Here is a 48,108-nt window from a genome sequence, read left to right on the forward strand (position 1 = left end):
CATATTTCATTGAACAGGTTGATTTCGATTTCGGTTGCCGGATGAAAGTCCCTGCTGTATATGTTCAGCAAGGCACGCCGCAGCACCTCTTCGGAGAAGTCAAACTCCATGGAGATGCTGCCATTATCAGCCGCATACAGTCTGTCGACTACCAGTCTAAAGCTGCCCCGTCTGCCGGGGCTTTCACGAAAAAACCTTTGAGCCAGTTCCGGAAGTTTCTTTTCTGTTTCGGTGTCGGTTCATCATCCCGTCCCTTATTCGCTGGCTCCGGCTCCTTCTTCGGGCTTGGAATCTGGTCGGCTTGTTCAGCCGTCTTTTGTTCCGCCTTCAGCTGCTCGTAATTGGCCGGTTTGTCGATACCGAATTCCTCATAGAGATAGTCGTCGTCGATGGGGATGTTGAAGTTCTTCTTCAGCTGCGTGAGGATGGATATTTTGGTACCGGCATCCGTTTCCTTCGGTTCGGGGAAACAGAACGTACCCCCTTCGGTGTTGATGCCCATGCGCAGCAGAATGTCCGTCATGTCGTAATTCAGCACGTTGAGCACGTACTTCCGGTCGGCCTCCAGTACCTTGTCCTCTACTTTCTTATGAACCGTACCCAAAGCCTGCGTGCCTTTTTCGGACGATTCGGTGGTCAGCGTATTGCCCAGTATCAGTTTGGAAATTTCGTTGTTGCACCGCTCGCAGAGGCGTTCATAGACATCGGCAGACCCTGTTTTGTTTCCGGCTTCCGTGAGTTTGAGTTCCGTGTCCTTGGCATGGAAGAACTGCGCCAGACTTCCGGCATTGGCCGCATCCTCCATGGCCCGCTGGCGTGACTCGTCGTCGTCGGAATCATAGATATATTCCTGGATAGGCATGCCGAATACCTCGGAGAACTGTGCCCAGTCGCCCGTAGTGTTACGTTTGTAGATGACCCAAGGTGCAGCCTTGGCCAACAGCCCCAAATCGGACGGTGAACCCACAAACAGCAGGTCGGTATATTCATTCCAGGAATGGCCGGTAATGTCCGTCTGGTGGCGCAGGATGAGTTCCCTGACCGGATCCACATGCTTGCGTGGTACCAGGTCATAATCCACCCACTCCTGCAGCTTGTAGAACTGGCAGAGCGAGAAGCCCCAGAATTTCGCATCAAGGATGTCACCCACCAGCCGGTTGAACCAGGGCGACTGTATCTGTTCGTTGATTTTATCGTCGGGCTTCCCGTCCACCCGGAATTCCATGTTGGAGCACAGCACGGCATTCTTTCGCTTTTCGAGCACACAGGAAAGGTGGGTATCCATCAGAATGTCCTCGTAGAGGTCATAAAGTTTGTAACGTCGCGAGAAATCGACATTCTCGGCCACCCTTACGGCTGCCATGTAGTCGGAAATGTCCAGCCCGAAGCGTTTGGGCTGTGTGAGCACAATCACATTCGGTCTCTTTTGTCCCGGCAACGTGAAGTTTCCCCCTACGGTGATGATGCCGGCTTTGTTGTTTTTTCTGTTTTTCTTTTTCATGATGCTTGCTTTTTACCAGTGGTTCGTTCGTTTGCGGTTGCTTTGAATGCGGAAATCCGACCTGCCCGCCCTTTGTTCCTCGGGCAGCAGCGGAGCCCCTTCGATTGAAATGTCCTCGTCGGCCACCGCCTTCATCCATTCCACCGCCCGTTCGTAACGATCCTTGCGTACCTGGGAAAGTTTCTGCGGGTTGTGGATGCAGAAGATGTGATAGACCGCCATGTCGATGACCATCATCAGCACGAGCTGGTTACGGTTCTCGCCGGTGGCTGCAAAAATCTTGTTGCAGTCGTAGCGTTTGCCCAGATAACACCGCATTTCGGCAATGGCCCTGTCCTCGCAAACCTCAATGACCGTTTCGTCTTCGCGAACCAGTGCGTCGAGGATGTCTCGGTGGATGCTCGCATCGTAATCGGTAAGTTCAACAAATTTGCTCATAGTCCTATTGTTTTAGAGTTGTCATAATCTTTTCTTATTCCGTTTTCTTACATCCTTCCGTGATCGGAATACGGGCGGTTCAATGCGCCTGATCAGTTCGTCAATGATACGGTTCGCCCCTTCGACCGCATCCGGTCCGTCGGCCGGATAGCGCATGGTCAGGGTGAACAACTTGAACTGATCCTCCAGTTCCTTCATGTGCGGATTGTCCCGTTCAGCCTCGTTGAGGATGAGGTTCCCCTCGCGGTTGAGCGGTTCAAGGTTGGCCTCGATGCGCGTAGCCTTGTCCGTCTTCTTCTCCTCGTCGCCCCGGATGAACAGCGCAATCTTCTGTTCGCGGCGTACTTTTGCCACCAGCGGTTTGAACACCTGTTGGAAGAAAGGGTCCTGCAGCTTGTTGTTCTCCATGTAGCAATAGACATTGGTCTTGCCCCCGACAAATTCAAGCATCCGGACATACCAGTCAATGAACTCCGCATTGAGCGCCTGTGCCAGGAAAGTCTTGATGACGTAAAGCCTGCCACCCAATTTGCCACAGAGCGAAACCGTCTTGAAGGATTTGCCTTTCTTACCCTTGCTTTCGCCCGGTGCCGGGTCGCCATACACCACGAGGAACTTGAATTTGGAGAGTGCCGGAACCTTGCCGTATGCAATGTTTTCGAATACCTCTCCCACGGAAATCGGGTTGTTGAAATATTCTCCCTGTGCCGCCTTTTTGGATATTTTGGACAGTGTGCGGTCGATGTCCTCTTCCGAGTTCTTTTCCGGCCATGTGGAAAAACCGTTTTTGTCGCGGATGTTCACGATGTCCCAGGAGTCGGCCATTTCGCCCGCCCTCACCACGCAGCAGTCCTTGGCGATGATGTTTCCGCAGAAGATGACCAGTGTAGGTTCGGAAATGGACCTTGTGGGATACAGCGCATTTTCCCACCAGTCCCAGCGCTTCTGGATGATGTCCGGGTTCTTGGTATCCTCGTCCGTATCAAAGTCATCGACCAGCAGTACGTCGGGACGTATGGCCTCGTTTCGCGAACCACGCGGAGATTGTCCGGCACCCAGTGCGCGGAAAGAGACCTTCCCTTTGGTGGTGAATTCATCCTCGGTCCATGAGCCCGGCAGTTCCTGTTTGCCGTAGTATGCCATGATGCGTCCGTTGGCTTCGAGATTGGCCCGGTAGGGATCGAGCAGGCGCACCGCATTGTCCTTGCTGTTGGAGGTCAGAATCACATTCTTTTTGCGTCCGGTAAGCGTGAGATTCATGACGATGAACATGGTGACGGTGGATTTGGCCAGCTCACGGCTCCAAGAAAGCACCTCAAACCATTCATCGTGTGCAATGATCCGCCGGATAGCCTTTTTCTGGAAGTCGGCAAATTCATATTTGACATAATTCGGAAAAAAGAACTTGATCCATTCTATGGGATGTTTCTCAAGATATTCCCGGTGTTTTTCCCGTTCGGCTGCCGTCATGTTCCTATCGACCGGTGTAGCCCTTGCGATGTCTTCTTTGTACTTCTCCCAATCGAGGAGAGCGAGTCTGTCAGTCTGTTTCATTGTCTATCCCTTTATAATTTGTCTTTAATGTACGCATCGGCCAGGCGTGTAATTTCCTTTGCCTTTTCGAGGTCGGCCGCCCGTACCCAGTCGATGAGCCCGGTGAGGACACTGATGATGTCGGCAATGCCCACTTCCTGCTCCATGTTGCGTATGGCCGCCGACAGTTTCCCGAGGATGTCAGCCTCCTTGGATGAGGGGAACCGTTCCCCTTCGGGCCGTTCGGCGATGGCCTTGTTTATTTCGGCCACCTGCCGGTAGAGGTTAGCCACCTGTTCCTGCCTTGTGAGCGTAAGCCCCACCTTCTGTTCCTCCCACTTCCCGGCCCGTACCCAGTTGGACACGGACACCCGTGACACGCCCACCCGGTCGGCGATTTCCTGCTGTGTGAGGTTTTCCTTGAGGTACAAAGTTTTTGCCCATTCCTTTTTCTGGGCATTCGTCAAATCTGCCATAAATCGTCCTTTTTAGTTGTAAATCACGTTACAAAATTGCATGAAAAAGCGGGGTTTGTAAAAGCGCGTACGCATGATGACGGGTTACAGCGTTATGATAACGCCAGAAAACGTTATGATGCGGACGCGGTTTCTTGGTGCCATGGGAATGTTCTATTTTCGCACCATCGAAAGGCGGGGAAACCGCTGGTAAAGACATGACGATGAGCAGATTTTTCAATATTACAACGAGTGACGACGGCACCAGTACGATATTCCTGTACGGGGACATCGGAGACTATACGGAGGTGCAAAGCGGGCGCATAGCCCAGGAACTGATGGAAGCCGAACGCGTGAGCCGACGCATCCATGTGCGTATCAACAGCAACGGCGGGGAAGTGTACAGCGGCATTGCGATATTCAACGCCCTGCGCCATAGCCAGGCCGACATCCGCATTTATGTGGATGGCATAGCCGCCAGCATGGCCAGTGTGATAGCCCTTTGCGGCAAGCCCGTAGAAATGAGCAAATATGCCCGTCTGATGCTGCACAGTGTGAGCGGCGGGTGTTACGGCAACAAGCAGGACCTGCAGCGTTGCATGGAAGAGATAGAAAGCCTGGAAGGCAGCTTGAGTGAAATCTATGCCGAGCGGCTGGGCATGAGCAAGGAAGAAGTGAAACAGACCTATTTTGACGGCGAGGACCATTGGCTGACCGCCAAGGAAGCCCTGGACCTTGGTTTCATAGACGACATCTATGATGCAGACCCCGTGCCGGCAGACAGTACACCGGCGCAGATATATACTTTATTCAATAACCGGCTCGTTGAGCCACAAAAAAACAGAGAAGACATGAATCTGGAAGACGTAAAGAAACGCCCGCGCTTCAAGGACTGCGCGAGTGATGCGGATGTGTTCCGCCTGATGGACCAACTGGAGGAAGAGGCAGGCAAGGTACCTATCCTTACGAAAGAGAACACCGACCTGAAGGCCAAGGTGAAGACCTACGAAGACAAGGCTGAAGCCGAAGACCTTGCCGCCCGCAAGCAGCTGCTTGACGCAGCCGAGCAGGACGGTCGCATTGATGCGACTACCCGCCCCATCTACGAAAACCTTTTGGCCAATGACCGCGAGAACGGCGAAAAGGCCCTGGCCCAACTGCCGGTAAAGCGCCGTGTGATGGAAGACCTGCATCTGGAACCGAATGGTGAAGAAAGCCCCTGGAACAGGCGTATGCGAGAAATTAAGGACAAACGTAAAAAGTGATTGAACTATGGCAATAATTGTAAGAAACACGAATTACAGCGGCGAGGTACTGGAACAGTTGCTGACGCTTGCCGCTACGAGCAATGAGATTGTGGAAAAGGGGCTGATCATGGTGATTCCCGGTGTGGAGAAGAAAATCAGCCTGCCGCGCCTGAAGACCGGCAAGATGCTCCAGAAGCGCAAGGAGAACCCCGGCGTGGAGGATTCGAAGGGCAACTTCAACTACGACGAAAAGAGTCTTGACCCGGTGGACTTCATGGCCTTTACGGTGTTTAACCCCCGCACGTTCGAGAACATCTGGCGCAAATGGCAGCCGAAGGGCAACCTGGTATTCTCGGAACTTCCGCCCGAAGCGCAGAACGCCCTGCTTGCCGAGTTGGCCAAGCGGGTACAGTTTGAACTGGGTGACCACTATGTGAACGGTGAATATGGGGATGATGACGACCACTTGTTTAACGGCATCCTGACCCAGATGGCCAAGGATACTGAGGTGATTGTGGTGGACAGCGCAGAATCGACCATGCTGGGCAGACTGAAAGCCATGCGTGCGAAGATTCCCGTGGCCATCCGCAACAACCCGGACCTCCGCATTCTGATGAGCGTGAACGACTTTGACAAGTATGATGACGAGCTGACCCAGCGCGAGTCCAAGAACACGAGCGAAACCGATGTGAATGCCCGTCGCTACAAGGGCATTACCATTGAGACGCTTGCGGCCTGGCCCGATGATCTGATTGTGTGCACCCTCTGTTCGCCCGATGCCGGCGGCAACCTGTTTGCGGCTGTGAACCTGCAGGACGATGAAGACGTGATTCAGATTGACAAGATCTCGAACGCGAGCGAACTGTACTTCTTCAAGATGCTGATGAAGGCTGACACGAACATTGCCTTCGGTGAAGAAGTGGTGGTGCTGGACAAGCGAAGCAACCCCGTGTTCAAGGCGAGCGAGAAGAAGATTTCAGTTGACCCTGCCAGTGTGACCCTTGAGGCAACCGGTGGCAGTGAAGAAGTGACCGTGACCGCCAGCGGAGAATATGAGATAGGCAGTGCCCCTGCCGGCTTCAAGGTGGAAGCGACGGATAAAGGCGTGAAGATTTCGGCCGGTGCAAACAGTGGCAGTCAGAAAACCGGTACACTGACCCTTACGCTCAATGCCGACCGCAGCAAGACGGCCAAGATTACCATTACCCAAAACCAGAAAGGATAAGATGGTATGGCAAAATTGAAGTATCTGGTAATTCACTGTACGGCAACCCCGGAGGGGCGTGAGGTATCATCGGCGGACATCCGGAAGTGGCACACTTCGCCCGTAAGCCAGGGTGGCAGAGGTTGGAAACAGGTGGGCTACACCGACCTGTTCCACCTGCAGGGCGGTGTGGAACGCTTGGTGAACAACAACGAGGATGCGCAGGTGGATCCCTGGGAAGTGACCAACGGAGCCAAGGGGTACAACAGCGTGAGCCGCCACATTGTGTATGCCGGCGGTGTGGCCAAGGACGGCAAGACCCCGAAGGACACCCGCACCGGCTGCCAGAAAAAGGCACTGGAGAAGTATGTGAAGGACTTCCATCGCAGATTCCCGGATGTGCGCATTGTGGGACACAACGAGCTGGCGGCCAAAGCCTGCCCCAGTTTCGATGTACAGAAATGGCTGAAAGAAATAGGTATTAACCAATAATAAAAGAAGCAATCAATGAAACGAATTATGCTGTTTATGATGCTGATGCTGGGAACAGTATCGGCTGTGATGGCCCAAGGGGCCGATGTTCCGGCAACGGACTATGACGCAATGATTGGCACCTTTGCCGGTTTCGTCGGCGGTGTGGTGGTGCTTACTGAAGGGTTGAAAGGTTTGTTCCCCAACATGAAAGGCTGGGTGACGCAGCTGGTGAGCTGGTGTGTGGGCTTGGTGTGCGCGATGCTACTGTGGTGGCTTGATGCCGGATTTGTGAGTGATGTGAGCTGGGACATTGCCTTGCTCTATGGTTTTGGTGCCTCACTTGTAGCCAATGGGGTAGCCGACACGGGACTGGTGCAATGGGTTATCGGACTATTCCGAAAGAAACGCGAGGAAGCAGAATAAAAGGTTGACTGACTAAAAAACGGGTGGTATGGACTTTAGCGAGATCATGAACATTATTCTTAGCGGCGGCCTTGTGGGCACTGCAGCAGCCATCGGTTCCCTGCGTGCTACGGTGAGGAAAGCGAAAGCGGAAGCGATGAAAGCCGAAGCCGACGCAGAGGGTGTGCGTGTGGATAACGCAGAACATGCCACCCGCGTTTTGGTGAGCAATATTGTGGTACCCTTAAAAGAAGAACTGAATGCAACAAGAAAAGACCTGCAGGCCAACAAGCGCGAAATGGCGCGACTGCGCAAGGCCATTGACACTGCCAACAGTTGCCGCCATCATGATGACTGTCCTGTGCTTGGCGGGCTGCGCAAGCAGCAGGAAGAGCACGACGGTGGAGAAGATACAGACGGAATCGGCAAGCACCGACAGCGCGAGCGGAAGCCGACGGGCGGGACTGGTGATGGCGGGTATACCGGCGAGTTCGGTGAAGCTGTCTATACCTGCGGACAGCCTCCGTAAACTTCCTGAAGGTGCCGTGTACCGTGGCAAGAGCGGACAGGCGAATCTGACCGTAGGCAGCGACGACAGCGGGAACATCGTGGCCGAAGCCTCGTGTGACAGTCTGCAGCAGCTGGTGCTATGGTATGAAGAAGAGCTGGCGCGCATCCGTAGCGAAACCAAGAGCGAAATTTCAAATGACGTTCAAACAGTAGAAAAACGCCCTCCGAACCGGATGCGGACGTTTATCACAGGTGTATTGGCCGGCTTATTGGCCGGTGTGTTATTAACCATCAAACTTTATAAACGATGAACAAGAATTTCATGTACGGCATAGGAGCCGTAAAGTATAAGGATTTCACAATCGGGTATATTGAAAAGAACTCGTTTGACCTGGGCGGCAAGAAACCCGAGGCCGCGAAGATCGAGGCCGAACAGGTGCAGGGTGCCCCGGTGCTGGTCATCCCACAGAGTAACGGCGGCATCGCCCCGACGTTCAATGTGATCCAGATGAACTATTCGAACCTGCACAAACTGCTTGGCGGCAGCCTGCATTATAAGAAAGAAGACTCGGAAAAGAAAACTCCGATCGGCTGGACAGCCCCGTCGGAGGTGCTTGTCATGCAGGGACCATGGGAACTCTCCCTCGTGTCCGGACAGAGCGTACTGATTCCCAACGCCACGCTGCTTTCCAATCCTGCAGGCAAGCTGACCCTTACAGAAACCTCCAAGATAGAGGTTACGCTCGAAGTGGCGATGCCGGAGGACGGTTCGCAGCCTTACGGCGTGTTCGATACGGAAGCAATACCGGACGAGTGGGGGCAGTACAAGCTGCCGCCGGCGGAAGCCGCGGCTGCAGCATCGCTCCAAAGTGAGGAGGGCTAACGTATGGCTGACCGTTTGGAACAACTGATAGAGATGGAGTGTGCGGACGCGCTGCTTGACAGCGGCGTGTCCGTACCTCTTAAAAGGTGGAAGCTTCCGTGGCTGAAACGCCCGGTGGAGGTGCGTGTGACGATGAAGCGTCCGAGGCTGCGGGGTCAGATTCTGCTGGCGCGGGAATACCTGAAGACGGGTGTCAAACCCGATTGGCAACCGAAGGACAAGACCGAGGAACTGGCCTTTGTGGCGGAGCATGGTAAGGCTGTGAGCCGCCTGCTGGCCTATACGGTATGCCGGGGATACGTGTCGCGGCACGTGGGCATCGGGGTGACAGCGTGGGTACTGCGGAACTTTGTGGAGTGGCGTTATCTGACGGCCATGTTCCGAACATTCGAGCGTCTGATGGGCACGAAGGATTTTATGCGTATTATCAGCTCGACAGCGCGGGCGAACCCGATGACTCCGAGACTGAGCCAGGCAAGGAAGGGGAGTTAAGAACCCGGTATGAAGGTTCCCATAGCCCTTTCGGCTTCGTGTGGCAGATTGCATCGGCGACCGGCTGGAGCGTGGATTACATCCTTGATGGGGTGAATTACCAGACGCTGATCATGATGCTGAGCGACGCGCCGCGGTATGTGCGGAAAAAGCAAGGCGGCGGAAACGGTGCTCCCAGACCGGAACACAGCGCCGAGGATGAAGCGAACGATATAGTAGGATTTTTTCAAAGCAAACTGGAATGAGCAAACCTGTAGAAGTTGAATTTTTGATGAAGGACAAACTCACGCCCGGCATGAACAAGGCCGAGCGTGAGGCGCTGGAACTGCGTAATACCGTCAGGCTGCTGGAGGCTGAACTGGAAAGGCTGCGCCTTGCCGGGGAGACGGCTGCCCCCAATCTGGACCAGAGTGCCAATATCGCGCAGATCCATGCACTGGAGAAGCAGCTTGAGGAATTGCGCGGCAAACTGAAACTGCTGCAGGAGGAATCGGAATCCGTGCAGGTCACCCCTGCAGATGTACCCAACGCGCAGCGCCAGTTGGGCGGGCTTCACAACAGTATCCAGCAGATCGCCCGTGAAATGCCTTCTTTGGCCATGGGACCGCAGATGTTCTTCCTGGCAATCAGCAACAACCTGCCGATTTTTACGGACGAACTGGCCCGTGCCCGCAAGGAATACGATGAGCTGCAGAAGTCCGGCAAGAAGGGCACACCGGTATGGAAGCAGGTCCTGTCCTCACTTTTTTCCTGGCAGACGGCCATGACCACCGGCATCATGCTGCTGGTAATGTACGGTGATGAAATCTGGGATTGGACGAAAAACCTGTTCAGTGCCAAAAAAGGCGTGGATGAATTCAACATATCACTCAAGGAAATGACCGAGATAGAGAAGGACGGCCGTGCCCAGATGGTGCGTACCCGCTTCGAACTGAAATCGGTCATCGATGAAATAAAGAACTTCACCGGCAGCAAGGAACAGGAAAAGGCGAAGGTGGAGGAACTGAACCGCAAGTACGGGGAATCTTTCGGGTATTATAAAACACTTTCCGAATGGTATGATACCCTTATCCAAAAGAGCGAGGACTATGTACAGGTTCTGCTGCACCAGGCCAATGTCCAGAACCTTGTAAAAAAAGACTGCAGAAGCCGATGAAGAGGTGAATAAAATCAAGGCGCAGAAACCGGAAGAGGCGGAAAGCGCCATGGGTTTTTTCGGGAAATGGAGACAATATATCATGCAGTCAAGCATGGCAGAATCCGGGCAGTTCTATGACGCACAGGCTGCCATCAAGAAACATGATCAGGAAGCTTATGACGTACTGTTGAAAAATGCCGAAAACAAACGTGACGGTTATCTGAAAAAAGCGGAGGAAGAGGTAAAGAAAGCCGCAGAAGCAGCCAAAAAAGGAAATATCGGTGGGCATATCGACCCCAAGCAGTCCGGGAAGAATCCGGAAGCGGAAGCCAAGCAACGGCTTGCCACAGAGCGTAGGCTGGCGCAGGATCTTGCCGCCCTGCAGGCTGAAAACCGGAAGGAAGAGATAGACCGCATGCAAGCCGGTACCGAGAAGAAACTGGCACAAATCGAATATGACTATAACGCCCGGAAAGAAGAGATAAACCGGCAGGAAGCCGACTGGAAGCGTGAGAACAAGGAAGCCGGTCTTTCTACCGGAGATAACGGACTTACCCGGGAGCAACAGGATGAACTTGAAAAAGCCCGTGCCTCAAACACCGAGTCAAGGAAAAAAGCGGAGGCGGACGTGTACAGGGAAGAGGCGGAAGCCATGCGTGACTATCTGAAGGAATACGGGACCTTCCAGCAGCAGAAACTGGCCATCGCTGAAGAATATGCCGAGAAAATCCGCAAGGCACAGTCCCAGGGCGAAAGACTGACTTTGGAAAAGCAGCGTGATGCGGCTGTGCACAAAGTGGACATGGAATCCCTTACCCAGAAGATAGACTGGGGAGCAGCGTTCGGGGATTTAACCGGCTTGCTTGCAGACCAGATGAAGAATCTGCTTGGCGAACTTAAGCAGTATGTCAAGACGGATGAGTTCAAAAAATCAGGAGCAGCGGATCAGCAGGTCGTTTACGATGCCATTGAACGTATTCAAAGCATGCTCCCCGGTGGCAACGGCACATTGGATTTTGCCCGGCTGCAAACGCAGATGCACGCTTTGGGGGATGCCGTAACACGTGTGCAAAATGCAGAACTGCAGCAGGAAGCGGCATTCATCCGGTTGAAAGCGGCGCAGGCCGATTACAACAAGGCTCTTGAAAGCGGTAACCAGGCAGAAATAGAACGTACCCAAATTGCTCTTCAAACGGCTCAATCGTCCAGCGTTTCAGCTGACGAAGAATACCTGAACGCCACCTCTGAAATGAAGGCGCTTGCCGGGGAGGTGAAAAGTGCCTCCCGGGACACGGTTGACGGATTGAACATGGTATCCAACGGGTTGCACGGCTTTGCGAGCGGAACCTTGCAGGGATCATTTGAAGGAATCCAGAACATGCTTACCGGTCTTTCAAAACTGAATATCGGAGGCAAGGTCGGCGATGCCATCAGCCGGATGTCCGAAACCCTGTCAAGTGCCGGAGTCATCGGGCAGATCATATCGGCCATTCTCTCCATACTGGATTTGCTGAAAGACGGTATTGGCCCGATTATCTCATCATTGATAGACACCATTTTCAATGCGATAACCGGAATACTCGACAATATCCTCAGCGGAGACCTGTTCAAACAGATAGGCGGTTCCCTTGTGAAAGGTATCGGGGGATTGCTGAACACGGTGTCTTTCGGAGGTTTCAACAAACTGTTCGGCATCGGCGGGAACGCCAAGGAAGTGCAGGCGGCTATAGACCGTCTTACAGACCGGAACGAGCTGCTGCAGACCTCGATAGAGGATCTGACCGACACCATCAAGCAGAGCCAGGGGACGAAGAGTGTGGCGGCTTACCGCGACGCGTACAAGATGCAGCAGGAAACGAATTCGAACTACCTGCAGATGGCTATGGCGCAAGCCGGCTACCACGGAAGTCACCACAGCTGGAACTACTACTGGGGCGGTTTCAACCAGGCACAGATAGACAAACTGAGCGGACAGATCGGCCGCCAGTGGGACGGGAACCTGTGGAGCCTGAGCCCGGAGGAAATGAAGGCACTGCGCAGCAACGTGGATATGTGGACGCAAATCCAGAATACCGGTAAGGGAGGCTATGGCGGGCGACTGACCGAGAAACTGGATGACTACATAGACCAGGCCGGCAAGCTGGAGGAACTGACCGACCAGCTGTATGAAGGGCTGACGGGCATTTCGTTCGACGGTATGTACAGCAGCTTCATCGACAACCTGATGAACATGAAGTACGGTGCCAAGGATGCGGCGGAGGATATATCCGAGTACTTCATGCGGGCGATGCTGAGCAACAAGATCGGTGAGATGTACAGCGACAAACTGAAAGGCTGGTGGGAGAAGTTTGGCAAGGCCATGGAGGACAACGAACTGACCGAGGCGGAACGGAACGCGCTGATGGAAGAGTACATGCAGTATATGGATGAAGCCCTTGCCCTGCGTGACAACCTGGCGGCAGCCACCGGTTATGACAAGACGCAGCAGGGCGGTACGAGCCAAAGTGCGAAAGCGGGCGGCTTTACGGCCATGACGCAGGACCAGGGCACGAAACTGGAGGGCATGTTCACCGGCGGGCTGCAGCACTGGAGCAGCATGGACGACCGGCTGGAAAGCGTGGTGGAGAAGATGGACACGGCTGAAGGGCATCTGGCCCGGATAGCCGAGAACACCGGTGTGAGCGCCGGACACCTGGGCGAACTGAAGGAAGTGATAAAGAAAATGATACGTGACGGACTAAAAGTGAAGTGATATGGGCAATATACTGAGCGGACTGGTGCTGGTGAACGGCACGGACATCTGGACGGAATACGGCGTGTTCCTGGTGGAAGACCGGCGCGGGGGCATGGAGAACCTGACGGCCATCCTGACCCCGAGCAAGGCCAAGAAGGATACGGCTGTGGACATACGGGAAGAGCACGGGGAAAAATACAGCCCCGTGCTGACCCCACGGAATGAAGCGCGTGACGTGACGCTGCATTTTGCGCTTTACAACAAGACCCAGGCAGGCTGGATGAAGCAGTACTTTGCCTTTGTGAATTTCCTGAAGCAAGGGAAGGACGGCTGGCTGGAGATCCGTTTCCCCCAGCTGGATCTGCAGCTGCGGGTGAAGTATGCCGACTGTACGAAGTTCACCCCGCTGACCTATCTGTGGACGGAAGGTGTGCATGCCGGAAAGTTCCGGGTAAAGTTCCGGGAACCGAAACCGATTATATAACCATTCAAACGCTATTAGAATATGCTTCTAACGATATATGATAAAGCCGGAACCAAGCGTGCGGATGTGGCCGTGAACGACAGCTCGACGCAAAGCAAGGAAGTGCAGGGAGACAATGTGCTTTCCCTGTCGTTCAGCTATTATGCCTTCCTGCCCCTGGACGTGAACGACTACACGGACTATCTGGGCGAACGGTACTGGCTGACAGAACGCTACACGCCGAAGCAGGTGAGCGATGGTGAATGGGAGTATAACCTGAAGCTGTACGGTATCGAGAGCCTGATCAAGCGGTTCCTGGTGCTGGAGACGACGGACGGGGACACCAACCCCCTGTTTACCCTGACGGCCACGCCCCGCGAGCATGTGGCGATGGTGGTGAAGGCTATCAATAACGGCATGGGCCACATTACTGACTGGAAGACGGGTACGGTGGAAGGTACGGAGCTGATCACGATAGACTACGAGGGGATGTACTGCGACGAAGCGCTGAAAGCCATCGCGGAAAAGGCAGGCGGCAAGGTGGAATGGTGGGTTGAGGGGCAGACTGTGAACGTGTGCCGCTGCGAACACGGGGAAGAAATCACCCTTGGCTATGGCAAGGGGCTGACCTCCCTGGAAAGAGATACGAGCAACACGGCCAAATTCTATACGCGCCTGTTCCCGGTAGGCTCGACCCGCAACATCGATGCGGAGAAATACGGCAGCCCGCGTCTGATGCTTCCCGGCGGCAGGAAGTACATCGAGCAGGGCGTGGAGGAATATGGCATCTATGACCATTACGAGCAGGATGCTTTCAGCGGCATCTTCCCCCGTCGGGTCGGTACGGTGAGCTCGGTTCGCAGCGAGGAGGTGGCAGACGATGAAGGAAACAAATTCACCGTCTATTATTTCCGGGACGGGGAACTGGACTTTGACCCTAACCTGTACGAGCTGGCCGGAGAAACCAAACGTGTGTCGTTCCAGACGGGCGACCTTGCCGGACTGGGAGAAAGCGATGACCACTACTTTGAGGTGAACTACGACAGCGCGGCACGTGAATTCGAACTGATCACCATCTGGCCCTACGATGACGACACCCAGCTGCCGGGCGGCAAGCTGGTGCCCCGAGCAGGCGACACCTATATCCTGTGGAATATCCGGATGCCGGATGAGTATTACCGGCTGGCCGAAGAGGAGTTTGCGGTTGCGGTGGACGAGTACAACCGGGACCACTGGCTGGACATTGCCGCCTACAAAGCCCCGACAGACCCGGTATACATCGAGGAGCACGGCATAGACCTGTTTGTGGGCAGACGGGTGAAGCTGGAGAGCCGGAAGTATTTCCCGGAAAAAGGCTACCGTCAGAGCCGTATCACCAAGATCAGCCGCAAGGTGAACGAACCCGGGCAGATGGACATCGAGATAAGCGATGCGCTGCAGGTGGGCAAGTTCGACAAGGTGACGGACAGCATCGGTGCGCTGAAAAGCTATACGAAATCAAAGACGGAAGGCGCTGCCCTTCCGGACATCATACGAAGCTGGGACAAGACGCTGCCCACGGACAACAACCTGTTTTCCGCCCGGCGCAGCCAGAAAGAGTTCCTGAGCAAGAACCAGCCGGACACAGCCAAAGAGTCCATCCGCTTCCTGAAGGGTGTGAGCTTTGGCGAGGCTGCTGGCGGCAAGCCCTGCGGCATCGTGGATGGTGAGGGCAATGCCGAATACTTGACTGCCGTGATCCGCGAACTGCTGCGCAGCACGGAGTTTGTGGACGGGCTGACCGGTGAGGGCTGGCAGCTGTGGATTGACCAGCTGACCGGACTGACAAACCTGACGGTGGACAAAGTGACTGCCCGGCAAAGCCTGGTGGCGCTGGAACTGCTGATCGAGAAGGTGCGCAGCGTGTGCGGCCAGCTGGTGGTGTCCGCTGCCAACGGCAAGATCAAGGACGTGGTGAAGCAGGGCGACAACTACCGCATCGTGTTTGAGCAGGAATCGGGCTTTGTGGCCCATGACCTGATGCGCTGTGCGGTTACGGGTGGTAAGAAACTAAAAGCATACTGGGTGGAGGTGGCTTCGGTGATAGCCGGCGGTGTACTGGTCCCGGTAAGCGAGTTTGGCGGGGTGAAGCCGGAGGCAGGCGATGAGTGCGTGCTGATGGGCAACACCGAAACCCCGCTCCGGCAGAACCTTATATCCATTGCGGCCACGGAGGACGGACAGCCCCGTATCGACATTCTGGACGGTGTGAAGGCCAAGAACTTCAACGGCTGCCTTCGTTGCCGGCTGGGTAAGCTGGACGGCATCAGGAGCAGCGCTTTCCCGGCAGACAAACAGCCGAAAGGAAACGGCCTGTATGCCGACAACGTGTGGCTGAAGGGTACGTTCGTGTTGATGACGGGCGAGGACATCCTGACGCGGTTTGAGATAACCGAGGGGAAAATCCATTCAGCCGTGGAAAGCTTGCGCAAGGAAATACGCGAAGAACAGAGTTATCTGGACAACAGCAGTTTTGCCGACGGCATGGACAAATGGAAGACGGGCAGCAAGGCTACGCTGTTCACCCTGGGCGGACGCTGGATCTGGGCGAACGGCGGTCCTTACGGTACGAAGCCGGACGGCCATGCCGAGATACGGACCGACGGCAAGGTGCCTTATGCCTATATCCGGAACAGCTATATCATGCAGAAACTGGAGGACTTCCGGCTGGTACCGGAGTACCGGCAGACGAACAGCCAGGGCGAACGGGTGCCCGGCGTGGTGTATCTGTCGTTCAGCTACCGGGTTATCAAGGCCGGAAGGTTGAAAATAGAATTTGTGAACGCTGATAAGACCGGGTTTGAGAACTTCAACATGTTCGGCCATGAAGAGGACCTGCCCGTTGGCGGTGAGAAGATGTTCACGTTGGACGGACTTTGGAACGGCACTGGCGACTTCAAGCTGTCGTTTACGGGCGTGATTTACATTTCGCTGCTGGTGTTCAGCACCAACAAGGCGGACGCACTGGCCTATAAGTACCGTACACTGTTCGAACAGAGCGACCGGCTGGTAAAGATTTCAGCGGCGGTCTTCGACAAGGACGGTAATGCGCTGAAAGAGACCGGGCTTGTCATAAAGCCTGAAGGTTCCGGTCTGTATGCGCAGGACAATACAGGAAAGATTGCCCTTATCGGGGTGAGCGTGGAGGAAGAGGACGAGTACGGAAATACCGTGAGCAAAATCAAGCTGACAGCCGACCATATACAGCTGGAGGGACTGGTAACGGCCAACGGCAACTTCAAGATACTGGAAGACGGCAGCATTGAAACGACCAACGGTAAGTTTACCGGAGAGATAGACAGCAGCAAAGGGAAAATCGGCGGCTTTGAGATAGGGAACGGCCGTATCGGTTCTGTGGCCGACTCTCACGGGAGCGGTGGCGGTCTTGCCATTTATGATGATTTTTTCCGTGTCGGCGGCAGCAAAGGATATGTGATGTTCGGTGATGATGTGATACCGTCTTCTGCAGGAGGAGCTTTTACCGCTGTCGGTCGTATCGTGAACTCAGCCCCCAATATATACGGGAATTACGGCTTCGACCAAGCGAACTATGGATTGTTTATAGATGTTACCGGCGGTACGAAGAACTACGGTATCAGCAGCAATGCGGCATTACTTGCCCCGGCGTTTATCAATACGAAAGCCAAGCTGCTTACCTTCGGAAGTGGAAACTACACGGTGGATTTCTCACAACACAATATCATTTTGATGTATTACAATGAACCCAACTACAGTAAGGTAGAGGTTACGCTGCCGTCGGAAAGTTCTGTGGCATACAAGTTCGGCATGAGTTACTTGCCTACCGATTTTGCAGCCATTGTCACGTTCAGGGTCAGACCCGGTTCAAAGAATATCATACTAAAAGGTATCTATAACCACAATGAAGATTTGCAAAACTACGAGATGGCATCCGGGGACTCCGTAACGGTACTTATTACAAAAGCGGACGGATTCCGTTACCAGATATTGAATCATTCATCCTAAAAAACAGATATATATGAAAAAGTTAGATTTCAGGAATTTCAGCGTTCCCACCGGAATAACCCGTCAGACGAGGGAGGTTTTCGATGCACGTGAGCAGATAGCCGATTTGCTGTATACGCGTGTCAGTGGCATCAAGGCCCATCGGCTTGCGTTCAAGATTTTCGAGAGTACCGGCGAGACCGAGTTCAGCGATGAGGAAACCGGGATGATACACATGGCGGTGGAACGCTATTGTCTTCCCAATGTGATAGATGCCCTGAACGAAATCCTGGGCGGGTCAGAAACCGATAAAAACGAATGAGTATGGCAGAAATGACACAAGAAGAACTGGTTCAGGAAGTGCTGGACCGTGTACTCCAGAGTTCTACCGGCGTGGAGGACTTGGAGACCGTCACCTCGCTGAGCGGTGTGAAATCACTGCCCGGGGAGAAGGACGGCAAGATGGTGAACGTCCCCCTGGAACTGATAGGGAAGCCTGCGAGCGATGCCGCCGCCCGTGCCGAGGCTGCCGCCAAGAAAGCGGAAGGAGCCGTAGCCGGACTGGAGGAAAAGACCCAGGCCGCCACGGAAGCGGCCACCAAGGCCAACGAAGCGGCAGCCAAGGCAGAAAACGCCGCTGCCAAGGTGGAACAGACTACGGCAGCAGCCATCGGCGGGGCTACCGCACGCTTTTCCTCATGGATGGAAACAGGCAACGTTTTACCTGACAAGAGTACCAAACCGGGCGGCAGCGTAGTGTATGTAGCGGATGCCGGGAAGTTCGCCTACCACATGGACTCCACCCTGTACGGGGACTGGGATGTGGCGGGTGTGCCTCCTGCCGGCATATTCATGAATGCGGACCGGACAGCCATCCTGCCGGACAAGCTCTACCTGCTGGGTGATGCCGTATATACCGGAACAGGCGGCAGCCTGAGACTGCTGGCCTACCGGCATGAGGTGATGAGCGGGGAAGCTTACGAGGCGCTGCAGGACAAGGATGCGAATACGCTGTATCTGATTTATGAGGAGGATTGACGATGATAACCATAGGCGGTAAGGAAATAACGGCTGCGTATGTGGGGAAACGTGCCCTGTCGGCAGTCTATGCCGGGGCAAGACTGGTGTGGTCTGCGATAAGCAGCTGTTTCGGACTTGGATACTGGAAAGGTGACGAGCCGTGGAACGGATCGGACGCATGGAACGGTAGCAGTAAAACTGATAAATGAATGATTATTATAAAAGGACAGTATTATGGCAAAAAGGAAAATAAGCGGAATCATCAACGCGACTGAACATCCGATGAATCTTGAAACACCATGGAATCAGAAACAGCCGGACGGCACCTATCATGCCTATGCAGGCGATGACATCGAAGCGTTCCTGAAGAAGGAACTGTCAAACCGTACCCCTACCGAGGAACTGGTGAGCGGCGAGACGAAACCTCCTACATCCGGAACGGTGTTCGATGCGATGGTGGGTACGGTGACGGACGTGGATGTGCAGGACAGCGAGGACGGCACCCAGTACGTGATGACCGTCAAGCAGAAGGACAACCAGGGCGGCGAGAGCTCGAAGGAAGTGCGCTTTTCCAAGTACACGGACGATGACAAGGTGGTGGTGAACATCGACCTGACGGACAGCGGCGGTGCGGGACTTCCCGCCTCGCAGTATCTGGCACTGGGCAGCGGCTTTGTGGTGAAATACTCCGTAGGTGTGGGCACTGCCGGTGGCGGTACGGTGGACGGCTACAGCGACCTGAAAGCCCGCGTGATCGTGAAACGCGGTTCGACCGTCATCAGTGAGTTCCGGGATGCGGAGTTTGTGGGCGTTACAGCCGGACAGAGCTATACCTTTGACGCTTCGCCCTACCTGAAGGATGCCACTGCCTATACCGTACAGGTGGAAGCGCAGGCAACTTACCAGGACGGCACGCTGATGAAGACGGCCACGGCCAAGGTGACCATGGTGGCCATGGAGCTGGAGACCACCTACTCGGCGGGCAACGGGCTGGCCGACGGGGGATATAAAAATGACGTGAACATCCCCTTTACTGCCAAGGGCACGAGCGGTGAGAAGAACATCTACTACCGCGTGAACGGCGGACAGGCCTTTACCCTCGGTCTTTCGGCCGGCAGCGGTGTGCAGCAGAAGAACGTGACCATCCCCCTGACACAGATGCAGGAGGGTACGAACGTGGTGGAAGCCTACGCGCAGCATGAGAACTCCGGTGTGGTGAGCCGGGTGCATTACATTACGCTGCTGAAGGCAGGCGGAGGTGTGACAGCGTATGCCGGCCTGATGTTCAGCCACCGGGCAGCGGGGTTCCAGCGTGACTGGAAACACCCGGTGCTGGAGGCAGAGCAGTTCACGGCATGGAACTTCACGTATGCCGGCTATGACCGCGATGCGTACACGGCCCGTGTGAAAGTGACCGACCGGGGCAGCGTGGTGAAGGAAGACCTGCTGCAACGCGGTGAGACCGGCAGCTACGGACGGACGAACGTGAACGTGGAACCGTTGGACTACCGTGTGTCATGCGGCGATGCCGTGCTTGAGGTGCAGGTGAACACCACATCGCACCCGGACATTGAAGCCACGCTGGCACCGGATGCCGTGTGTACGTTTGACGCCTTCGGGCGAAGCAACACGGAAAACAACCCGGCAAGCTGGGTGAGCGGTGACAAGCGTATGGAGTTCCGGGACGTGCTGTGGAGCGTGAACGAATATGGTGCCGGTAGCGGCTGGCACAAGGACCGCCTGCTGCTGGCCGGTGGTGCAGGTATGACCCTGACCGCTGACGGCGGTTACCGCCCCTTCAACGAGGCGGACAAGCCCGAGGGATTTGCCATCCGTGACGTGGGCATGACGCTGGAGATAGAATACAGCACGGCCAACGTGACGGATACGGATGCCGAGCTGATCACCTGCCTGGGGCAGCTGGACAACGGCAACCGGTACGGGCTGATTGTGACTCCGGAAGAGGCCAAGTTCCTGACCGGTGTGGTGACCGAGGCGATGGATGCCGGACAGGTGCTGCGCTATGAAGACTCGGTGGGTACCAAGTTCCAGCCGGGTACGAATATCCGCATTACCTACGTGTTCTATCCGAACGTGCAGACCAACGAACAGCGCACGCTGATCGGTTTCTATGTGAACGGTGAAGAGTCGGCTGCTTCCAAGTGGCTCGACAAGGTGAATTTTGACATTCAGAGCCAGTTGGAATTTAAGTCGGCAGGTGCCGACTTGAACGTGAAGAGCGTGCGTATCTATAACAAGGCGCTGACCTCGGACGAGGTGCTGAACAACTACATCGTGGACCGCAACCACCTGGAGGATGCCGACGGGGAACCGGGCGTGCGCTCACTGGATGAGGACAACCGCGTGCTGAATGAAGGAGATACGGTGAGCATGGAGAAGCTGATGGGGCTGATGAAGAAGCGCCGGAACTCGATCCTGGTACTGATAGGCACGGGCAGCGTGGGCAGTGAGGTTCCGAGCGAGAGCGACACGCTGAACGTGGTGGATGCACTGGCCCAGCTGAACGACAAGAAGGCCAACAAGCTGGTAAGGGAGGTCCGTTTCTATAACGGAGAGGACAGGACGCTTGACTTTATCCTTACCAACGTATATGTCCGTATTCAGGGTACTTCTTCCGTGAACTATGCCAGAAAGAACTTCCGTTTCTACTTCCAGAAGACGGCAAGCGGCTGGACGGTTACATTGAGCTACGGGGAGATTGACGGAAACGGCAGGCAGAAGAATCCGGTGGTAACTACCGGCAAAAAAAATCTCTTCAAGTTACGCAGGAACTCGGTAGGCGCGAAGCTGGCATGTTCCAAATGCGACTTCTCGGACTCGTCCATGACCACCAATACCGGAGGTGCGAAGCTTATCAATGACGGACTGAAAGAGATGGGGCTGCTTACGCCTGCCCAGCGTTACGCCAAAGACCATGGGCTGGAGGATGATTACCGTTCGGCCATCGACGGCCTGCCGTGCGACCTGTTCGTAGCGAAGAGTGCCGACGAAGACCTGACCTATTACGGCCAGTACAACATGAACAACGAGAAGAGCGACAGCTACCCCATCTTCGGGCAGGATGAGACCATCGGCGGCGAGAAATGGGGCGAGGGCGACACGCTGAACTACCTGGAAGCCGACGAGGAAGGACACAAGCAGTACCTGCCCGTCTGCTTCGAGACGCTGAACAACTCCAATCCGCTGTGCCTGTTCCACTGGTTGCCGAGTACCGAACCGGAGCATAAGGATTTCATGGACTACAACTTTGACGGAGGACTGGAATTTAATCATCCGAAAGATACCTTCTGGTCGGACGGAGGCGGTGACGCGGAGGAAGAACCGAACCTGAAAGACCACCTCGGTACCGGTGACAAGTACGACAAGATGTACAAGGCCACCGACCGCATGATGAGTTTCGTCTACCGGTGCGTAAAGGAAACGCCTGCGGGCAGGAACATGGTTTACAGCACGGAATCCCATTCGTTCGAGGGGGTGGACTATGAGGACGACGGCGACAAGTTCCCTACCGCCAAGTGGCAGAGCGATACGTTCAGGAAAGAGGCCGGGAAGTATTTCGACCTTCCCCACCTGATTGCCTACTATCTGTACGTGCAGTTCAACCTCGGCGTGGACCAGCTTGCGAAGAACATGCTTATCCGCACATGGGACGGTGTGAAATGGTCGATTGACTATTATGACGGCGACTGCCAGCTCGGTTCTGACAACAAGTCGTTCCTGACCGGGAAGTATGACGACAACCGCCAGACGAAGCGCGACGGGGCTTATGTGATGCAGGGTCATAACTCGTGGCTGTGGAACCTCATCGTGGCCAATTGCTGGGACATGATTGTGGAGATTATGGTGAGCGGATGGAACGGGGGCGCAAGCTTCATGAGTGCTTTCAGTATCCAGAAAGCCATTGACCATTTCGATACCGAACAGATGAAGAAGTGGTGCTCGCGCCTCTATAACAAGTCCGGCATCTTCAAATACATCTACCCGTTCCTGAACGAAATGCCGGTGGGTGCGGACGGAGCCAAACAGACCTATCCGCAAATCTACGGTCTGAAGGGTTCGTTGAAAGCACACCGGAACTACTTCATCCAACGCCGGTATGACCTGAAGCAGGTGGAGTACGGCTATGTATCCACGCTGGGTGCCCAGTTCTACCAGAGTACGGCATCGCTGGACAAGGCCTACACGCTGAAACCGATGCAGTACCGTCTGACCATTCCGTACCGTGTGCAGCTTTCCACCAGCAACGGCGTGCAGGCCGACAGCGGCGTGGTGGATGCGGACGTGCTCCACTCGTTGCAGCTGACCCGTGCCTTCGGTGAAAATGACCCGTTGAAGATCATCGGTGCGGCGAAAGTCAAGGAACTGGTTTGGCATGAGGATGCGTTCGCAATCGGCTTCAACTTCGGTCTGCTGACCTCACTGGTAAAACTCGACATGAGCGTGGAGAAAGCCAGCGGTTACCGGAATGGCTCGTTCATGGCTTCGACGAACGGCATGCTGCTTCTGGAAGAAGTGAACATGCGGAACAACCGGCTGGCCCGGAACGGGGACAACGGCAATGTGGCTACTTTGGACTTGAGCTGGCAGGGCCGCCTGAAGAAACTGGACGTGAGGGGTACGGGGCTGACCCGTGTGAAACTGGCCACCGGTGCGCCCGTTGTGCAGTTATGCCTGCCGGACACGATTGAGGAACTGTTCCTGGAATATCTGACCAAGCTGTCCGACAGTGGCCTGATACTGGAAGGCATCAATAATGTGCGGGGCTACCGCTACACCAACTGCCCCGGCATCGACGGGTTCGCTATGCTGGAACGCCTTCACCAGGCCAGACTGAACGGCAGCGGCAAGCTGGAACGCTTCGTGCTGGAGATAGACCGGGAAGACGACGGAACCCTGCTGAAGAAGTATTACGACTACGGAACGTATACGCAGACGGGTGCCGTGGATGACCGGCATTCGGGACTGAGGGGCAAGCTGACCCTGACGAAGTATCTGGCTGATGAGGAACTGGAGAAGTATGCCGCCCGTTATCCGGAACTGACCATCAAGCAGCCGCCCTATACGATGATTGAGTTTGACGACAGTGTGGCCGACGATGCCAATGTTTCGAACCTGGACAACAAGACGGGGTACAAATTCGGCAATACGTACAAAATGAGCGGGCATGTGAATGCCATCCTGTCCAAGCGCCACCGCGTATTGGCCAAGGTGACCAGGATGCCCACGAGTCGGAAGGTGGAGATAGCCGGGCAGCAGGTGGAAGTGAACAACCCGGACGGGGAGATGACCTATTTCCCCCTGCATGACGAAAGCTCGAACTTCTATGCCGATGCGGAGGATATGAACGACTGTACGGTGGCGAAGCTGGACGGCAGCGAGGGAGACTGGATGATGTATGAGCCGTTTTACTGGAGCAAAGGCATCAACGATTATTTGAACAACAAGAAGTACGCCTGCTACAGCAGTTATCCGGAGGACGAAATGCCCCCGATTCCAGATGCGACAGTACTGACACTGGATGCCATCAAGGAGACACAGGGCGGCTGGTTGGGTGAGCGGAAGATCATGAGCGGCAAGCCCACGCTGATGGAATCCTATACGACGGACAAGGCTTATTCCGTGTGCAAAGTGGACGTGTCGGGTTACAGACGTGTCCGCTTCCCGAGCGTTCCAGGAACAGGGCTTATCGGCAGTGTGTTTGCTGATGCGGAGGGAAACATCCTGAAGAGTATTGTGGTGCCGACCATCGGCTTGAAATTTGAAGCCGGCATGTATCTGATAGCAGACGTTCCGGAACGTGCTACAGCCCTGCATTTCTCCATTCTGAACACGGCAGAGTTTGACTGCGTGGTGCTGAGCAACAGCGACAAGATAGAGGACATGGAACCGGATTGGGTGGCCAATGAGGAACATCTGTGTGCCGTTGTGGGCAGTTCTGTAGTGGGCAGCAAGTTGCGTGCCTGCATAACCGGAGCTTCGACCACGGCAAGCATGACATGGACGGACTTCCACTATTACAGCCAGCAGCGTGGCATGCAGCAGATAGATGCCCTGATGCACAGCCGCATCGCGAACCTGAGCTATGCAAAGTACGGGCGTAGGGACATGCAGGAACAATGCGGTGCCGGTCAGCATAACAATAACCGGACAACGGGTGGAACGGCCGACCATGGAATGACAGACACCATCGGCTATGACGAAGCGTATGTCATCAACAACAAAATCACGAATTCGCTGATTGACGGCTTGGTGCATCAGTATGCCTGGTATAAGAGCCGGGACGAATACGGACAGGCGACCGTGGTGCAGGTGAACAATATCTGCTGCCTGGGCTACGAGGACATCTACGGCAACAAGTATGACATGATGGACGGCGTGGATCTGCCGAATGACAGCGGCAACCAGGGCAAATGGCGCATCTGGATGCCTGACGGCAGTATCCGTATGGTACAGGGCAAGAAGGACAGCGGTCAGTGGATTACAGGCGTGGCGCACGGCAAGTATATGGACATGGTTCCGGTAGGTAATTTGAACGGATCATCTTCCACCTACTATACCGACATGTACTGGATAAGCACCGCTACAGTCCGTGTGGTCTATCGCGGGTGCTACTATGCGGCTGCGTATGGCGGTGTGTCGCTTGCGTATGCGAATAGCGGTGCTTCGAGTACGAATGCGAGTGTCGGCTCGCGTCTGGCCTTCCGCGGCAAAATCGTCCGGGCGCAAAGCGTGGCAGCGTACAAGGCGATACGCGAGGTGGCGTAAGCGCAAAGCGCCAAAGCGTGGAGCGAAGCGACTAAAACGAAAGAACGGGATTCGGATGGTTTCCGAATTCCATTTAAAAGGTATTCAAATACCGGCGAAGCCGGTCGAAAAAATAGAATTTTGAGGTATATGAAAAAGATTATCGCATTTTTAAAAATGAGTAACCGTTACAAGCATCTTATCGGTGGTTTGATGGTAGGTCTATTGGGATTTACTCCTTGGACGGCCTTTTATGCTGCGGCCATTGCAGCTTCCTGTCTGGAACTGAAAGATACTCTTCGGGGAAGTCCTTGGGACTGGATTGATTGGGGGCTCACCGTCGCGGGTGGCAGTATATCCGTTTTATTTTGGATGATAGTGTAATTCGTTTATCTGTTTTGCCTGTTAAATCAGTAACTTTGCAAGCGGTAGAGTTCCCCAATAGTCCGTGTGGTCTATCGCGGGTACAACAATGCGAATGCGAATGGCGGTGTGTCGAATGCGAATGCGAATAACGATGCTTCGAATACGAATGCGAATGTCGGCTCGCGTCTGGAAATCTAACAAATCGGCGTACAGCAGCGGGGACGTGTCCCCGAAGCGGTGCCGAGGGGAGCAAGCCACAGCAACAGCACCAGAAAAGGTGGAAAGCTGAAAAATCACGCGTCGGGTGGAGTTTGGTAGGCTGTTATCAGTTCGAAGAAGTCAGACCCGGGGAAAGGAAGGCCCTCATCTTCCATGTTTATTAACCAATAGCTTATGCGCAGGGAAGGATATATTATCGAGGAAATCATCGAATACTCCAATATGTCGGAGGCATTCGATTCGGTACTTCGCGGAACCGATCGTAAGAGGTCAAGGCAGGGACGATTCCTGCTTGCCCATAGGGAGAAGATTATCACCGAACTGACGGCTTCCATTGCGGACGGCTCATTCCGGCTGGGCGGCTACCATGAGAGGGAAATTGAAGAATACGGTAAAAAACGTATTTTGCAGATCCTGTCCATGAAAGACCGCATCGCTGTGTTTGCCATCATGAATGTGGTGGACCGCCACCTGCAAAAACGTTATATCCGGACAACCGGTGCAAGCATCAAAAGGCGCGGTACTCATGACCTGATGAACTGCATACGTACCGATTTGCAAAAAAATCCGGAAGGCACGCTTTACGCATACAAATTTGACATCCGGAGGTTTTATGACAATGCGCGGCAGGACTTTGTTATGTGGTGCTTCCGGAGGGTGTTCAAGGACAAAAGGCTGTTGGTCTTGTTGGAGCGGTTTGTTAAGCTGCTGCCGGAAGGTATCAGTTTCGGACTGCGCAGTTCACAAGGGGCAGGAAATCTGCTTCTGTCTGTATTTTTAGACCACTATCTGAAGGATAAGTACGGGGTTCGTTATTACTATCGCTATTGCGATGACGGACTGGTACTCGGTAAAACGAAAGCGGAATTGTGGAAGATTCGTGATGCTGTTCACGGGCAAATGGGAAAAATAGACTTGGAAATAAAGCCGAATGAACGGGTGTTCCCTGTGGAAGAAGGCATTGATTTCCTTGGCTATGTTATCCGTCCCGACTATGTAAGATTGCGGAAACGCATCAAACAGAAGTTTGCCCGGAAAATGCACGAGGTAAAATCGAGAAAAAGACGGCGGGAACTGATTGCCAGTTTCTACGGCATGACGAAGCACGCCGACTGTAATAAGTTGTTTAAAAAATTAACAGGCAAAGAAATGAGAAGTTTTAAAGACTTGAATGTCGCTTACAAGCCGGAAGACGGTAAAAAGCGATTCCCCGGAGTGGTGGTAAGCATCCGGGAACTGGTAAACTTACCCATTGTAGTGAAGGACTTTGAGACCGGTATCAAAACCGAGCAGGGAGAAGACCGCTGTATTGTGGCCATCGAAGTGAACGGCGAGGCAAAGAAGTTCTTCACCAACAGCGAGGAAATGAAGAATATTCTCGCACAAGTAAAGGAAATGCCGGATGGTTTCCCGTTTGAAACGACCATCAAGACAGAGACATTCGGCAAAGGTAGAACCAAATACGTGTTTACATGAGAAGAGTTGAAGGAAGTTCCGGGGTTTCGCTGATGGAATGCACGAACCCGGTTAAAGACAAATGGCGCATCCGATGGGATGTGCAGGAAAAAGAGAACGGCTCTGCCTCCTACATGGAAGAGGAGTTCGGGCATAAGCCTACTGATGAGGAAATCCACACATTGGTTATGTCCTGGTATAACAGCCAGACTGATGCGGCTATCCTATCCGGATTCGCCTATAATGGTGCCCATGTATGGCTTTCTGTGGAGAACCAGTACAACTATAAGGCAGCATACGATTTGGCCGTTCAGACGGGCGGAGAAACCCTGCCAGTGACGTTTAAGTTCGGTTCGGATGAACAACCGGAATACCATACTTTTACTCAGTTAGAAGAACTGAAAGATTTCTATACAAAAGCAGTAGGATTCATTCAGACAGTTCTGGCTGAAGGCTGGGAAAAAAAGGACAAGTTCAATTTGGAATTATATCGGATTGAGTGATTGACAATCCCTTCGGGGGAGGGATAAAAAAAGCCCCCGGCCTGTTAATATAGACGCCAATCATTTATTAACACAAAACGCCACGAGAGTGCGCGACCGGGGGCAATGCCCTCTGCCGCACTCTCGTGGCGTTTTTACGCATTAAATAAATGATTGGCATTGCAAAAGTACAAAAATGATTGGATATGACATTGTTTGAAGCACTTAAATTTAACAGAGAACCGCTTGAAATGCTTATAAGTTTGGGCGGCAAGCAGGATGACCTTCGATTCATAGACTTATATACGGAGTATGAGGTCATGAAAAAACAAGGTGAAAAGACCACTTATGCAGTGGCGTTTTTGGCAAATAAATATTCGGTAAGCGAACGTAAGGTGTATGATGTTATCAAACGGTTTGGAAAGCACTGCACGCTCGGTGCAGTGTGATTGATGTGCCGGGGATGCCTTGTGTTGTCCGGTAGAGCTACCTTTGTACAACCAAAAATAAAGCTCATGAATAAGTATTACCAGACATTAGACAAGATACTCCAAACGGGCAAAATCCAGACCAATAGGAAAGGGCGTATCAAGTATCTATTAAACGAAAGGCTCATGCTAACCCCCGCTGATTTACTTGACATATTTGAAAGCCACGGGATAGCCAGGAAAAAGCTGAAAGAGGAATTGAAACTGTTTATGCAAGGAGTCCGGGATGTGGAAAAATACAAAGAGGCAGGGATTACCTGGTGGGATTATTGCGGCCATACCCTTGTAAACAGCTATCCAACTTACTTTGAAAAGCTTCCACCCCTCATAACCAGGATTAACCGGGAAAAGCGCAACAGCAAGAATTATGTCCTGTTTCTTGGAGAAACCGGGGTGGAAAGCAACCAGGCACCCTGCCTGAGTCTTGTGCAGTTCCAAATTGATGAGGGAGAATTGGTGCTATCTGCATATCAGCGTAGTTCTGATGCGAACCTTGGGCTTCCGGCTGATATTTATCATCTTTATCTGATGGCAAGGCAGGTGGAGCTTCCCCTGAAGTCCATAACCCTTGACCTTGGAAATGTGCATATATATGAAAATAACATTGACCGGACTCTGGAACTGTTATCCGGAGTTGAAAACATTAAATTTGACTTGAACGTATGAAGAATATGAATTTATCTGCACCACTGCCATTTGTAGGCCAAAAAAGAATGTTTGCTAAAGAGTTTATTAAAGTTTTGGAACAGTTCCCTGAAGATACCGTGTTTGTGGACTTGTTTGGCGGTTCCGGACTTCTTTCGCATATAGCCAAAAGAAGCAAGCCCGATGCTACTGTTGTCTACAATGACTTCGACAACTACCGGTTCAGACTGAAAAATATCCCACAGACAAATAAACTGCTTGCCGATATTAGGGAGCTGGTGGGTAATTCGATACCCAAACATAAACCAATTAAAGGGGAACTTAGAGAACGCATTTTTAAACGTATCGAGGAAGAAGAACTAAATGTTGGGTACGTGGATTTTATAACCTTATCATCCTCACTTATGTTCTCCATGAAGTATAAATTGTCTGTAGCCGAAATGCGCAAGGAAGTCCTTTATAACAACATTCGCAAGACCGGTTATCCGGAGTCTTCTGACTACTTAAAAGGGCTTGAAATTGTATCATGCGACTACAAAGCAGTATTCAACCAATATAAGGATGTTCCCGGAGTCGTCTTTTTAATTGATCCGCCTTATCTTTCCACTGATGTTGGTACGTACAATATGTATTGGCGCTTGTCTGATTATTTGGATGTTTTAAAGATACTCGAAAAGCATTCCTTCGTTTATTTCACATCCAATAAATCCTCCATACTTGAACTGTGTGAATGGATTGGAGCAAACAAAACCATTGGCAATCCTTTTGAGGGTTGTACAAAAAAGGAATTCAATGCCCACATGAATTATTCTGCCGAATATACAGACATGATGCTGTATAAGAAACAGGAAAAATTAGTTCATAAAACAGCTGCTTAGCACTGAACAAAGATACAATTTTTCAAGTAGAAGGCCAAACTTTTGAGCCTTATTTTAATGCCGTTATAAAGCCATTTTTTATGAAATTATAAAGCCGAAACAGAGGTCATTACAAAACTTTTGTTTCGGCTTTTTGAGTGTTGCGCGCTTTCCTTTTTTGAACGCTTCGTTTTGTCCTTTTCCCTGAAAATCGAACGCTTCGTTTCGGATTCTGCGGAAATTTGGATTTGCGGATTATAACGGACTAAGGTAATAGTAAGGGGGATTTTTCATCTCTTCACTTACAAATAATAAGCGAGCCAGCTTCATTTTTCCACAATTTCCACAAACAGCAATCTACTCTTTACGGCGTCTGCGGAAACGCAATATTGCCTCAAGAATGTCAAGCAATTTTTCCAACAACAATTTCATAAGCTTCTGTTTTTAAATTTTTTTTTCAATCCGGTCTCTTAAAATCCTCTCTTAAAATCCAGTCTTAAAATCCAGTCTCTTAAAGTCCGTTTCCTCATTATTCAGACGGATCCGGAGCTTCTCCGCTACCGTTTCCGCCATCCGGTTTCTTTCCGTCGTCCGGATCTTCACCTGAATCATCGGCAGCGACAAACGAGCCCGCCACATCCTTGACGTGTACAAATTCCACTCCGGAAGTCAGCGCACGGGTAGCGCTTCCGTTCGCCTCACGTGTATACTCCGGTGTAAACTGACAACGCAACGAAGTAATCTGCGCGCTGCTGACTTTACTTTCAAGCTCCACCCCTTTCCCGTTCGCCTTAGCGATCATGGTAAACGTTCCCAAGCCTTCGAGGCGTACCGTGCGGCTATTAAGCAACTGTTCCCGCATCACGGACATCAGATTACGAATCACATTATGGACATCACCCGCCGTCAGCGAGGCTTTTTCCGCAATCAATTCCGCCATTTTCTGCGTATTGACTGCCTTCCCGAATTTCACCAGACGGGGATAATACAATTTCTGTCCTTCCTTGTTGGCAAGCGTTGCCTGATAAGGTTTGTAAATTAATGGCATACTGTTTCCTTTTTTTTAATGATTGATAAATTAAATTCCTCTCTGTAACCGATTACGAAAGCAAAGGTAACCGGAAGGAAAAAAAACGTGAACCATAACGTACCGACCTGTCACAAGAGACAGCAACCCGGCACGAGTCCGCACAAACCATGCCCACAACCGCTTCTGCACAACACATCACCAATCAGCCTAAAAAGCCTTACCTTTACAAACATAGAATCTGATAAAACCCCTTAAAAGACAACCGACAATGAAAGCAGAAACATCCCCTTCCATCCGCATCCGGACTTATAGCAAAAGCCAGTTAGCGTCCTTCTACCTGCCCGATATACAAACCGCCTCAGCACGCCGCACCCTGCGGGGGTGGATAGCCAAAAATACAGAATTGCAGGCTGCACTCGCCCAAACGGGATACAGCGAGAAATCCATCCTGCTTACTCCGGCACAAGTAGGGTTGTTTTTCCGTTTTTTAGGAGAACCTTGATTCACTTTTTCTTATTTGTTTTTTTCCTATCTGTTTTATTCTTATCTGTTTTATTCTTTTCCGCCTCTTCCTTCTTCATCTCCTCCCAATCTTCAACAGATATAATTTTATCCTCAAAGAGTTCGATATCCATTACCAGATGGTGCCGGTTTATAACCCGGCACTTCACTTTCGCCGAATCTTTCAGTAAAAGGCATACAACCGCACACAGTAATCCGGGAAGGGCTACAACGATTTTAGCCTTTTTGAGGACACACGCGCTAATATTAAATAACGTCGTAAAATCGGGTATTGAAGTACTGCCATCCCAGACGCAACTGAACACACGTCTCACCGAAGAAGTCGAACTATTTGAATTATTTACAATATAACATTCCGGTATATCATTCTGCTTATCTATTTTCACCAAATAGTCCACAATCTCTTTTTTTGTGCTATCATCGCAATGCCGAAGTCCGGTTACCTTACAGATTGCATCACTATTACTTGTCACTTCCGACCCTCTTTTTACCAATTTCTTTGCCATTTTCCTATTGTATTAATTAAAAATTTCCACAAAGAACGGCTATTTCTCTTAACATTCATGTTCACGCTTGACACATTCTTCTTTAATTCCTCATTTATGTGTCAAGCTCGGACAATCTTTCCCCTTTCCATTCCCTACTTTTGCCCCATAATCAAAATAAACCGAAGAACAATGACCAAGATTAAAGAAGAGCATTCTTTTCAACGGGTGCGGCTCATGAAACAGGCAGCCGCCATCCGGCAAAACAATGGTATGAACCGGCACGACGCACTCGTCACCGCCCACCGGATAGGCGCCCTCATCCGGCAGATGCATCACGGAAATGTCCGCTTCCACTACACCAGACAAGACGGCAGCGTCCGCCACGCCATCGGCACACTCACCGGATACGAACACAGTTTCCACCAACCTTATATTCCACGACCGGAAAACACGTTCGTCGTCTACTACGACATCGAGGCAAAAGGATGGCGCACGTTCCATGCGGAAAACTTTCTGGACATCGACGCCGAGGACGAACCCGAAAAGACGAGAACAGAATGAACCGGCAGGAACGAGAAGAATGGGAAATCCTTTGCAGGCAGTACAATGTAGACTCCCTGCAAGAAGCCATTCAAGGCTGCCGGGAAGAACTGGAGTTTCTTATCCATTGCGCCGAAAGGCTCGAACCCCGCACGGAGGAGGAAGAAACGCCGTTTAACATATCCAGTCCACGCCGTTTCTATACACCGGGAAACGCCGTTCTTGGAATGCAGGAAACGCCGTTTCTCCACGCGGAGACAAAAGAACAGACCGTTTTTTAACAGAATATAATTTTATTAACGTTTACCAATATCAAGTATGGAAAATTGGAGATTTATCGAAGAAAATCCCGACTACATGGTCTCGGACCATGGACGGGTGTTGAGTTTTAAAGGCAAGTCGAAACTGATTCTCTGCACCACGATCGCAGGAGAAGGCTACGAGCAGACAGAGCTCATGCAAAAAGGAATCTACACCAAATACTACACGCATCGTCTGGTAGCTAAGGCGTTCATTCCCAACCCGAAACATCTGCCGCAAGTAAACCACCTCGACGGAAACACGCTGAACAACCACGTGTCGAACCTCGAATGGTGTGACGCACATGACAACATAATGCACGCCATCCGAATGGGATTGCGGCCTCCCGGAAAAACGGGTTCAAAGTATTCGGGTGTTCCCTGCGCCGTAACGGACGCAAGTGGAAATACACTCCGCGCCTACCCGTCCATGCAGGCGATGAGCAAAGGAGAACACATGAATCCCGCATTCATAAACTGGCTCAGACTACAGTTGCGCTATCCGGAACGACTACTCCTCCACAACTTACGCGTCCGCCAGCACAGAGGAGACGCTTTTATCATGAAAGAACCCTTACCGTTGTCTCCCGCTCAGGCTGTTCCGCAGTCGTCCCATCATCGGCCTGTCCCGCCTGTACAATCCCCCTGCATCCCGGTCCAGCATCCGGTGAACCGGCAATATTACCGCCAACTGTCGGAAGACGAAGCCATCGCTTTCGGATTCGCCATCTACACAAGCCGCAACCAACAAGAAAGGAGGACGCTGTAATGAGAGACACGATTATCATCCACTGTTCCGCCACCCGTGCGGGACAGGATTTCACAGCCGCCGACATCGACCGCTGGCACCGTGCGCGCGGTTTCCGTTCCATCGGCTATCATTTCGTAATCCGGCTCGACGGAACCATCGAACCGGGAAGGGATGTCTCCCTCGACGGAGCGCATTGCACGGGCTGGAACCGCCGAAGCATAGGTATCTGCTACGTGGGCGGGCTGGACAAGGAAGGCCGTCCCGCCGACACCCGGACGGAAGCCCAACGCAAAGCGCTCATCCGCCTGGTGGAAGACCTGCGGCTCGTTTACCCCGACATCAGACAAGTGATAGGCCACCGGGACACCAGCCCCGACCGCAACGGTGACGGCATTATCTCGCCCAACGAGTTTATCAAGATGTGCCCCTGCTTCGACGTACGCAACGAGTTCCGATAAACCGCACAATGTATCACTTTTTAAAACTTAATTTATCATGGCACGCATTTCCAAACCCGGATTAGATTATTTCCCCCTAGATGTCAATTTCCTGCAAGACCGGAAAGTGCGCCGCATCTCCTGCCGCCATCACGCGGCAGGAATTGCCGCGCTCACTTCCCTGCTTTGTCTTATCTACAAAGAAAAAGGCTATTATGTCCTTTGGAACAAGGACACAATGTTCGACATCGCTCAGGAAGCCTGTTGCGAGGAGGAGGAAATGCAGGCCATCATCGACGATTGTCTGTCGGTGGGATTGTTCGACACCTATATATATAAGGAGTACGGGGTGCTGACCTCGCAAGCCATCCAAGAGCAGTATCACAAAATCATCATCGACAGCCGGAGGAAATACAAATTGCCTTTGGAAAACTTCTGGATGATCAAGGAGGAGAAAGAAGCGAATGATAACGAGGAGGAAACAGAGGAGAGAAAAGAGACAAAGGAGACAAAGGGGGAAAACGGAGGACAGACGAATGAATCCGCAGTAAGTTCGAACAAATTCGCAGCAAGTTCGGGCAAACTTGCAGCAGATCCGGGCAAATTTGCAGCAACAATGCCACAAACAAAACAAGAAACGGATACAGATATTAAAAGTAAACAGGAAATGGAGAGGGAAAATGAAAGCAAATCGGAAACCCGAAAAGACAAAGAGACAGAGAGGGAAGGGAAAATGAGAAAGGAGAGCGAGAAGCCGCCCGTTCCGCCAAACGGCGTTTCTCAGGCTTCGCCTGTTGCTGTAAGGGGTTTGTCTTTAGGGGATTCGTCCGGAGGGGACTTCGAAGCTATACTACGACTAAATATGGAAGCTATCGGCATCCGGAACGAACAGACCGCCAAAGCCATTTTCGCCCTTGCCCGACGAAAAGAACTGGGAGGAATCAACGGCACGCTATGGAAAATCCTCAGTCCCGGATACCGCCCTACCCTGCTCAAAAAGAACGAACCGGGAGATTACATCCTTTGGGCACTCAATCACCCGGCCGAATTTGAAAGCACTTACAACGGAATGCTACAAAAAATGGTGAGGGGAAGAAGCTGAAATAATAAAAAGTCACCCATTTAGCGGAATCAATGATATTTTATTATCAAAACAAACACTTACAACACTTTCCTTATGACACACCAAATAATCTAAAAGCAAGCAAACAACCCATATGACATTTCAAAATCCCATATCAATACCGGAATCCACTTTCAATATGACAGTATTTAGTTAAAAACGCATTACTTTTCTTAGTTTATTATAATTTATATTATCTTTGCAGCCTGTTAGAGAGAAATGATGTGTTTTTAGGTTAAAATTAAGAGAGAATTTATGAAAAGAAAATTGATGTTCTTCATGACCTTCCTATTTATAGGCATAGGTCTGGCGACAGCGCAGACATCCAAAGTGACCGGATTGGTAACATCCGAAGAAGATGGACAGCCTGTCGTAGGTGCTTCAGTATTAGTCAATGGCACCACTCTTGGTACAATCACCGATATTGACGGTAAATTTACAATCAGCAACGTACCAAGCTCCTCCAAAACCTTACGTGTTTCTTATGTGGGAATGCTCCCCCAGGAAGTGACAATCAAGGAAGGGATTTTAAAAATCGTGCTGCGTTCGGACGCGAAGGCGCTGGACGAGGTGGTCGTTACCGCCTTAGGTATCAAAAGAAGCGAGAAAATACTAGGTTATGCCGCTTCTACAGTGAAAAATGACGATTTGGTCGCAGCCAAGTCAGGTTCCGTGATGTCCGGACTTTCCGGAAAAATAGCCGGTGTAAACATTTCCAGCTCCGGAACGGCCGGTAGCTCACAGAAAGTAATCGTGCGCGGTTATTCCTCTTTCTCCAGCAACCAGCCGCTATACGTCATCGACGGCGTGCCGATGTCCAACAACACCAGCCTCTCCAACGACCAGGGCAACGGTGTCATTGCCGCCAGCGACGCTATCGACTTCGGTAACGGGGCAAACGACATCAACCCCGACGACGTGGAATCCGTCACCGTGCTGAAAGGCGCCTCAGCCACCGCCCTCTACGGCTCGCGCGCCGCCAACGGTGTAGTGATGATCACCACCAAACGCGCCAAACAAGAGAAACTGACCGTTTCGTACGACGGCTCTTTCATGGCTTCCAACGTGCTCCGCGTGCCGCAGGAACAGGACAAGTTCGGACAAGGATGGGGAACGTGGAACAGAGGCGAGAACGGATCGTGGGGACCGGCATTGGACGGCCGGCTCAACGAATGGGGCTCCAGCAAACTGACTACCCCGATGAAAAAGCACTACTCGTTCGTGAAAGACAATCTCCGCAACTTCTACACCACCGGATTCGAGATGAACAACAACATCAGCGTCCGCACCGGTAACGAAAAGATGGGCTTGATGCTTTCTTACGGCAACACCTCCTCTAACGGCGTGCTGCCCAACAATGCCGACAAATACGAACGTAACACCCTGTCGTTCCGTGGCAACATGAAATTCGGCAAGTTCGCCGCCGACGCCAGCATCACGTATATCCGCAAAGACATGACGAAAGCCGCCGCCGGACAAGGAAACGCGGGAGCCACCATGCAGCAGGAACTGATACAGCACCCGGTGGACATCGACTATTCTGTCATGAAGGATTTCAACGACGAACGGTTCAACGGAGACAACTATTACACGTGGTACGCGCAGAACCCTTACTGGGTACTCGCCAACAATAAGAACAACTATCAGGACGACCGCATCTACGGTAAACTGGAATTGTCTTACGAGGTCATTCCCGGTCTGAAGGCCGTAGGACGTCTCGGAGGTGACTTCACCAACGCCCGCCAGAAGCTGCGCACGGCGAAACTGACGTACGCCGACAATTCATACAGCAGCATCGGAGGCAAATCCGAAGAAAAGGGTACTTATACCGAACGTACCGATAATTACGACCAGATCGACGCAACCCTCTTCCTGAGCGCCAACTACAATATCGGCACAGACATCACTCTCGGAGGTACGGCAGGATGGAACCTCAACCAACGGAAATCGTCTTATCTGAAGTCGTTTCTCGAAGGGCTGTTCATGGAAGGATGGTACAATCTGCAGAACGGGACCGACAAGCCCGTCAGCACCAATTACAGCGATTTGCGCAGAACAATCGGAGCCTTCGCACAGGTGGAATTCGGGTATAAGAATTTCTGGTTTGTCAACCTTTCCGGACGCAACGACTGGTCGTCTACACTGCCCATCCACCACAACAGTTTCTTCTACGGAGGAATCAACACGTCCGTCATCCTGACCGATATGTTCCCCTCGCTGAAAAACAACGTGATAGACTTCCTGAAAGTGCGCGCCGCATGGGGACAGACGGGTAACGACGCCGACGTGTACAGAACGCTGGCATACTACATCCCCGATCATATTTCATCCGGCTACGGCTATCTGGACACTCCGTTGAACGGGGCGCTGGGACTGACCGAATACAACCGCCAGCCCAACAACAACCTGAAACCGGAGAAGACTTCCGAATGGGAATTGGGCTTGACCGCCAACTTCCTCAGCAACCGCATCGGCATTGACTTCGCCTACTACGACAAGCTGACCAAAAACCAGATCATCGCGGCAGACGTCGCCCCGGAAACACGCTACACCAGTGCCGTGCGCAACGTTGGCGAAATTTCCAACAAAGGTATCGAAATCGCCCTCAACCTGACTCCGATCCGCACCAAAGAGGTGGAATGGGACTTGGGAGTCACCTTCAGCAAGAACTGGAGCAAGGTGAACAAGTTGTGGAACGAGGGGGACAAGCCTGTGACCGAATACGTATTGAAAACGGCTTACAGCGCCAACTTCGTTGCCAAAGTCGGCGAACCGCTCGGAATCTTCCAAGTGCCCGCCCTCGCTACCGTACAGGACGAGAACAGCCCTTACTACGGCAAAGTGATTGTCGACGCCAACGGTATCCCGACTACCAGCAACAGCGAAATGAAGACGATCGGTTCGTCCGCTCCCGACTTCAATATGGGTTTCAACACCCGCGTGAGCTACAAAGGATTCACCCTTTCTGCTGTGGCCGACTGGCGTAAAGGCGGTTATATGTACTCCTACACCGCACAACTGATGCACTTCGTCGGCAACACTACCCGCTCGCTGTTCAACAACCGCGAACCGTTCGTCGTGCCCAACTCCGTAATCGCCCTCAAGGACGGAGGCTACGCCGAAAACAACCGTCCCGTGACCAGCGACAACATGAGCAGTTATTACAGCGACTCTTACTCAGACAGCCAGTTCGAGAACTTCATCATCCCGAAAGGTTATGTGAAACTGAGGGAACTGGTCTTGTCTTACTCATTCCCGAAAGCATGGATTTCCAAACTGGGTATCCAGCAGCTAGACCTGAGCCTGATCGGACGCAACCTCTTTATGTGGACTCCGAAAGCTAACAATTACGTAGACCCGGAAACCACAACTTTCGGTAACGATATCGCTTCCGAACTGGGAGAATTTGCCGCCTTGCCTTCTACGCGCAATATAGGTGGAGGTATTAAAGTTGTATTCTAAAAAAAAAACGATCGAAGATGAAAAAATTCAAGTATTTATATATAGGTGTATTAAGCGCCATCCTGTCCGGCACGTTCACCTCTTGCGAGGACTATCTGGACGTCAACAAAAATCCGAATTATCCGGACGAATCACAAGTGACGGTAACGACGTTACTGCCGTCCGCATTCACCGGCTCGGCTGCCGCAATGGGGTATTTGTACCAACTCTACGGTTCTATGTGGTCACAGCACTACACGCAGAATCCGTCATCCAGCCAATATATCACGCTGGTCAACTATGCGATGACTTCTTCCAGCGACCTCCGTCTGTGGAGAATTCCGTACGCGGACGTTTTGCCTGATCTCGATCTCGTCATCAAGAAATCGGAAGAGGAAGGTGCGTGGAACTATTGGGTGGTCGGAAAAATCATGACCGCGTTTACTTATCACGTGCTCACCGACGCTTATGGAGATATTCCTTTCACCGAAGCTCTGAAAGGTCAGAACTGCAAATACGACGATAGTAAAACGGTGGTTTATCCCGGCATTATCAAAATGCTGGACGACGCAATCGACAAGGAAGCGGAAGCCTCTGCCAAAGGTCTGAAAACCATGAACGTGGAAGATTATATCTATGACGGGGATATCGCGAAATGGATCAGATTTGCCAAAACTTTAAAGTTGAAGTTGCTCATGAGAGACTTTGACACGAACAAGGCGGAGATACAAACAATGCTCGCTGCCGGTGATTTTCTGAAAGACGACGCAACGGTACACTGTTTCGAGGATGTCGTAAATAAGTCCAATCCGTTCTATGAAAATGACCGCCGACAGTTGAATACGACAAATAATGTACGCGCCTGTACGACGTTGTATAACTATCTAGCCGAATATGAAGATCCGCGCATCGGAGACTTTTACGAGAAGACTGCCGCATCTGACAGAACCGAATACAGAGCGATTCCTTATGGAAACAGAACTTCCAGCGCATATAGCATTTCAACAACTTCGCGTGCCGTAATCGGTGCTACCGATCCTGTTTATTATATGTCAGCGGCCGAAGCCGAATACCTGTTGGCGGAATGCTACGCACGACTGGGAGACAAAGGCAGCGCCAAGACTCATTATGACAAAGCCGTTGAATTTTCTTTCGCCAGATGGAACCATGGCGACAAAGCTGCTGAATTTATTGCAGTTGGAAAACCTTACGAATTCCAAGACACCGACGAAGAAAGTATGCTGAAATGTATCCTTACCCAGAAATGGATTGCCAGCACCCGTTGCCAGGCTTGGGATGCATGGTTCGATATCAACCGCACCGGTATTCCGGAAGTCAGCGAGTATACAACAGACGGTGATCCGGATGATTACGTTTTGGGTACGCTGGCATATAACCCCAACAGTTCGTTAGCTAAGGGTCAGTTTGCTCACCGCTTCATCTACTCAAAAGAGTCGTTGGACTATAATACGAATGCGCCTACGAAAGTTCCGGCAATTACCGAACCTCTGTGGTGGCATAAAAAATAATAAGGATATTGAACAATAGAAAGAAAGGATATATACATGAAACCTATTAATTATTTATTAGTCCTGATGTTCGCAATGGTCACTTTCGTGTCATGCGACACTTATGGAGACTATGAGCAGGAGTTTGCCCCTATATACCCGCTAAGCGGACAATATTACGTCAAAGTGCTGGACGAGAACAATGAGGAACTGGTTATAAGCACAACAAAGGACGATGACGAATCATACAACGTCTACGGAACTTATCTGTATCTGTACAATACAGCAGATAATGATAAGGACAAGTTGTGGATCAAGTTGCCGAATACAAGCCTTTTCAAACAAGGTATTCTAGGCAAAATCAGTTGTAATGTGGAAGAACTCACCTTTAACGGAACAGCAGGCAATATGGTTGCCGATGGAACGACTCCCGTAGGGGAATTTACAGTCACTTCCGGAAAAGTCACTTTAGAAAGCGTTACGACTCCGACAAACGGGAAAGCGGACGGCATCGAAGTGAAATATACGCTGGAAGGCAAAACGTACACCATCAAAGGCTTCCGCCGCACCGGATGGGATGACGATGAAACGTGGGTTGAGCCTATTACTACTCCCGACGATACATCCGGCTCTCAGCCATAAGAACTAATTTCTCCCCTCCTCTTTCTCCCCTCCTCAAAAAAGGGGGGGGATATATCAAAACGCAGATTAACGCAAGTTAGCATAGATTATTCAAACAGGCTCCAAGTCTTGACTAATTCATTTCAATTGATATATTAATCAACGACTTATAGAATCTTTTCTATGATAATTTGCGTTAATCTGCGTTTTATTATTCATTTACCACTGCAAGTCGGGCAGATATTTACTTAGTGTACCACGAAGAACCCCTAGCGTAATCGGCTTCACCAGCACTTCCGTAGCTCCCGCCTTCATCGCATTTTCCTTATCCGAACTGAAAGCGTAGGCAGTCTGCATGATAATGGGAATCGTAGTGTTGGACTCACGAATAATTTTCGTCGCTTCCAACCCATTCATCAACGGCATTTTAATGTCCATCAACATCGCTTTGGCATTTTCGCCGTGTGTTTGAAATAAATTTACCATTTCTTCTCCGTTCCGCGCCCACAGGATATCACATTTTTTACCTATGATCGCTTTAATCAGTTTAAAGTTGCTGTCGTCGTCTTCAGCCACAAGTATAAGCGGTCTGAATTCAGATGTTTGCGTACTTTCCATATTATTTAGTATATTATTTTCCATCTACATCCTTCTATATACTTAAGTTAATATCCTGTCTCAACAAGTTAATATCTTATTTCAACAAGTTAATATCTTATTTCAACAAGTTAATATCCTATTTCAGCCCGCAAGATATAAAAAATATTCATATATTTCGCTATCTTTGCGCCTCAATTTAAAAGAATAATATGATTTCTGTAGACGGACTGGCCGTAGAATTTGGCGGCACGACTTTATTTAGTGATATCTCTTTCGTTATTAATGAAAAAGACCGCATCGCCCTGATGGGGAAAAACGGGGCGGGAAAAAGTACACTGCTCAAGATTCTGGCAGGCGTGAGGCAACCTACACGCGGCAAGGTCTCTGCACCGAAAGAGTGCGTGGTGGCCTATCTGCCCCAACACTTGATGACGGAGGACGGACGCACGGTGTTCGACGAAACGGCACAGGCTTTCGCGCATCTGCACGAGATGGAAGCGCAAATCGAGAAACTGAACAAGGAGTTGGAGACACGGACGGACTACGAAAGCGACAGTTATATGGCTCTGATCGAGGAAGTATCCTCCCTGAGCGAGAAGTATTATTCAATCGACGCCACGAACTACGAGGAGGATGTAGAGAAAGCGTTGCTCGGACTCGGTTTCCGCCGGGAAGACTTCGGACGTCAGACGAGTGATTTCAGTGGCGGATGGCGGATGCGCATCGAGTTGGCGAAGTTACTGTTGCAGAAACCGGACGTGCTGCTGCTTGACGAGCCGACGAACCATCTCGACATCGAGTCTATCCAATGGCTGGAAGATTTCCTGATCAATAACGGCAAGGCGGTGATTGTCATCAGCCACGACCGCAAGTTTGTCGACAACATCACGACCCGCACCATCGAAGTGACGATGGGGCGCATCTACGACTACAAAGTAAACTACTCACAATACCTCCAACTGCGCAAGGAACGCCGCGAACAGCAACAGAAGGCGTACGATGAGCAGCAGAAGTTCATCGCCGAGACGAAGGAGTTCATCGAACGTTTCAAGGGGACGTACTCGAAGACCTTGCAGGTACAGAGCCGTGTGAAAATGCTGGAGAAACTGGAACTGCTGGAGGTGGACGAAGAGGACACTTCCGCTTTGCGTCTGAAATTTCCGCCTTCCCCCCGTTCGGGCAGTTATCCGGTCATCATGGAGAATGTTGGGAAAACGTATGGAGAGAAGGTGGTGTTCAAGGGCGCCAATCTGACGATTGAGCGCGGAGACAAGGTGGCGTTCGTCGGCAAGAACGGCGAGGGTAAGTCTACGCTTGTCAAATGTATCATGCGGGAAATAGAGCACGATGGCACGCTGACGCTGGGACATAATGTACAAATCGGGTATTTTGCACAGAATCAGGCTTCACTGATGGACGAGAATCTAACTGTGTTCCAGACGATTGACGACGTAGCGAAAGGGGAAATCCGGAACAAGATCCGCGACTTGCTGGGTGCTTTCATGTTTGGCGGTCCGGAGGAGTCGATGAAGAAAGTGAAAGTGCTTTCGGGTGGAGAACGTACCCGCCTGGCAATGATCAAGCTATTGCTGGAGCCGGTCAACCTTCTCATCCTGGACGAGCCGACGAATCACCTCGACATGAAAACAAAGGACATCCTGAAACAGGCGTTGCTCGATTTTGACGGCACGCTGATTGTCGTTTCGCACGACCGTGATTTCCTCGACGGACTGGTATCAAAGGTTTATGAGTTTGGCAATCAGAAGGTGACGGAACACCTATGCGGTATCTATGAATTCCTCGAAAAGAAAAAGATGGATTCGTTGCAAGAGCTGGAAAAGAAATAATAAATAATAAAAAGAAGGGGGCGGATTCCGGGAGAAGATAAAGAATTTGTATCTTTGCGCAGGATGAAAGGGAAAAAAAGAATCATAGTAACTCTGCTGTTTTTTATCAACATTATCATGTTGGTGGCAGCCGTTATTCCCCATCATCACCACCCTAACGGAATGATTTGCATGAAGCAGGACTTGCCCGTAGAGCAACAATGCCCCAAGCACCATCATCATCCGGAGAGCGACGCCTGTTGCAACAGCGAGTGTCTGACACGCTTTCAGTCGTCCATCCCATCCATACACAGCTATAGCAGTCCGGATTATGTATTTATCGCTACGCTGTTCACCGATGTCATTATCGAACATTTACTACGCCCGCAGGAGAAACGGGTAAAGAACTATTACGTCTTCCGAGACTCTCTGCATAGCACGGATTTCTACCGTGCCACCTCGCTTCGCGCACCTCCCTACTCTGTTTTCGCTTAAAAACGCTCTTGCAAGTCAGTTGCAAAGGCGTTGTAGCTAATCTTTGCAAGCCAGTTGCAAGAACCTTGCCGTATTTTTGCAGTATGAATCTGCAACAACAAAAAGAAAACAAAAAACTTAAGTAGGAAATATCATTTATGAAGAAACTTATTTTTTTCGGAGTGCTGGGTTTATTTATCCTTGCCTCTTGTAATAGTACCGTCACACATACACACAACGAGCATGATCATGAGGCGGAAGGACATAATCATGCCACAGAAGATCACGACCACAGCGCCCACGGGGATGAATCCGGTGAAGGGCACAGTCACGAAACAGCAGGCAGCCACCTCGAAACGACCGAAGCACATAGTGACGAGATCATCCTTCCGAAAGTGAAAGCCGAAGCAGCCGGAGTAAAGGCTAGTATCATCGAGCCCGCTCCTTTCCAACAGGTCATTAAAACCAGTGGACAAGTACTTGCTGCTCAGGGGGACGAATCGGTTGCCGTAGCTACCGTAGCTGGCGTTGTTTCTTTTCGTGGAAAAGTGACGGAAGGAATGAGCGTCGGCAGCGGCACACCGTTGGTCACCATTTCTTCAAACAATATAGCCGACGGTGACCCGGTGCAACGTGCCCGCATCGCCTACGAGGTGTCGAAAAAAGAGTACGAACGGATGAAAGCCCTTGTCAAAAACAAAATCGTATCCGACAAGGAGTTTGCACAGGCGGAGCAGAATTACGAGAACGCCCGCATCAGCTACGAGGCCCTTTCGAAGAACCATTCGGCTATCGGACAAAATATCACAGCTCCCATCGCAGGCTATGTGAAAAGTATACTGGTGAAAGAGGGGGACTACGTGACCATCGGACAACCACTGGTTAGCGTGACGCAGAACCGCCGTCTGTTCCTCCGCGCCGAAGTGTCGGAAAAGTACTACCCGTACCTCCGCACAATCAGCTCCGCCAATTTCCAGACTCCTTATAATAATAAGGTATACGAACTGCAAGCGCTCAACGGCAAACTCCTCTCTTTCGGGAAAACTGCCGGAGACAATTCTTTCTACGTGCCTGTCACCTTCGAGTTCGATAACAAAGGTGAAGTGATTCCCGGCTCATTCGTAGAGGTTTTCCTGCTCTCGTCGCCAATGGAAAACGTAATTTCCCTTCCACGCACCGCATTGACGGAGGAACAAGGAAGCTACTTTGTATATCTGCAACTGGATGAGGAAGGGTACAAGAAACAGGAAGTGACCGTAGGAGCCGACAACGGAAAAAATGTCCAGATCCTGTCCGGCGTGAAAGCGGGCGACCGCGTTGTGACCGAAGGAGCGTACCAGGTAAGACTGGCCAGTGCAAGCAATGCCATCCCCGCACACAGCCATGAACACTGATTAAATGAAGAATGAATCTTCATCCTTAATTCCTCATTCATAATTCTTAATTTAAAAAGATGCTTAATAAAATCATACATTATTCCCTGCACAACCGGTTGCTGGTGCTCTGCGCTTCCATTCTTCTGCTCATTGCGGGGAGCTATACTGCCATGCACACGGAAGTAGACGTGTTTCCCGACCTCAACGCGCCTACGGTTGTCATCATGACCGAAGCCAATGGTATGGCCGCCGAAGAGGTTGAACAACTCGTGACTTTCCCTGTGGAAACTGCCGTAAACGGAGCTACCGGCGTACGCCGTGTCCGTTCTTCTTCCACCAATGGTTTTTCTGTTGTCTGGGTGGAATTCGACTGGGGAACAGATATTTATCTTGCCCGGCAGATTGTGAGTGAAAAGCTCGCTGTAGTCAGTGAATCGCTTCCGGTCAACGTTGGAAAACCGACACTCGGCCCGCAATCTTCTATTCTGGGCGAAATGCTCATTGTCGGGCTGACGGCCGACTCTACCTCCATGCTCGACCTCCGTACGATTGCCGACTGGACTATCCGTCCGCGTCTGCTGTCTACCGGAGGAGTGGCGCAAGTAGCGGTGCTCGGAGGAGACATCAAAGAGTACCAGATTCAGCTTGATCCCGAGCGGATGCGTCACTACGGCGTTTCGATGGGTGAGGTGATGGCGGTGACGCAAGACATGAACCTGAACGCCAACGGCGGAGTGCTTTACGAATTCGGAAATGAATATATAGTGCGAGGCGTGCTTTCCACCACTCAGACGGAACAGCTCGGCAAGGCGGTGGTAAAGACGGTGAACAACTTTCCTGTCACTCTGGAAGATATAGCAGACGTGGCAATAGGCCCCAAAGCACCCAAATTGGGTACGGCTTCGGAACGGGGAAAACCTGCCGTCCTGCTGACTGTGACCAAGCAGCCCGCCACCAGTACACTGGAACTGACGGACAAGCTGGAGGCTTCGCTAAAAGACCTTCAGAAGAACCTGCCACCGGATGTAAAGGTTTCTACGGACATTTTCCGCCAAAGCCGCTTCATCGAAAGTTCTATCGGCAACGTGAAGAAATCGCTCTTTGAGGGAGGTATCTTTGTCGTTATCGTTCTGTTCTTGTTTCTGGCAAATGTGCGCACTACGCTTATTTCGCTGGTAACACTGCCTCTCTCACTGCTCGTTTCGGTCCTGACACTGCATTATATGGGACTGACTATCAACACTATGAGTCTCGGAGGTATGGCAATCGCCATCGGTTCGCTGGTGGACGATGCCATCGTTGATGTGGAGAACGTATACAAGCGCTTGCGTGAAAACCGGCTGAAAGCGGAAGCGGAAAGATTGAGCACGCTCGAAGTGGTGTTCAACGCCTCGAAGGAGGTTCGTATGCCGATTTTGAACTCAACTTTAATTATTGTAGTCAGTTTCGTTCCCTTATTTTTCCTGAGTGGCATGGAAGGTCGAATGCTGGTCCCACTGGGTATTGCTTTCATCGTGGCGTTATTCGCCTCGACGGTGGTAGCATTGACACTGACTCCGGTGCTCTGCTCTTATCTGTTGGGAAGCAACAAGACGAACAAGGAACTGAAAGAGTCTTTCGTAGCCCGTTGGATGAAAGGGATTTATGAAAAGGCACTGTCTTGGGTGCTGGCGCACAAACGGGTGACACTGGGTGGAACTATCGCTCTCTTCATCGTGGCGCTCGGTGTGTTCTTCACGCTGGGACGTAGCTTCCTCCCTTCTTTCAACGAAGGTTCGTTCACAATCAATATCAGTTCTCTGCCGGGTATCTCGCTGGAAGAGAGCAACAAAATGGGACAGCGCGCGGAAGAGTTGCTGCTGACCATTCCGGAGATACAAACCGTTGCCCGCAAAACGGGACGTGCCGAACTGGATGAGCACGCATTGGGTGTGAACGTGTCCGAAATTGAGGCTCCGTTTGAACTGGGCGACCGCTCGCGCAGCGAACTGGTGGCGGATGTACGTGAAAAGCTGGGCACAATTACAGGAGCAAACATTGAAATCGGACAGCCGATCAGCCACCGGATTGACGCCATGTTGTCCGGTACGAAAGCAAATATTGCCATCAAGCTATTCGGCGACGACCTGAACAAGATGTTTTCCATCGGCAATCAGATCAAAGAGGCGATCGGCGCAATTCCCGGCATCGCCGACCTGAATGTGGAACAGCAGATCGAACGTCCGCAGTTAAAAATACAGCCCAAACGCGAAATGCTGGCCAAGTTCGGAATCACACTGCCGGAGTTTTCCGAGTACGTGAATGTCGCTCTGGCGGGAAAAGTGATCTCGCAGGTGTACGAACAAGGCAAGAGTTTCGACCTGATTGTGAAGGTGAAGAACGACGCCCGTGACGAGATGGAGAAAATCCGCAACTTGATGGTGGACACGAACGACGGACGCAAAGTCCCCCTAAGCTATGTGGCGGAAGTGACATCGGCTATGGGACCTAACACCATCAACCGTGAGAACGTGAAACGGAAAATCGTGATTTCCGCCAACGTTGCCGACCGCGACTTGCGCAGTGTGGTAAACGACATCCGGAAGCAGATCGACGCATCCGTGCAATTGCCCGAAGGCTACCACATCGAATACGGCGGGCAGTTTGAGAGCGAGCAGGCGGCGAGCAGGACATTAGCGCTGACTTCATTTATCAGTATCGTTGTGATTTTTCTATTGCTTTATCATGAGTTCCGCAGCGTCAAGGAGTCGGGAGTTATCCTGCTGAACCTGCCGCTCGCGTTGATCGGTGGCGTTTTCGCATTGGTACTTACAACGGGGGAAGTTAGTATACCCGCTATCATCGGATTCATCTCTCTGTTCGGAATTGCTACCCGTAACGGTATGCTGCTCATCAGCCATTACAATCATCTCCAACAAGTGGAGGGGCTGAACGTGTACGACAGCGTGATGCAAGGCTCGCTCGACCGTCTGAACCCGATCCTGATGACGGCTTTGTCTTCTGCTCTGGCATTGATTCCTCTGGCTCTGGGAGGTGATCTTCCGGGCAACGAGATTCAGAGTCCGATGGCAAAAGTGATTCTGGGAGGCTTGTTAACTTCTACTTTCCTGAACGGATTCATCGTCCCGATTGTTTATCTGATGATGCACCGCAAGAAGGCTTCAGCAAGTCTGTAATTGCAATTTACAACCAATAAAGAAGATGAAAATGAAACAAATCATAACTATCGGCGCGGCACTTCTGCTCCTGAACGCAGGCAGTGCACAAGCCCAGAACAGCATTGAGCAGGTTTTGAGAAA

Annotated in this window: 41 protein-coding genes and 2 pseudogenes (1 of these 43 running past the window's edge); 35 read left to right on the forward strand and 8 right to left on the reverse strand. The window is 51.6% G+C overall.

Translation table 11 applies throughout. The annotated features are described in order from the left end of the window. The 5 genes in view from BACFIN_RS12740 to BACFIN_RS12720 are tightly spaced (at most 38 nt apart) and all read right to left on the reverse strand, a layout consistent with a single transcriptional unit that may run on beyond the window. Positions 1 to 110 carry the beginning of a toxin glutamine deamidase domain-containing protein gene (locus BACFIN_RS12740; protein WP_007562518.1) on the reverse strand. Its footprint begins 1,396 nt before the window's first position, so only the first 110 of its 1,506 coding nucleotides appear in the window; it begins with the start codon at positions 108 to 110; its stop codon lies off the left edge, out of view. 38 nt (positions 111 to 148) lie between these two features. After that, positions 149 to 1,501: a phage portal protein family protein gene (locus tag BACFIN_RS12735; RefSeq protein WP_007562517.1), complete on the reverse strand. Its 1,353-nt coding sequence runs from the start codon at positions 1,499 to 1,501 to the stop codon at positions 149 to 151. A 12-nt stretch (positions 1,502 to 1,513) separates the two neighbouring features. Further along, the gene (locus BACFIN_RS12730) at positions 1,514 to 1,939 is read right to left on the reverse strand and encodes a phage protein Gp36 family protein (RefSeq protein WP_007562516.1); all 426 of its coding nucleotides are present in this window, start codon (positions 1,937 to 1,939) and stop codon (positions 1,514 to 1,516) included. Between the two features lie 21 nt (positions 1,940 to 1,960). Then, positions 1,961 to 3,493: a hypothetical protein gene (locus tag BACFIN_RS12725; RefSeq protein ID WP_007562515.1), complete on the reverse strand. Its 1,533-nt coding sequence runs from the start codon at positions 3,491 to 3,493 to the stop codon at positions 1,961 to 1,963. A gap of 11 nt (positions 3,494 to 3,504) precedes the next feature. Continuing rightward, the gene (locus BACFIN_RS12720) at positions 3,505 to 3,948 is read right to left on the reverse strand and encodes a helix-turn-helix domain-containing protein (protein WP_007562513.1); all 444 of its coding nucleotides are present in this window, start codon (positions 3,946 to 3,948) and stop codon (positions 3,505 to 3,507) included. Between the two features lie 203 nt (positions 3,949 to 4,151). Here BACFIN_RS12720 and BACFIN_RS12715 point away from each other — a divergent pair, with 203 nt between their 5' ends. The 22 genes and pseudogenes from BACFIN_RS12715 (at position 4,152) to BACFIN_RS12625 (ending at position 29,794) form a co-directional block, all read left to right on the forward strand. Further along, on the forward strand, positions 4,152 to 5,192 hold the full coding sequence (locus BACFIN_RS12715; RefSeq protein ID WP_022199168.1) for a head maturation protease, ClpP-related: 1,041 nt from the start codon (positions 4,152 to 4,154) through the stop codon (positions 5,190 to 5,192). Between the two features lie 7 nt (positions 5,193 to 5,199). Then, entirely contained in the window at positions 5,200 to 6,399 is a 1,200-nt protein-coding gene (locus BACFIN_RS12710) for a BACON domain-containing protein (RefSeq protein WP_007562509.1), read from the forward strand. Between the two features lie 6 nt (positions 6,400 to 6,405). Further along, entirely contained in the window at positions 6,406 to 6,870 is a 465-nt protein-coding gene (locus BACFIN_RS12705) for an N-acetylmuramoyl-L-alanine amidase (protein WP_007562507.1), read from the forward strand. A 15-nt stretch (positions 6,871 to 6,885) separates the two neighbouring features. Then, positions 6,886 to 7,275 (forward strand): hypothetical protein, encoded by a 390-nt coding sequence (locus tag BACFIN_RS12700; RefSeq protein ID WP_007562505.1) that lies wholly within the window; start codon positions 6,886 to 6,888, stop codon positions 7,273 to 7,275. Between the two features lie 28 nt (positions 7,276 to 7,303). Beyond that, on the forward strand, positions 7,304 to 7,783 hold the full coding sequence (locus BACFIN_RS12695) for a hypothetical protein (protein WP_007562503.1): 480 nt from the start codon (positions 7,304 to 7,306) through the stop codon (positions 7,781 to 7,783). Then, the gene (locus BACFIN_RS12690; RefSeq protein ID WP_224205180.1) at positions 7,749 to 8,075 is read left to right on the forward strand and encodes a hypothetical protein; all 327 of its coding nucleotides are present in this window, start codon (positions 7,749 to 7,751) and stop codon (positions 8,073 to 8,075) included. Before BACFIN_RS12695 ends, BACFIN_RS12690 begins: the two co-directional genes overlap by 35 nt. Then, positions 8,072 to 8,647 (forward strand): hypothetical protein, encoded by a 576-nt coding sequence (locus BACFIN_RS0219750; protein ID WP_005798256.1) that lies wholly within the window; start codon positions 8,072 to 8,074, stop codon positions 8,645 to 8,647. The genes BACFIN_RS12690 and BACFIN_RS0219750 overlap by 4 nt, the downstream gene beginning before the upstream one ends. 3 nt (positions 8,648 to 8,650) lie before the next feature. After that, positions 8,651 to 9,139 (forward strand): hypothetical protein, encoded by a 489-nt coding sequence (locus BACFIN_RS0219755; RefSeq protein ID WP_005798252.1) that lies wholly within the window; start codon positions 8,651 to 8,653, stop codon positions 9,137 to 9,139. A gap of 38 nt (positions 9,140 to 9,177) precedes the next feature. Next, positions 9,178 to 9,384, forward strand: a complete 207-nt coding sequence (locus BACFIN_RS12685) for a hypothetical protein (RefSeq protein ID WP_007562496.1) — start codon at positions 9,178 to 9,180, stop codon at positions 9,382 to 9,384. Next, positions 9,381 to 13,029, forward strand: a pseudogene (locus tag BACFIN_RS20680) (viral A-type inclusion protein). The gene BACFIN_RS12685 and the pseudogene BACFIN_RS20680 overlap by 4 nt, the downstream one beginning before the upstream one ends. Before the next feature lies 1 nt (position 13,030). Then, positions 13,031 to 13,495 (forward strand): hypothetical protein, encoded by a 465-nt coding sequence (locus BACFIN_RS12680; RefSeq protein ID WP_005798248.1) that lies wholly within the window; start codon positions 13,031 to 13,033, stop codon positions 13,493 to 13,495. 21 nt (positions 13,496 to 13,516) lie between these two features. Further along, positions 13,517 to 17,497: a hypothetical protein gene (locus tag BACFIN_RS12675; RefSeq protein WP_007751559.1), complete on the forward strand. Its 3,981-nt coding sequence runs from the start codon at positions 13,517 to 13,519 to the stop codon at positions 17,495 to 17,497. Between the two features lie 13 nt (positions 17,498 to 17,510). Beyond that, entirely contained in the window at positions 17,511 to 17,798 is a 288-nt protein-coding gene (locus tag BACFIN_RS12670) for a hypothetical protein (RefSeq protein WP_005798244.1), read from the forward strand. Beyond that, on the forward strand, positions 17,795 to 18,514 hold the full coding sequence (locus BACFIN_RS12665) for a hypothetical protein (protein WP_007571287.1): 720 nt from the start codon (positions 17,795 to 17,797) through the stop codon (positions 18,512 to 18,514). The genes BACFIN_RS12670 and BACFIN_RS12665 overlap by 4 nt, the downstream gene beginning before the upstream one ends. Before the next feature lie 2 nt (positions 18,515 to 18,516). After that, positions 18,517 to 18,705 carry a hypothetical protein gene (locus tag BACFIN_RS12660; RefSeq protein WP_007562482.1) on the forward strand — a complete coding sequence of 63 codons (189 nt, stop codon included), beginning with the start codon at positions 18,517 to 18,519 and terminating at the stop codon, positions 18,703 to 18,705. Between the two features lie 25 nt (positions 18,706 to 18,730). Beyond that, a complete protein-coding gene (locus tag BACFIN_RS12655) occupies positions 18,731 to 25,282 on the forward strand; it encodes a hypothetical protein (protein WP_007751561.1) in 6,552 nt (2,183 codons plus the stop codon). Between the two features lie 129 nt (positions 25,283 to 25,411). Further along, positions 25,412 to 25,645, forward strand: a complete 234-nt coding sequence (locus BACFIN_RS12650; protein WP_007562474.1) for a hypothetical protein — start codon at positions 25,412 to 25,414, stop codon at positions 25,643 to 25,645. A 375-nt stretch (positions 25,646 to 26,020) separates the two neighbouring features. Further along, the gene (locus BACFIN_RS12645; protein ID WP_007562471.1) at positions 26,021 to 27,322 is read left to right on the forward strand and encodes a reverse transcriptase domain-containing protein; all 1,302 of its coding nucleotides are present in this window, start codon (positions 26,021 to 26,023) and stop codon (positions 27,320 to 27,322) included. After that, positions 27,319 to 27,804 (forward strand): DUF4376 domain-containing protein, encoded by a 486-nt coding sequence (locus BACFIN_RS12640; protein WP_007562469.1) that lies wholly within the window; start codon positions 27,319 to 27,321, stop codon positions 27,802 to 27,804. The genes BACFIN_RS12645 and BACFIN_RS12640 overlap by 4 nt, the downstream gene beginning before the upstream one ends. A 185-nt stretch (positions 27,805 to 27,989) precedes the next feature. Next, on the forward strand, positions 27,990 to 28,232 hold the full coding sequence (locus BACFIN_RS12635) for a hypothetical protein (protein ID WP_007562467.1): 243 nt from the start codon (positions 27,990 to 27,992) through the stop codon (positions 28,230 to 28,232). A 66-nt stretch (positions 28,233 to 28,298) separates the two neighbouring features. Beyond that, on the forward strand, positions 28,299 to 28,937 hold the full coding sequence (locus BACFIN_RS12630) for a thymidylate synthase (protein ID WP_007562465.1): 639 nt from the start codon (positions 28,299 to 28,301) through the stop codon (positions 28,935 to 28,937). Beyond that, a complete protein-coding gene (locus BACFIN_RS12625) occupies positions 28,934 to 29,794 on the forward strand; it encodes a DNA adenine methylase (RefSeq protein WP_007562461.1) in 861 nt (286 codons plus the stop codon). Before BACFIN_RS12630 ends, BACFIN_RS12625 begins: the two co-directional genes overlap by 4 nt. Before the next feature lie 508 nt (positions 29,795 to 30,302). On the opposite strand, the gene BACFIN_RS12620 is transcribed toward BACFIN_RS12625, so the two are convergent. After that, the gene (locus tag BACFIN_RS12620) at positions 30,303 to 30,821 is read right to left on the reverse strand and encodes an HU family DNA-binding protein (protein WP_007751564.1); all 519 of its coding nucleotides are present in this window, start codon (positions 30,819 to 30,821) and stop codon (positions 30,303 to 30,305) included. Positions 30,822 to 31,071: 250 nt separating this feature from the next. Between BACFIN_RS12620 and BACFIN_RS12615 the strand changes: the two genes are divergently transcribed. Next, positions 31,072 to 31,305, forward strand: coding sequence for a DUF4248 domain-containing protein (locus BACFIN_RS12615; RefSeq protein ID WP_007751567.1), 234 nt, complete (start codon positions 31,072 to 31,074; stop codon positions 31,303 to 31,305). A gap of 1 nt (position 31,306) precedes the next feature. On the opposite strand, the gene BACFIN_RS12610 is transcribed toward BACFIN_RS12615, so the two are convergent. Further along, positions 31,307 to 31,831, reverse strand: coding sequence for a hypothetical protein (locus tag BACFIN_RS12610; RefSeq protein WP_007751569.1), 525 nt, complete (start codon positions 31,829 to 31,831; stop codon positions 31,307 to 31,309). Between the two features lie 171 nt (positions 31,832 to 32,002). Here BACFIN_RS12610 and BACFIN_RS12605 point away from each other — a divergent pair, with 171 nt between their 5' ends. The 8 genes and pseudogenes from BACFIN_RS12605 (at position 32,003) to BACFIN_RS12570 (ending at position 40,554) form a co-directional block, all read left to right on the forward strand. Continuing rightward, a complete protein-coding gene (locus tag BACFIN_RS12605; RefSeq protein ID WP_007751571.1) occupies positions 32,003 to 32,374 on the forward strand; it encodes an SH3 beta-barrel fold-containing protein in 372 nt (123 codons plus the stop codon). Next, positions 32,371 to 32,520 (forward strand): annotated as a pseudogene (locus tag BACFIN_RS23695) (molecular chaperone DnaJ); the annotation flags it as partial. The gene BACFIN_RS12605 and the pseudogene BACFIN_RS23695, both read left to right, overlap by 4 nt. Before the next feature lie 151 nt (positions 32,521 to 32,671). Further along, positions 32,672 to 33,421 carry an HNH endonuclease gene (locus BACFIN_RS12595; RefSeq protein WP_007751575.1) on the forward strand — a complete coding sequence of 250 codons (750 nt, stop codon included), beginning with the start codon at positions 32,672 to 32,674 and terminating at the stop codon, positions 33,419 to 33,421. Next, entirely contained in the window at positions 33,421 to 33,861 is a 441-nt protein-coding gene (locus BACFIN_RS12590; RefSeq protein WP_007751577.1) for an N-acetylmuramoyl-L-alanine amidase, read from the forward strand. Before BACFIN_RS12595 ends, BACFIN_RS12590 begins: the two co-directional genes overlap by 1 nt. 37 nt (positions 33,862 to 33,898) lie before the next feature. Further along, positions 33,899 to 34,942, forward strand: coding sequence for a DUF4373 domain-containing protein (locus BACFIN_RS12585; protein ID WP_007751581.1), 1,044 nt, complete (start codon positions 33,899 to 33,901; stop codon positions 34,940 to 34,942). 276 nt (positions 34,943 to 35,218) lie between these two features. Beyond that, entirely contained in the window at positions 35,219 to 38,425 is a 3,207-nt protein-coding gene (locus tag BACFIN_RS12580) for a SusC/RagA family TonB-linked outer membrane protein (protein WP_007751584.1), read from the forward strand. A 17-nt stretch (positions 38,426 to 38,442) separates the two neighbouring features. Beyond that, positions 38,443 to 39,933, forward strand: a complete 1,491-nt coding sequence (locus BACFIN_RS12575; RefSeq protein WP_007751586.1) for a SusD/RagB family nutrient-binding outer membrane lipoprotein — start codon at positions 38,443 to 38,445, stop codon at positions 39,931 to 39,933. 36 nt (positions 39,934 to 39,969) lie between these two features. Beyond that, on the forward strand, positions 39,970 to 40,554 hold the full coding sequence (locus BACFIN_RS12570; RefSeq protein WP_007751588.1) for a lipid-binding protein: 585 nt from the start codon (positions 39,970 to 39,972) through the stop codon (positions 40,552 to 40,554). Positions 40,555 to 40,752: 198 nt separating this feature from the next. Here BACFIN_RS12570 and BACFIN_RS12565 read toward each other — a convergent pair whose 3' ends face one another. Further along, on the reverse strand, positions 40,753 to 41,151 hold the full coding sequence (locus tag BACFIN_RS12565; RefSeq protein ID WP_032839482.1) for a response regulator: 399 nt from the start codon (positions 41,149 to 41,151) through the stop codon (positions 40,753 to 40,755). A gap of 191 nt (positions 41,152 to 41,342) precedes the next feature. Here BACFIN_RS12565 and BACFIN_RS12560 point away from each other — a divergent pair, with 191 nt between their 5' ends. The 4 genes from BACFIN_RS12560 to BACFIN_RS12545 all read left to right on the forward strand — a co-directional run bounded on the left by BACFIN_RS12560 (position 41,343) and on the right by BACFIN_RS12545 (position 47,985). Further along, complete coding sequence (locus tag BACFIN_RS12560) at positions 41,343 to 42,980, forward strand: ABC-F family ATP-binding cassette domain-containing protein (protein ID WP_007751596.1); 1,638 nt, start codon at positions 41,343 to 41,345, stop codon at positions 42,978 to 42,980. A gap of 63 nt (positions 42,981 to 43,043) precedes the next feature. Next, positions 43,044 to 43,454, forward strand: coding sequence for a DUF6769 family protein (locus BACFIN_RS12555; RefSeq protein ID WP_007751602.1), 411 nt, complete (start codon positions 43,044 to 43,046; stop codon positions 43,452 to 43,454). Positions 43,455 to 43,591: 137 nt separating this feature from the next. Then, on the forward strand, positions 43,592 to 44,827 hold the full coding sequence (locus tag BACFIN_RS12550) for an efflux RND transporter periplasmic adaptor subunit (RefSeq protein WP_007751604.1): 1,236 nt from the start codon (positions 43,592 to 43,594) through the stop codon (positions 44,825 to 44,827). A 59-nt stretch (positions 44,828 to 44,886) separates the two neighbouring features. Further along, positions 44,887 to 47,985 (forward strand): efflux RND transporter permease subunit, encoded by a 3,099-nt coding sequence (locus tag BACFIN_RS12545; RefSeq protein ID WP_007751606.1) that lies wholly within the window; start codon positions 44,887 to 44,889, stop codon positions 47,983 to 47,985. Positions 47,986 to 48,108 lie beyond the last annotated feature (123 nt).

This window comes from Bacteroides finegoldii DSM 17565, assembly GCF_000156195.1.
Taxonomy (GTDB): domain Bacteria; phylum Bacteroidota; class Bacteroidia; order Bacteroidales; family Bacteroidaceae; genus Bacteroides; species Bacteroides finegoldii.

Coding starts and splice junctions, on each gene's coding strand:
- BACFIN_RS12550 (WP_007751604.1), top strand. CDS start 43,592: ATGAAGAAACTTATTTTTTTCGGAGTGCTGGGTTTATTTATCCTTGCC.
- BACFIN_RS12720 (WP_007562513.1), bottom strand. CDS start 3,948: ATGGCAGATTTGACGAATGCCCAGAAAAAGGAATGGGCAAAAACTTTG.
- BACFIN_RS12625 (WP_007562461.1), top strand. CDS start 28,934: ATGAAGAATATGAATTTATCTGCACCACTGCCATTTGTAGGCCAAAAA.
- BACFIN_RS12630 (WP_007562465.1), top strand. CDS start 28,299: ATGAATAAGTATTACCAGACATTAGACAAGATACTCCAAACGGGCAAA.
- BACFIN_RS12695 (WP_007562503.1), top strand. CDS start 7,304: ATGGACTTTAGCGAGATCATGAACATTATTCTTAGCGGCGGCCTTGTG.
- BACFIN_RS12565 (WP_032839482.1), bottom strand. CDS start 41,151: ATGGAAAGTACGCAAACATCTGAATTCAGACCGCTTATACTTGTGGCT.
- BACFIN_RS12580 (WP_007751584.1), top strand. CDS start 35,219: ATGAAAAGAAAATTGATGTTCTTCATGACCTTCCTATTTATAGGCATA.
- BACFIN_RS12725 (WP_007562515.1), bottom strand. CDS start 3,493: ATGAAACAGACTGACAGACTCGCTCTCCTCGATTGGGAGAAGTACAAA.
- BACFIN_RS12595 (WP_007751575.1), top strand. CDS start 32,672: ATGGAAAATTGGAGATTTATCGAAGAAAATCCCGACTACATGGTCTCG.
- BACFIN_RS12570 (WP_007751588.1), top strand. CDS start 39,970: ATGAAACCTATTAATTATTTATTAGTCCTGATGTTCGCAATGGTCACT.
- BACFIN_RS12555 (WP_007751602.1), top strand. CDS start 43,044: ATGAAAGGGAAAAAAAGAATCATAGTAACTCTGCTGTTTTTTATCAAC.
- BACFIN_RS12650 (WP_007562474.1), top strand. CDS start 25,412: ATGAAAAAGATTATCGCATTTTTAAAAATGAGTAACCGTTACAAGCAT.
- BACFIN_RS12675 (WP_007751559.1), top strand. CDS start 13,517: ATGCTTCTAACGATATATGATAAAGCCGGAACCAAGCGTGCGGATGTG.
- BACFIN_RS12620 (WP_007751564.1), bottom strand. CDS start 30,821: ATGCCATTAATTTACAAACCTTATCAGGCAACGCTTGCCAACAAGGAA.
- BACFIN_RS12680 (WP_005798248.1), top strand. CDS start 13,031: ATGGGCAATATACTGAGCGGACTGGTGCTGGTGAACGGCACGGACATC.
- BACFIN_RS12635 (WP_007562467.1), top strand. CDS start 27,990: ATGACATTGTTTGAAGCACTTAAATTTAACAGAGAACCGCTTGAAATG.
- BACFIN_RS12610 (WP_007751569.1), bottom strand. CDS start 31,831: ATGGCAAAGAAATTGGTAAAAAGAGGGTCGGAAGTGACAAGTAATAGT.
- BACFIN_RS12545 (WP_007751606.1), top strand. CDS start 44,887: ATGCTTAATAAAATCATACATTATTCCCTGCACAACCGGTTGCTGGTG.
- BACFIN_RS12670 (WP_005798244.1), top strand. CDS start 17,511: ATGAAAAAGTTAGATTTCAGGAATTTCAGCGTTCCCACCGGAATAACC.
- BACFIN_RS12700 (WP_007562505.1), top strand. CDS start 6,886: ATGAAACGAATTATGCTGTTTATGATGCTGATGCTGGGAACAGTATCG.
- BACFIN_RS12645 (WP_007562471.1), top strand. CDS start 26,021: ATGCGCAGGGAAGGATATATTATCGAGGAAATCATCGAATACTCCAAT.
- BACFIN_RS12710 (WP_007562509.1), top strand. CDS start 5,200: ATGGCAATAATTGTAAGAAACACGAATTACAGCGGCGAGGTACTGGAA.
- BACFIN_RS0219750 (WP_005798256.1), top strand. CDS start 8,072: ATGAACAAGAATTTCATGTACGGCATAGGAGCCGTAAAGTATAAGGAT.
- BACFIN_RS12640 (WP_007562469.1), top strand. CDS start 27,319: ATGAGAAGAGTTGAAGGAAGTTCCGGGGTTTCGCTGATGGAATGCACG.
- BACFIN_RS12655 (WP_007751561.1), top strand. CDS start 18,731: ATGGCAAAAAGGAAAATAAGCGGAATCATCAACGCGACTGAACATCCG.
- BACFIN_RS12730 (WP_007562516.1), bottom strand. CDS start 1,939: ATGAGCAAATTTGTTGAACTTACCGATTACGATGCGAGCATCCACCGA.
- BACFIN_RS12660 (WP_007562482.1), top strand. CDS start 18,517: ATGATAACCATAGGCGGTAAGGAAATAACGGCTGCGTATGTGGGGAAA.
- BACFIN_RS12585 (WP_007751581.1), top strand. CDS start 33,899: ATGGCACGCATTTCCAAACCCGGATTAGATTATTTCCCCCTAGATGTC.
- BACFIN_RS12575 (WP_007751586.1), top strand. CDS start 38,443: ATGAAAAAATTCAAGTATTTATATATAGGTGTATTAAGCGCCATCCTG.
- BACFIN_RS12605 (WP_007751571.1), top strand. CDS start 32,003: ATGACCAAGATTAAAGAAGAGCATTCTTTTCAACGGGTGCGGCTCATG.
- BACFIN_RS0219755 (WP_005798252.1), top strand. CDS start 8,651: ATGGCTGACCGTTTGGAACAACTGATAGAGATGGAGTGTGCGGACGCG.
- BACFIN_RS12705 (WP_007562507.1), top strand. CDS start 6,406: ATGGCAAAATTGAAGTATCTGGTAATTCACTGTACGGCAACCCCGGAG.
- BACFIN_RS12590 (WP_007751577.1), top strand. CDS start 33,421: ATGAGAGACACGATTATCATCCACTGTTCCGCCACCCGTGCGGGACAG.
- BACFIN_RS12615 (WP_007751567.1), top strand. CDS start 31,072: ATGAAAGCAGAAACATCCCCTTCCATCCGCATCCGGACTTATAGCAAA.
- BACFIN_RS12735 (WP_007562517.1), bottom strand. CDS start 1,501: ATGAAAAAGAAAAACAGAAAAAACAACAAAGCCGGCATCATCACCGTA.
- BACFIN_RS12715 (WP_022199168.1), top strand. CDS start 4,152: ATGAGCAGATTTTTCAATATTACAACGAGTGACGACGGCACCAGTACG.
- BACFIN_RS12560 (WP_007751596.1), top strand. CDS start 41,343: ATGATTTCTGTAGACGGACTGGCCGTAGAATTTGGCGGCACGACTTTA.
- BACFIN_RS12665 (WP_007571287.1), top strand. CDS start 17,795: ATGAGTATGGCAGAAATGACACAAGAAGAACTGGTTCAGGAAGTGCTG.